Raw genomic sequence first — 56,281 nt, forward strand, 5'->3', positions numbered from 1 at the left:
CCCCAGCAAGGCACCGGATCGCAGCTCATACCCGGCCGTCTCGCGCGATTCGGCTGGGGGCACCTCGCCGCTCCCCCAGACGGAGTCTGGGGGAGCGGCGAGGTGCCGTGACTGGCGTCGCGGGCCCGGGCGGGAACTCGATACAGGCCCTAGGGGGCCAAGCGCTCGATCTCGCCGGCGACATGGGCGGCATACGACCGCACCCGTGACCCGAGGTCGTCCCAGCGCTCCCGCTCCTCGCCCAGGTAACACGCCCGCGCGCGGGCCAGCACCGGCCGGTGCTCCGCCGGGAGGCGGGCGAGCGCCCAGTCGGCCGCCGCGTCCTTGGACCTGATGTCCCCGGTCACGAGCGTCGTCCAGATCCGGGCGAGCGTCAGGACCACGTTGCGGGTGTCCTCTGCCAGCTCCGCCAGCAGATCCGGCACCCCGGCAACGATCGCGCGGCGCAGGTCCCCGGGCGGGACGGGATCGAGCACCTCGCCCGGCGGCGGCCCGAACAGCGGGGCGTTCCCGAGCAGGACGACCGTGATCAGCGGGGCGAGGTCGGGCATGGGCCCGGGTGCCGGCGTCTCGCCGCGTTCGTAGTCGGCCCGCAGCCACTCGCCGTACTGGAACTCGCAGCGCGGCGGATAACGCCAGGGCCGCACCTCGGACTGCACGACGACGGTCAGCTCGACGGGCCGGGCCGGCGCGCCGGAGACATCGAGCAACCCCTCGACGAGCGCCCGCCGTTCCGCCTCCGTCGTGGACCGCCGCACGACGGCGAACACATCCACGTCGCTCGTCGGCCGGGTACCGCCGAGCACCGCCGAGCCGTGCAGATACACGCCGAGGACATCCGGGCCCAGCACGTCGCGCACCAGCAGCACGACCCGCTCGACCTGCTCGGTCTCCGTCAACGGCCCGCCCCGGGTCTGGTCATCGCTCACGGCGGGCAGCATAGGCCGTCCCCCGGACGGCGGTTGTGCAACGCGTGTGGCCGCGGGCACCCAGACGGATGGATCTGCACACTGTGCGCTTCACGCCGCCGCCGGAGCGCGGCCACCGTCGGCAGGCAACCTGTGCCTCCAGGCGTTGCTCTCGACATCGACAACCATCAGCCGGGGCCATGGGACTCATAGTTCACGCGGTTGGCTCCGCCGCAGCAAGAGAGCGGTCGGCGACGCGGTTGAGGTGATACTCGAATACCTTCTGTGCGTCGGGGTTGATGGTCGCCAAAGACACCATGCCTGTGAGGATGACGTCGCAGAGTTCTTTCTCCACGTCGGTCCACGTGTGGCTGGCGCCCTTCCGCGGGTTCGATCCCATGGCACCGTGAATGGCCTCGGCGACCTCCCCGGCCTCCTCCTGGATCTTGAGTACGCGCAGCAGGCGGGTCAGCTCCGGGCTGTGGTTGCTAGTGGCGTCGAGCCATTCCACGAGGCGCTTGATCGTGGTCCAGGTCGCCGAGTCCATGTACTCACCGATTCGTGATGGAGATGGGGTATCGGCCGTCAGAAGAGGGTTTCTGCGGCCGGCGTGGCGGACGAAGCGGACACTACCAAGGGGTTGGTGGCCGGAAGGCGCAGTTCGGCCGACATCGCGGAGTGGCCGGTCAGCGTACCCGGGGTCGGATTCGAGCCGACGCGTTCGGCGCGTTGCAAGCGCTCCCGCTCCAGGCGCCCCGGCCTGTGTCGTCATCGTGCTCTCCGGCGCAGGCGTGGGTCGTAGCGGCGGGTGGCCCACAGAACGGTGGTGCGGCGCATGGTGAGGGTCTCGCCGGTGGCGAAGTGCAGGCGTTTCCCGCCGCGCGGGAGCGTGGTCATGTCGGCCACGGTGAACGCCTGGCCGCCGACCATCACTTGATCGCCGCGTCGCACGGTGCCCGCGTCGACCTCCACGCCCACGAAGGCGTAGTGCTGGTGGCTGGGTATGAGGTGCGCGGTCAACAGGATCTCCGGTGGTGGTGGTTGGTGGTGGCCCGGCCGGGCTTCATTTCCGTGGCGGACAGTCCGGGGCGTGGGCGAGGAGCTGGCACCCCCGGACGGTGGCCAGGACGCGGGCCTGTGCGCCGAGCCGGGAGGCGAGGCTGCGGGCGCACAGCACGCAGTCGGCGCCCATCCACTGGCGGAGTGTCAGCCGTCCGTCGAGGTCCACACCGGCAAGCTCGGGCGGCGCGAGGCACAGGTGCCGCGTCCCTTCCGGGTGACAGGTGTGGCAGGCTGCGCAGGGGATCAACGGCCGGGTGGCGGGCAGGGGTTCAGCCACGGCGCAGCCTCGGGCGGAGCTCGGCCCGCAGCGCGCCGAACAGTGTGTCGGGATCGGTGAGGCAGTGTTCGTCGGCTGGGTCAGCCACCTGATGGACGATCCGGCCGTGGCCGTGGGCCCGCAGCGCCAGGACGCGGGCGGTACCGCGAGGGACCGGCCCGCGCCGAGCACGGCAACGCCGGGCACCCGCTCCTCCCAGCCGTCCGCCGCCCCGGGAGCCACGAGCCAGGTCAGCATGTCCTGCACCTGGTCCTGCACCACCGGCCCGGTCCGGTCCAGCAGGCGGGAGAGGACGCGCCTGCCCACGAACTCCGGCAACTGAACGGCGTCGAACCACCGGCCGCACGGCAGCAGTTCCACGCCGTGCGCGGGCATCCATTCGGGACTGCGAGTCTGCACCAGAAACCCCCTGCGTCATCGACGATTCATTGATGACGCAACGTATGTCTCTGATCACCCATGAATGTGAATCAGGGGAATATTCGCTGGTCAGTCATCCAGACGGAACCTTGACGACATCCGGCGCAGCCTCTCGGGCACCCCGGCGCGCTCCGCGCCGCGGATGCGGCGCAGGGTCGCGCGTGCGAGGGGATGGTTCCGGATGAGCTGCGGCGCGGTCGCTTCCGCCGCCTCCAACTCGGCCAGCGCGCGGTCGCGTTGCCCCGACCAGAGATAAGCGCGCGCCACATCCAACCGGTAGTGGCCACGCCGGGACCGGGGGAGCGAGGCAACGGCCGCCGCGTCCATCTCCTGGTGCAGCCGCAGCGCCTCGTCCTGCTCGCTCATCTCCAGTTCTACGTTCACGCCGTGGATCGCGACATTTCCCGCGCTGAACGTCAGGCTGTGCGGGTCGATGACCGGCGCCGGGGCCATGCGTTCGGCAGCCTCCCGCGCCTGGTCGATGCGGTGCCTCGCCTCGGCGCCCCGAGAGCCCCGCGCGGCCGACACTGCGGCTCGGAGGTGCAGGCTGCCCCAGACTCGGGCGGCCAGTGGGTCGCCGCGCTCGTAGAGCGGTTCCACCGTCCGTAGCGCTTTGTCCGACAGCGCCACCGCGTCATCCCAGTCGGCGGTGGCCCACATGTCCCACACCCGCATCCAGTCGGCCACGGTGGGCAGCAACTCGTCACCGGACCGGGCCGCGGCCCAGGCAGCCCGTTCGCAGGTCATCGCCACCAGCTCCGGGTGGCCCAGCGCGTGCGCGGCCGTGTGCCCGAACTTGCAGGCGATGGCGTACACGCCGAACGCCTCCTCCCGTTCCCGGCCGTCGGAGACCTCGGCCAGGGCCCGGGCCTCGCGCAGCAGGTCGGGCAGCGCGGAGAGGATCGCTGTGTTCCGCGCGTTGTCCCGCATCCCGTGCAGCGTGGTCGTCTCCTGCCAGAGCCCGGAAGCCGGGCGGGGCTGCCCGTCGAACACGGGGGAGAGGTCGTAGCGGCGGAGCTCTCGTATGATCGCGGCGGCCGACACCTCCCACTGGTTCTCGGCGGCGGGTCCCCGGTACGGGCGCTCGATCAGGTCGTTGGGGGATGTGCAGCACGCTGGCGATGCCGTTGATCACGCTGGTGCGGTCGAGTTCGATGCGGCCCTTCTCGGCCTTGGACACCCAGCCCTGGGTGCGGCCGAGAGCGGCCGCGACATCGGCCTGCGTGAGGCCGAGGCGGAGCCGCGCATCGCGCATCCGGTGCCCGATGGACTGTGCCTCGTCCATCACGCCCCGATTCCGGAGCGGGGATACGGGGGCAGCACGTCGCGCATGATGTCTCCAGGTTCGTCCTGCGGTGGCACTCAGGACGGTACCCCCGGCAGTAGCCGGGCAACAGCGAACTGCCCCGCCCCTGCCGGGGAACGGGTGCCGGTGGGGAGTTGCGCATGCTGGCGCGGCGATGTGGACTCCGCGCATGAGCATGCGCGTTCTCTACCTGCTCGCCTCCGCCGCACCGCCCGTCCAGTACGTTGACCGCGCGATCCGCGACGCTCAGGCCCGGGGATGGGACGTGTGTCTTGGGCTGACACCGACTGCGGCCGGGTGGATGAGGGACCGGCTCCCGGAGCTGGCCGAGCTCGAAACGCCCGGCCCGCATGGGCGATGGGGCTCGTGAGCCCGTTCATGCCCCCTTGAGACGGCGCGCGGTGACGGCGGCCCCCCGAACGGCCGCCGTCACCGGCGGCGTTCACGGCGCGCCCGGTCGTCCGGTCAGTTCCGCGTCGCGGGGGATGCCCGCGATCGTCTGCTGGTCGAAGTTGACCGCGCTGCACCAGCCGCCGAGCGACAGCCGCAGCCAGATGTCGCTGATGATCGTGCCCTCGACGACCCTGTCGCCGAAGGTCCAGCCGTCCGCGTCGTAGCTCGTGCCGTCGTCGGGCAGCAGCAGGTCGATGACGGGCGCCTCCAGCGAGGGGCCCGAGCGGACGTTCGCGTCGCGCCAGATGGGACCCGCCGGGAAGGTCTGGTCACTGGTCATGGTGAATTCCTCTCTCAGGGGGCCCCGACGGACGCGGGGACGGGAACGGTCTGCCGTTCGCTCATCGACAGGACCTGGGCGATCATTTCCAGCAGTTGGCCCCGGCAGTGCGCGTCGCCGGCCGTGCCCGTCGCGTCGAACGGGCTGGCCTGGGTGACGACCACCCCCAGCGGGGTCGGCCAGCCGCGCAGCGCGTGGCTGATCGTGCGGAGCGTGCCCAGCGTGGACACGGTGCCCTGGGTGCCCGTGCCGATGGCGACGCAGCCGATGGTGCGCCCGTCCAGGAAGATCCGGGGGCCGGCCAGGTCGTTGACGTAGTCCAGGGCGTTCTTCAGCAGCCCCGAGACGCTGCCGTGGTAGGTGGGGGAGATGAGCACGACGCCGTCGGAGCGCCGCAGTTCGCGCAGGAACTCGCGGATGCCCGGGTGGCCCTCGGACAGGCCCGGGCGGTAGAAGGGGAAATCGAGCTCGGCTCCGGTGAAGACCCGGGTCGTCGCCCCGTGCGCGGAGCACTGCTCCGCGCACCACGTGGCGATTCTGTCCGATGTCGAACCCACCCGGAGCGAGCCGCTGACCAGGACGATGTGAGGCATCACGACCGCTCCACTTCGAGTCGGGCCCCGGCGGGCCGCCAGTCGACGACGTCGAAGATCGCCGCGTCCTTGCGCCCGCGGAACCGCATCATGCCGTTGCGGACGAACTCCCTGAACCGGCCCGCGCCCTGGTCGGTGTCGCCCTGGCGGCGCGAGTGCAGCACCACCTTGGCGGCCCGCGCCACGCGCCGGCCCTCGTACGCCGCGAGCGCCGCCGCCACGTCGGCCGCCGCCGGTGAGGCGGCCGAGCCGAGTGCCTCGGCGAGGACGACCGCGTCCTCCAGCGCCATGTTCGCGCCCTGACCGAGCGCCGGGACCATGGGGTGGGCGGCGTCGCCCAGCAGGACGGCCCGGCCGTCCGTCCAGCGCGTCACCGGGTCCCGGTCGTGGATGTCGGTCACCAGCACGTCGTTCTCGGCGCCCTCGATCAGCCGGACCACCGGCGGGTGCCACCCGGCGAGCGCCTCCAGCAGCGCGCGCCGCGCGCCGGCCGGGCCCTTGGCGGGCCACATCCCGGGCGGCGCGGTGATCTTCGCCGTCCAGTACATGGTGTCGTCGCCGACCGGCGCGACGAAGAGCTGGAGACCCCGGCCGTTGGCGACGAACGGCCGCGGGTACATCTCCGAGCCCCGGGTCCGGCCGCGCACCGAGGAGTAGCCGCGGTACTGCGGCGGCCCGTCGTTCAACAGGGCCTCGCGGATGACCGACTTGATGCCGTCGGCCGCGACCAGCACGTCCGCCGTCAGCGTCCCGCCGTCCGACAGCCGCACGGTCACCCCCTTGGGGTCCGCGTCGTAGCCGGTGACGGAGGTGCCCAGCCGCACCGTGGTGCCCGCGGCGACGGCCTCCTCCGCCAGCGCCGTCTGGAGCGCGGTGCGCAGGATGAAGACCGGCGGGGCGCCGAACCGCTGGCCCACGTCGCCGATCGGGTCCTCCGACAGCACCTTCCCGGCCGCGTCCAGCAGCAGCCGCTTCTCGTCCGGCCGCACGACGTGCCCGGTGGCGCGGATCCTCCTGCCCAGCCCGGCGCCGATGGCGTCGGCCGCGGCCACGCCGTTGGGGTAGAGCGCCAGGCCGGAGCCGACATCGGCGAGGCGCTCGGCGCGCTCGACGACCGTGACCGCGAGACCGGCCCGGGCCAGCGCGGCGGCCGAGGCCAGCCCGCCGATCCCGCCGCCCGCGACCACCGCGGTGATCTTTCTCGTCATGTTCGAACTCCCTGTGCGACGGTGGTCTCAAGCACTGCGATCGACCCGCATCACCGGCGTGACCGGCACGACCTCGGCCAACGGGGCGCGCACGTGCGCATAGCTGGGGACGTCCCGCAGGATCAGCGCGTGCGCGCCGATCACCGCGTGGTCGCCCACCGTGACCGGGCCCAGCACGCTGGCGTTCGCGCCCACGGTCACGCCGTTGCCGAGCCGCGGGTGGCGGCGCGTTCCCGGCGCCAGGTGCCGGTCGTGCCACCAGCCCGTGGAGCCGAGGGTCACCTGGTGGAACAGCGAGACGTCGTCCCCGATAATCACGGTCTCCCCGATGACCACCCCGGAGCCGTGGTCGATGAAGAACCGCCGCCCGATGCGGGCCCCGGGATGGATCTCGATGCCGCCGGTGACGATCCGCATGACGGCGCACACGGCCCTGGCCGTCCGGTACATGCCCCACCGGTAGAACCGGTGGCCGACCCGGTAGCCGGCCACCGCCAGCACGCTCGGGTGCAGCAGCGCCTCCGTCCGCGACCGCACGGACGGGTCTCGCTCGACCACGGTGTCAAGTGCCTCCAGCCGGTTGCGCAGGAAGCCCCCGCACCGCCTGCGGATGCCTGAAACGGGGTTGAACGCCATGCGAAGCCTGCCTTCCGAAGTGGTCCGCTCCTGCCCCCGGCCCTCAGCCGCGATCGCCATCGCACTGCCGCGGCGACAGCCAGCGCCCCTCGAACGTGCCGAACTTCCCGCTCTCGGCGTCCCAGACGACCCGCCCGGCCCGGATCGTGCGCAGCACCCGGCCGGTCATCGTCCAGCCCTCGTACGCCGACCAGCCGCACTTGGACCGCACCTCGCGCGCGGACAGCATCCAGGCGTCCTCCGGCGCGAACACGACCAGGTCGGCGTCGGCCCCCGCTTCCAGCCGGCCCTTGCCGGGCAGCCGGAACAGCTCGGCCGGGCCCGAGGACAGAAAGCGCGTCAGGCGGGTGATCGCGACGTCCGGGTCCTCCTCCGGCCAGCGCCGGCGCATCCCGGTCCATACCGCGACCGCCAGCTCCTGCACGCCCGGCAGCCCGGGCGGCGACTGCTGGACGCCCCGCGTCTTCTCCTCGATGGTGTGCGGCGCGTGGTCGCTGCCGATCGTGCTGGGCTGCCCGGCGCGCAGCGCCCGCCACAGCCGGTCCTGGTCCGCCTGCTGGCGGATCGAGGGCGACAGCCGGGTCCGGGCGCCGAGCCGCCTGGTGTCCGCGTCGGTGAACGACAGATGGTGGCCCGTCACCTCGAACGTGACCGGCATCCCGGCGGCGCGGGCCGCGCACACCAGGTCGGCCTCCTCCGCGCTGGACAGATGCAGGATGTGCGCCTTCGTGCCATGCCTGCGCACCAGTTCGATGACCTTGGCGACCGCCGCGATCCCGCCGCTGCGCGGCCGGCGCGCCTCGTAGTCCTGGTAGCTGTCCGGATCGCCCCACCAGCCGTCCAGCAGCGCGAACAGCGAGTCGTCCTCGGCGTGCAGGACGAGCTGCACGTCCGCCTCGGCCGCGGCGATGAACGCCTTCTCCAACTGCACCGCGTCCCGGATCACCGTGGGCGCGGTGTGGTGGCCCGCCATGAAGATCTTGGCGCTGGTGGCGATCGAGGACTCCACCTCGGCGATGAGCTCCGGCCGGTCGGGGTCCACGCCGATGTGGAACTGGTAGTCGACCAGCGAGTGGCCGGCGACCAGCGCCGCCTTCTCCCGCACTGCCTCCGGCGTGAGCGTCGGCGGCACCGTGTTCGGCATGTCCAGCACGGTCGTGACGCCGCCGGCGACGGCCGCCCGGCTCCCGTGCTCCCAGTCCTCCTTGTGCGTGAGCCCGGGGGTGCGGAAGTGCACATGGGAGTCAATCAGCCCCGGCAGCACGTACGCGTCGCCGGCGTCGACGACCGGCACGCCGGCGGGCGCCGGGCCCGGGCCCAGCACCGCGGCGATCCGGCCGTCCCTGACCAGCACCTGCCCCGGGCGCACACCGCGCGGGGTCACCAGCTTCCGGGCGACGACGGCCAGTTCCGCGTCCCCGGGGGCGGTCGCGTTCACTTCGGCCATGTCGCCGCCACCAACTCCCGGCACAGGTCGTTCGTCGGTCCCATCAGGCCCACCGCGCGGGCGTCGGCCAGCAGCCGGTTCAGCCGGGAGGCGGTCACATAGCCGGCCGAGCCCAGCATCCGGGCCACGTCCAGGCAGATGTCCTCGGCCACCCCGGACGCGTGCAGCTTGCTGTGCAGCGTGGTCAGGCCCGGGTTCGCCGCCGTCCGCGCGCCGGCCCGTTCCACGATGGCCGCCGCGGACTCGATGCGGGTGGCCAGGCCGACCATGCGGTGCCGCACCTCCGGCTTGCCGAACAGCCCGCGCTTCTCCAGATGGCCCGCGGCCAACTGGAACGCGGCCCGCGCCACGCCCATGGACACCGCGCCCAGCGTGGCCCCCGACTCCCGTACGCCGGCGATGATTTCCGGCGCGCGGCCCTCGGGCCCGAGCCGGTCGTCGTCGGTCACCACACAGGAGCGCAGCGACACGAAGCCGGTCGCGGACCCCCGCATCCCGACGAGGTCGAGGCTCAGGTCGGGCACCAGCCCGGGATTGTCGGCGGACACCAGGAAGAACGTCTGCCCGGTGGACCCGTACACGCTGTCCGTGACCTCGGCCGGCTCCTCGGTCTGCACCAGCACCAGGTAGATGTCGGCGACGGAGGCGCCGGTGGTGAACGACTTGGCGCCGTCCAGCACCCAGGCGCCGTCGTCGCGCCGCACCGCGGTGCTGCTCAGCTTCCGCTTCGCCGCGCCCGCCCCGGTCTCGCTCCACGCGGAGGCCGCCAGCAGCGAGCCGTCGGCCAGCGCCGGCAGCAGCGTCTTCTTCTGTCGCTCCGAACCCCATTCGGCGATGCGCGCGCTCACCGCGAAGTGCTGGAAGGCGATGATCGCCACCGAGGGGTTCACCAGGGCGAGCTTCTCCACCACGGCGTTCACCGTGCGCGCGTCGCCCCCGGCGCCCCCGTACTCGACGGGCACGGCCGTCGCGAGCACGCCGGATTCGCGTAGTTCCGCCAGGACCTCGTGGTCCGGCTCACCCGTCGCCGCCGTCCGCTCGGCCGATTCGTACAGCCGGGTCAGCAGCGCGGGCGAGATCTGGGTCCTCAGGAGGACATCGCTGTCTCGGCCAGGCATTGGGCAATCTCCTCGAAGTGCAGGTAGGCCAACGGTTCGAGCAGGAAGGAACCCTGGAACGTGACGCGCTTGCGCCCCGCGGCGGCCCACAGCAGGGCCGGTCCGCCGTCGCGGTCGGCGGTGGCGGCCGTCACCGCCGTGTCGCCGCCCGGGGTGGCGATGTCGATCAGGCCGTCCACGCAGCCCATCTCGTGGGCCACGCGCCAGGGAATGGTGCCGGGGACCTGGATGGCGCTCCCCAGGCACACCGCGCCGGTCAGCGCGATCGTCGGATGCCAGCGGGGCACGGAGATCGCCCGGGCGGCGATCCTCCCGGCCTCCATCGGCATGATCGCCGCCACCTTGGGGAACGCCCCCTCGGCCGGCCAGTCCAGCAGACCGGCGGCGGCGACCCGGATCCGCGACAGCCGGTCGAACAACGCGGCGTCGGCGGAGAACAGTTCGCCGTGGTCGCGCAGGCCCAGGCTCCGCGCGTCGACGAACACATAGGCGTTGCCGGAGGACACGAGCGACACCTCGTGCCGCTCCCCGTCCACGGTCAGTTCGGTGGCCGGTTCGCCGGTCAGCAGCAGCCGGGTCACCGGCACCGCGTCCGGCCGCACGAAGTAGACGGTGAACTGGACCTCGTCGCGGTCCACCCCGTCCACCTCGCAGACCACGCTGTCGCCGTTGTTGAGGACGTTGACCCGGATCCGCTGACCGGCGGTCAGCTTCGGCAGCACGCCCGCCCGTTCGGCCGCCAGGACGGCCGAGAGGATCGAGTGGCCGCAGGAGCCCCGCAGGTCGAAGCGGTCCGGCCCGCCGGGCAGCGCCTGCACGAACCGGTAGTCCAGGTCGAACATGGGGTGTTCGGACGGCTCCATCAGCGCGAACTTCAGCACGTGCGCGCCGCCCGCCGCCGCCAGATAGCGCCGAACCTCGGTGAGGCTCTCCAGCAGCTTCGCGGTGTCCTGCGGCAGCCGGCTGGAGTCCAGGACGATCGTGGGGCACGGGCTGCCGGCCGCGTAGGCGAGGTGGCCGATCACGCCGCCACCGCCACGGGTTCGGCCCGGCGCGCCACCACCGAGAACTGCTCGCGCCACACCTCGTGCACCAGCAGCGCCCACAGCGTCAGCGCCACGGTGTCGTCCGGCCGGTCCGCCTGCGCGGCGAACAGGCCCTGGACGGCGCCCGGTTCGAGCTGGCCGCCGGCCCGCAGCCGGGGCGTGCTCAGCAGGTCGCGGGCGAAGTCCCACAGCGGCCAGCCGGGCGTCAGCATGTCGGTGATGGGCAGCGTGAACGGCTGCTTGGGCCGGTTCAGCACCGCGTCGGGCAGCAGCCCGGCCGCCGCCGCGTACAGCGTCCGCTTCACCTTGCCGTCCCCGATGCGCAGGTGGTCCGGCAGGTGCCGGCCGGCCCGCACGACCGACCGCTGGCAGAACGGCAGCCGCACCTCCACCGAGCTGGCCATGCTCAGGTGGTCGACCCGCCGCAGGTGGTAGGCGGGCAGCCGGTAGCCCAGCTCGAACTCCGTGATGCGCTCCAGCGCCGTCCCGCCGCCGTCGCGCAGCAGGTCCAGCGCCTCGGCGGGCAGCGCCGGGGTGCCCCGCGTGAACGCCCGGTACTCGTCGGTGTACAGGCCGTACCGCCGGTGCTTCGGCAGCACCGCCAGCGCGTCGAGATAGCCCGGGTACCAGTCCTCGCCGGCCGCCGCGGCCCGGGCGGCGGCGTGCATCCGCGCGTAGCCGCCGAACACCTCGTCGGCCGCGTCCCCGGTCAGCGCCACCTTGAAGCCCGCCTCGCGCACCGCGGCGAACAGCGCGTGCGTGCTCAGCGTGATCGGATCCGCGTTGGGCTGCCCGAGGTGCCAGACGACGTCCTCGATGAGGTCGGGGAACGTGGCGGGGTCGATCTCCACCTGGTGGTAGGTGGCGCCCGCGCGCTCCGCCGCCTGCCGGGCGAAGCGCCGCTCGTCGAACGGCCAGGAGCCCCGGTAGGCGATGTTGAACGAGTGCAGCGGCCCGTACTCCGCGGCCAGCACCGTCACCAGGCTGGAGTCCAGCCCGCCGGAGGTGATCACGGCGACCGGCACGTCCGCGACCAGCAGCCGGCCGACCTCAGCGCGCAGTTGCTCCCGCACCGTCGCCCCGGCCGCGGTCTCGTCGGCCGCGACGGGCCGCGCGCGGTCCGGCTCGCGCCGCACGGCGCGCGGCACGCCGCCCAGCTCGCACACCATCGTCGTCGCCGGCGGCAGCACCTGGACGTCCTCGAACATCGTCCGCTCGCCGAACGGCGTCTTGCTCGCCAGGTACGCGTCCAGGCCCGGCGCCCACACGGCTCCGCTCAGCGGCCGGAACGCCAGCAGCGCGGGGATCTCCGAGGAGAAGTGCAGCGACCGCTCGGCCGGGTCCCACCGGTAGTACAGCGGCTTCATCCCGATGTGGTCGGTCGCCAGCAGCAGCTTGGGCTCGGCGCGCCGGTCCAGCACCGCGATGCTGTACATGCCGTCCAGCAGATCGACGAACGACTCGCCGTACGCGTCGTACAGCGCCGGGAGGATCCCGCCGTCGCAGCGGTCGGGGAACGAGTAGCCGAGCCGCCGCAGATTCCGGCGCAGTTCGTCGTGGTTGTAGATCTCGCCGTTGAACACGACCGTGATCCGGCCGTCCAGGTCGTAGGGCTGGCGGCCGCCGTCGAGGTCGACGATCGCCAGCCGGTTGTTGCCCACGCCCCACCCGTCGGCCCGGGCGCTTCCCGTGCTGTCCGGGCCGCCGTGCCGTTGCAGCGCGGCGACGGTGCGCAGTTCGTGGGGGGTCGCCGTCGCGTTGAAGTAGCCGTAGATTCGGCACATTTCAGCTCATCCTCATTCGCCGATGCGGAACGCGGGCCTAACCGAGCGCCATCGACAGGTACCGCTCGCCCGTGTCGGGGAAGACGGTGACGATCGTGGCCCCGGCCCACCGGGGTTGCTGGCTCGTCAGGCGGCTCGCGTACGCCGCCGCGCCCGAGGAGACGCCGACGAGCAGCCCGGTGGCCCGGGTGACCTCGCGAGTCGTCGTCGCGGCGGCCTCGTCCGGCACCGCGACGACCTCGTCGATCAGATCGAGATCCATGATCTCCGACACATAGCCGGCCCCGATGCCCGGAATGCCGTGCGGACCCGGCTCGCCGCCGGACAGCACGGCCGCGGACGCCGGTTCGACCGCGACCACGTGCACCTCGCGGCGCTCCTTCAGATAGCGGGCGACTCCGGTCAGCGTGCCGCCGGTGCCCACCCCGCAGACCAGCACGTCCACGTCGCCGCCGGTCGCCGCCCAGATCTCCGGCCCCGTCGTCTCGTAGTGGGCGCGGAGGTTGGCCGGGTTGGTGTCCTGGTGCGGCAGCCAGGAGCCGGGCGTGGCGCGCTGCAGCTCCTCGGCGAACGCCCAGGCGGCCGGCAGCCCGTCGGTGGCTGGCACCGAGATGATCTCGGCGCCCAACTCCCGCAGGATCTGGCGGCGTTCCTCCGTGGCGTTGTCCGGCATCACGATGATGCAGCGGTGGCCCCGCACCGCGCACAGCGCGGCCAGCGAGATCCCGGTGCTGCCGGAGGAGCACTCGATGACCGTGCCGCCGGTCGGCGGCAGCAGCCCCGACTCCTCGGCCTCGGTGAACATGTACAGCACCGCGCGGTCCTTGACGTTGGCCAGGGGGTTGAACATCTCCAGCTTCGCCAGCAGCCTGGCCCCCGCCGCCAGGCCGGGCAGCCGGACATCCAGCAGCGGTGTCTCCCCGACCAGTTCCTCCATCGACGCCACCACGCGGCCGGCCGCGGTCCCCGGGTGCAGCGTGGTCCCCGTCATCGCGGACCACTCGCTTCCGGCGCGCCGGCGGCGGCCAGGTGCGCCGCGGCGATCTGCGCCAGGTGCGTGATGTCGCTGGAGACCGTGGCGAACGTGAAGCCCTCACCCAACTGCCGGGCCGCGGCGGCGCCGTCCATGCAGTGGATGCCGCAGGCGACGCCCGCCCGCTCGGCCGCCTCCGTGATCCGGATCAGCGCCTTGCCGAGGTTCGCCTCGACCTCCGGGTCCCCGAAGTACCGCCCGCCCAGCGCCACCGAGAGGTCCGCCGGACCCACGTAGACCGCGTCCAGACCGGGCGTGGCGCAGATCTCCTCCAGGTTCTCCAGCGCGGCGGCGGTCTCGATCATCACCACGCACGCCACCGCCTCGTCCAGCTCGCCCGGGACCGAGCCGAGCCGCAGCTCGGCCCGAACGGGCCCGCCCAGACTGCGCGTTCCGTTCGGCCAGTGCCGACACGCGGCGACCGCGACGGCCGCCTCCTCCGGCGTGTTCACCATGGGCACGATCACCGCGCGGGCGCCGGCGTCCAGCGCCGCGCCAATCGCGATCGGGTCCACCGACGGCACCCGGATGACGCCAGCGGCGCGCTGCCCGGCGTCCACCGCCAGCATCGCCGTCTGCCAGCCGGTCACGCTCATCACGCCGTGCTGCCCGTCAACCCCGATGTAGTCGTAGCCGACCCGGGCGACGCGCTCGGTGCCGATCGGGTTGTCGCACGCGATCCAGTACCCCACCAGGCGCTCCCGGCGGCGCAGTCGCGCGACGAACGACTCCGGCCCGCCCGTGCCCCGCTCCCGCGCGGCCATCAGTCCTCTTCCTCGCGCATCGTGTAGCTGGACTTGCCGTCGAGGCCCACCGGCACATCGCCGGTGATCGACACCCGGTGCAGGACCCGCTTGTGGTGGTCGTAGTCGTTGACCGCGTAGTGCTGGGTGCTGCGGTTGTCGAAGATCAGGACGTCGCCAGGCCGCCAGGTCCAGCGGGCCACGTTCTCCGGGCGGCGGACATAGGACTGGAGGACGTCGATGATCGGCCGCGACTCGCGCAGCGACATGCCGACGAGGCGCTGCGCGAACCCGCCGAGGAACAGGCTGGGTTCGCCGGACTCCGGGTGCACCCGCACCACCGGGTGCGCGGCCTCGAACCGCTTGGCGAGGAACGCCTTGCGGACCTCCTCGCCCCGCTCGGTGCCCAGCCTCGGCTGCTCGGCGTGGTTGGTGTGCACCGCCCACAGCCGGTCCGCTATCTCCCGCAGCTCGGCGGGCAGGTCCTTGTAGCCGACCGCCCCGTTGGCGACCAGGGTGTTGCCGCCATAAGGAGGCAGCACCACGCTGCGCAGCGTCGTGCCCAGCGACGGGGTGAGGGTGAAGCTGATGTCGGTGTGCCAGTGATTGGCGCGCTGGTCCTCGCCGTCCACCGGGATCACCTGCGGCGCCCCGTCGACGGTCCGCATCATCGGGTGCTTCTGCGTCAGCGGCCCGAACCGGCCGGCGAAGGCCAACTGGTCGGCGTCGGTGATCTCCTGATCGCGGAAGAACAGCACCTTGTACTCGAGAAACGCCGCGTGGATCTGCGCGAAGACGGAGTCGGAGAGCTCGGAGCTCAGGTCGACGCCGGACACCACCGCGCCGATACGTCCGCCAACCTTGGCGATATCAAAGCCGGACACGATTTCATCCTTTCTTGGACGACCACTTGATTCCTGGTTGTGCGACGCCGGTCATTCAACTTGACAGGGTCTGGGAAACGGAAGGGCCGATCGTGGTCAGGTTGGTTAGTGTCAAGTCAGAACGGTCAGGGACCACCCGACCCCCCGCTGACCACGGGGACGACCTGACAAAGGGGGAACCAACCTGACAGAGAAGGGCGTGACGCCTGGCCAGCGCGGGAGCGAGGACAACACACGGGAGAGTTCGAACATGACCGACACCTGGCGGGAAACGCAGCAGACGCAAGAGGAAGGCACATTGCTTTCCGTATTTCTGGGCCAGCTCAATTGGTCTCCGGAAAGGCTTGCCCGGGAGATCAACAAGGCCGCGGGAAGTGGCACGATCAGCCTCAAGGCGCCTTATGGATGGCTCAAGGGTTCGTATCCGCGAGGCGAGATTCCCCGAATCGTCGGTCAGGTTCTCTCCGCGCATCTCGGGCAGCGGATCTCCCCGGCCACGATCTGGCCCGGCCGTTTCGCGGCCGGCCGGAGCGGCGGCCCGGGGGCCGAAACGCCAGGCACCGCCGCGGGCGCCCCGGAGGCCGCCGACGGCGCGGACGGCATGGACGGCGGCGAACGGGAACTGTGGGCCGAACTGGAGGAGATCCTGCCGCTCCACCGCGACAGCGTGCTCTCGGCCGCCGTGGACTGGCTGACCGACGAGGGACCCCGGTTGCGCGCCCGCACCGAGGGCCTGCCGGCCGGCTCCGAACTGGTCGCCGCCGTCGGTGACCGCATCCAGCAGCTCCGCACCCTCGACGAGGCCCAGGGCGGGCCCGCCGTCCTGGACTGGATGGTGCACGACCTGCGCTGGATCGCCCGGCTCCTGCGCACCTGCGCCCACGACCGCGACCAGGCGCTGCGGCTGCACCGCGACATCGCCGAACTGGCCCAGCTCGCCGGCTGGCTGGCCACCGACCTGGGCCGGGACGCCGCCGCCCGCCGCTACTACCTGCTGGGCCTGCGCGCGGCCACCGTCGCCGGCGACCGGCCGCTGGGCGCCTACATCCTGTCCTGCCTGGGCTATCAGGCGATGTGGAACGGCCAGGACCGGCCCGCGCTCCAGCTCGTGCGCATCGCGCGCAAGGGCCTGGGCGACCGCGCGGACCGCCGCCTGCGCGCGCTGCTGGCCTCTCGCGAGGCGCGCGTGCACGCCAAGCTCGGCGACGAATGGGCGTTCCACCACGCCGCGTTCGAGGCGACGGAGCTGTGCGTCCTGCCCGCCGCCCCCGCCGAGCCCTCCTGGGCGGGCTGGGTGAGCCCCGCCGTCCTGATCGCCGACGCCGGCCGCGCCTGGCTGGACCTGGCCCAGCCCGAACGCGCCGAAAACGACCTGTCGCGCGGCCTCGAACTGCTGGGCGAACAGCAGCCGCGCGACCGGCTTCTGCACAGCATCTCGCTGGCCAGCGCCCGGCTGGCCCGCGGCGAGGCCGACGGCGCGGCGGACGCCGTCCGCGGTGGACTGGCTCTGCGCCCGCAGCTCCAGTCCGAACGCGTCCGCACCCGCCTGGCCCGGGTGCGCGAGGAGTTCGCCGCGTGTGACGCCGCCCCCACCCGCTCCGCCGTACTGGAGATCGAGGACGTCCTGAACATGAACTACCCAGTCGCTCTTACGATCTAACGACTTTTAGAGTAGTAGTCTCCAGGAGGATGCCGCAAGAGCGAGTCATCCGGGACCCGGAGACCAGGGGGGCGCGTGACCGACTTTGTGGAGCTCCAGGTGTACACGCAGCTTGCGCGGATCGGTAAGGCCCTGGCCAGCCCCGTGCGGCTGCGTCTCCTGGATGTGCTGGAGGCGGGCGAATCCGACGTGGAGAGCCTGTCCGTCGCGTCGGGCGTGGGCCTGAAGAACACCTCGGCCCAGCTTCAGCAGCTCCGCAACGCCAACCTGGTCAGCACCCGGCGCCAGGGCAACCACGTCTACTACCGGCTGTCCGGCCCCGAAGTCTCCGCCTGCATCGGGGCGTTGCAGCACTGCGCGGAGACCCGGCTCGCCGAACTGCGCGACGCCATCGGCGACCTGTTCGGCGACGCCGAGGAACTGCGGCCGGTCACCGTGGAGGAGCTGCGGGACCGGCTCAGCGACCCCGGCACCATCGTCGTCGACCTGCGCTCCGCCCAGGAGTACGCCCAGGGCCATGTGCCCGGCGCCATCTCGCTGCCCGCCGCCGACCTCTCCGAGGCCCTCGGCCGCATCCCCCGCGACGTCGAGGTCATCGCCTACTGCCAGGGGCCCTACTGCGTGCTGTCGCCCCACGCGGTGCGCACGCTGCGCGGCCACGGTATCCCGGCCCGACCGCTGGACGGCGGCATCGCCCGCTGGCGGCGCGGCGGCGGGGCCGTCGAGACGGGCGAGGAGGCCGAACCCGGCCCGGCCTAGGAACGCGCCGGGCCGGACCGGATCAGCGCCGCCGACGGCGTCACGCGGGCGCCGGTTGGTACAGAAAAGGCGTGGTGGTGCTCAGCCTCGTGAATCCCAGGCGGCCCAGAATCGGCGCGCTCTGGTCGGAGGCGTCCGCCTGGAGGAAGCGGTGGCCCCGGGCGGCCGCGATCCGGGCGCGGTGGGCGATCAGCGCCCGGTAGACGCCCCGGCCGCGCCAGCCCGGCGCGGTGCCGCCACCCCACAGGCCGGCGAAGTCGCGGCCCAGCGGCAGCTCCACGCGCGCCGCGCTCACCGGCTCCCGGCCGGCCATGGCCACGACGGCGGCCACCGTGTCCGGCGCCTCGGCCAGTTGGGCGAGCAGCAGGCTTCGCAGCCGGTCCCCGCCGCCGCCGAACGCCCGCTCGTGGACCTCCGCCATGAGGTCGACCCCGGCCGCGTCGGTCACCGGGCACAGCCGGACGCCGTCGGGCAGCTCCACCCGGGCGGCCAGGTCCGCCGCCTCGGCGACCATCAGCGACTCGGTGGGCTCGGGCGTGAACCGGGCCGCCAGCAGCCGGGCGGCCAGATCGGCAGGTTCGTCGTGGGCGTACAGCTTCCACTCGAACTCCCGGCCGAGCGCGGCGAAGTGGCGCACCTGGGCGGCGATGGCCGCGTCCGCCGAGTCCGCCGTGAGGCCCGACCACAGGACCCCGTTCCAGCCGCCGGTGGCGTCCGCCTGCCGTACCACCCCGTTCACCCTCTCGACGCGGGCGCCGGCCGTGTCGGCCGGCGCCTCCCGCCGCATCTGTCGATCGAAGAGCGCGAGTACCGCTTCCTGGTCCATCGGGCCACCTCAACAGGCGCCCGGACCCGCGGCAACCGCATTTCAGGTGATGCGGTCGCGCACCCAGACGCCCGACTCCTTGAGGGCGCCCGGGTCCGCCCACTGGCCGGCGTCGCACGTGCCGGTCCGGAAAACGGCGCCGGAGCGGAAGTCGTCGGAGTAGTTCCAGTTGGTCCAGCTCACACCCTTCTCCGCCATCAGGTCGAGATAGCGCTGGGCCATGGCGAAGTCGTGGGGGCCGTCGCCGGTGTACTCCTGGGTGCCGAACTCCGTGACGAACATGGGGATCCGGTCCGCCGCCCGGGACAGCGCCGACAGGTACTCCTCGCGGTGCGAGGCCGCGTAGAAGTGGAAGGTGTACATGATGTTCTCGGCGTCCACCGGGTCGGCGACGACCTCGGACTCGTTCGAGCCGTCCGACACCCCGAGCGAGGACCAGGCCCGGGTGCCGACCAGGACGACCGCGTCGGGGTCGCCCGCGCGCACGACCGGGACCATCTCCTCGGCGTAGCGCTTGATGGCCGCCCAGCTCACGCCGTTGGGCTCGTTGGCGATCTCGTAGAGCACGTTGTCCTGGTGGCCGTGGCGCTCGGTGATGTCGGTGAAGAACTGCCGGGCCAGCGCCGTGTTGGCGTTGGGGTCGCCCGGCGAGAGCATGTGCCAGTCCACCACGACGTACATGCCGCGCTCGGTCGCCTGGTCGATGACGCGGCTGGCCAGGTCGGTGAAGTACGCCGGGTTCGTCTCGTAGCCGTCCTCCTGGACATACGTCGACACGCGCAGCACGTCCGCGCCCCAGTCCTGGGCGAGCACGTCCAAGGACTCGTCGGTGACGCAGTGCTCGAACCACTGCGTGCCGTGGGTGCTCATGCCGCGCAGTTGCACCGGGGTGCCGTCCTCGCCGCAGAGCGTGGTGCCGCACACCGTCAGCCGGCCGTGCTCGGCGAACGGGGTGGCCGCGGCCGGCGCGGGCGGGCCGGACGTCAGGGCCCCGGCCGCGCCGGGCACGGCGGCGGCGCAGGCGCCCAGCAGGCCGGCGGCGAGGGCGAGGGCACGGGGGCGGCGGGGTGTGGGGGGATTCGCCATGGCCGTCCTTCCAGTCGCTGGTGAACGTAAGTCCAACTCCCGCAGGGGGTCAATGGGTCGGTGGTGGACGGCGGGAGAAGTGCCGGGCGGTGGGGACCAGCGCGCAGCCGCCCAGCACCGGGCCCGCCCCGAACGCGCCGATCGCCGGCGCGATCACCGTCAGCCCGAGCGCCGCCGGGGAGAGCGTTCCCTCCAGCACCGCGAGCCCGAGGACGAGCGGCAGCGCCCAGGTCGCCGGCCCCGCGGCGGTCGCCGCCGACCACAGCCGCAGGAACGCGCGCTCCCGCAGCGGCGAACGCGCCGGGTGCGCCCTGGCGCCCGTGGCCTCAACTCCCTTGGCCATTCGGCTCCATGACCGGCCGCACGCTGCCGGCCGCGCTCAGCGCGCGGTGCAGCGCCAGCTCGGCGGTGGCGCCCTCGGCGAGCACGATCCCGGTGCAGCCCCGCTGGTCCCCGACGTGCGCCACGCGGTCGCCCGGCGCCAGCGTCGGGTACCACTCGGGCGCGCCGGGGAACGCCGACAGGTCATCCAGCCCCCGCCAGCCGGTGAGCGTGCCGGGGCCGTCGGGGTAGACGAGCACGAACCCGCTGGCCGGTCCGGTGCCGGGCGGGGCGTCGAGCAGCGCCGGGCGGCGGCCGAGAGCGGTGTCGATCTCGGCCTCGTAGACGTTGACGCCGAGGCGGCGGCACAGCGCCTCGCCGACCAGGGCGCCGCCGATGCGGCGGTTGATCTCGACCAGTTCGGGGCCGTCGGCGGTCAGGATGAACTCCACGTGCGCGAAGCCGCTTTCGTGCCCCACCGCCGCCAGCAGCGCGCCGGTCCACTCCTCGACCCGGGCGGACTCGGCGTCCGGCAGCGCCACCGGGAACGCCGCGGCCTCCTCGCGGACGGCCGGCTCGGGCGACAACTGCCGGCTGTGCACGCCCAGCAGCCGGGTCCGCCTCGCCCAGCTCAGCGTCTCGGCGCTGTAGAGCGGCCCGGCGACGAGCGGTTCGGCGAAGAGCCCGCCCTTCAGGGGCGCGCTCGCGGCGGCCGTCAGCGCGGCGCGCAGCGCGTCCTCGTCGCGCGCCAGCCACACGGAACGGGAGGACGTTCCGGCCGAGTCCTTGAGCACGGCGGGCAGCCCGATCGAGCCGATCACCTCGGCCGCAGAGCCGGGGCCGGGGTCCACGGGCAGCGCGCGCAGTTGGCTGAGGCCGCGTTCGAACAGCAGGGCGCGGACCCGGCGCTTGTCGCGGATCAGCCGGACGGCCGCCGGATCGGGCCCGGGCAGCCCCAGCTCGGCGGCGAGGTCGGCGCCCGGCACGCTGAACGTGTCGGTGCAGTTGATCAGTCCGGCCAGGTCGGGGTACCGGCCCAGCGCGGCGGCGCACGCGGCCGGGTCGCCCGTGTCGGCCGCCACGACGTCCAGGGCGCCGGGGTCGAGCCGGGCCAGCTCGTGACGGTAGACCGCGCGGTCCTGGGTGAGCAGGCACAGCCGGTGCCCGGCGTGCGCGGCGGCCCGGACCAGGTGGCCCAGGCCGAAGGTCAGGGCCTCCAGGGCGGCGATGGTCATGTGGGGAACTCCTCTCCGGCGGCGGGCGGTTGGGGCAGGGACCCGGGTGGGCCGGCGCCGCGGCGCCACTCCATGACCGACCAGGGCGGCGCGAGGTCGGCGAGCGTGGTGATCTGGTGCGGCTTGAGAGTGCGGGTGTCGGGCGCCTCGCGGTGCCGGGCGAAGGCCCGCTCGGCGTAGCGGTGGCCGGTGTCCGCGCCGATGACGAGATGGGTCCGGGCGGGGTGGCGGGCCGCCTCCCAGCAGGCCGCCAGGTGCGCGGCGCCGGTGGACAGCCCCGCGAACACGGCGTGTTCGCGCAGCAGCCCGACCGCCCCGGCCACGGCGTGCCGGAAGTCGATCCAGTGCAGCGTGTCGTAGAGGGTGTGGCGGACGTTGCCGAACGGGATCGAGCTGCCGATGCCCGCGATGATGGCCTCCGGGTCGCTGAACCGGTCGCTGCCGAACGTGACGCTGCCGAACGGCTGGAGGCCCACCAGCCGCACCGAAAGGCCGCGCCGGCGCAGCGGCAGCACGAGCCCGCCGGTGGAGGCGCCGGTGCCCACCGGGCCGACGACGGTCAGCTCGTTGCCGGGCAGCGCGGCGGCGACCAGGTCGGCGAACTCGTGGTACCCGGCGTAGTGGATCGCGTCGTGGTACTGGCGCATCCAGTGCATCCCGGGCCGCCGGCCGAGGAGTTCGCGCACGCGCCGCACGCGTCTCTCCTGGTCCAGCCGCAGATCCCGGGAGGGCGGCATCTGGTCCACGGTGGCGCCCAGGATCTCCAGTTGCAGGCGCATGGTGGTGTCGACGGTGGTGGAGGCGACGATGTGGCAGCGCAGGCCGTAGCGGTGGCAGGCCATGGCCAGGGCGAGCGCGTAGATGCCGCTGGAGCTGTCCACGAGGGTCTGGCCGGGGGTGATGGTGCCGCGTTCCAGCAGGGTGCGGACGGCGCCCAGCGCGGCGTAGACCTTCAGGGTCTCGAAGCGGGCCAGCACGGTGCGCGGCCCGAGCCGGATCAGGTCGGGGGCCTTGATGGCGTCCGTGACGTGGTCATGGATCACGGGAACGGGGGAGACGGTGCCGTGGGTCGGCGGTCTGGGCATCGCGGGTGTCCTTCGGTGGGGGGCGGCGGGTCGGCGCGGGTCAGGCGGCCCGCGCCGGTGGCCGGGTGCCGCGGACGATGAGCCGGGTGGCGCGCTGGTCGTAGGGGGCGGCGTCGAAGTCGCCGAAACACTCGACGTCCGTGAAGCCCGCCTCCCGGAACAGGTCGCTCAACTCGGCGCCGCTGTAGAGCCAGCAGGTGATCGACGCCTCGCGGGCGGTGCCGTCGCGCACGAGCGTCCAGTCGGTGCGCAGCCGCCGCCAGTCGTCCAGGACGGTGTCGCGCTGCACCACATAGGCGCCGTCGAGCTCCACGACCTGGGGGCGGCCGATCCAGCCGGCCAGCACCTCCTTGCCCAGCACGTCGACCAGCAGCGTGCCGCCGGGCACCAGGGAGTCGTGGGCGTTGCGCAGCACCCGGACGTTGTCCTCGTGGGCGGGAAAGTAGCCGAACGAGGTGAAGACGTTGAGCACCACGTCGTAGGAGCCGGGCTCGACGTGGGTGAGCATGTCCGCGCGGACCAGCCGGGCCGTGACGCCGTCCGCGGCGCAGGCCCCGCGGGCCCGGTCCAGCATCAGCGGGCTGAGATCCACGCCGGTGACGGCGTGGCCGCGGCGGGCCAGCGGCACCAGGAACAGGCCCGGCCCGCAGCACAGGTCCAGCACGCGGGCGCTGTCGCCGAACGCCAGCAGCGGGGATTCCTTGACGAGCCGGGCCACTTCGTCCTGCCGGCGCCGGGAGAACATCGTGTCGGAGAAATCCGACCAAAATGATTCGTCCTCATACCAGTGCATGTCTGACTGAGCCTCTTTTCGGTAGGAGACCCGGGGGAGAGGGAGAAACGGAATTCCGTGATCGCCTCCATGGTGCGCCTCACCGCCGGGCGCACAACGCGGAAAACCGGCCAGAAATTCACCGTCAACTCGCGGGAACCGAACGGCTTTTCGGGCCGACGAAAGTAAGAGGGCTCTCCATGCACTGGTTATTCCCTGAAGAGACGCTTCTCCAAAAACGTGCTCCCGCCCGGCCGGTGCGGCCGGGCGGGAGGGGTTTCCCGACGGTATGGGGTCAGTGCAGATAGGGCCCGGCCTCGCCGACCCGGCCGGGGGCGGCCACGGACAGGGTGCCGTTGGTCACCCGGACGCTGTCACCGGTGACGGCGTCGGTGTAGGTGCCGTTGGGGACGCCGGTGAACGTCGCGGCGTGGGTGACGGTGACCAGCGCGAAGCTGTCCGTCCCGCCCTCGGTGTAGCGGCGCTTGAACGCCATCTGTCCGCTCACGCCCTCGGTGGAGTACTGGCCCTTCTGGAGCGCGGGTATGGCCCGCCGGATCCGGTTGAGCCGCTGCACGTGCTGGACCAGGGGCTGTTCCAGCGTTTCCGCGACGGGTCCGCTCGCGCTCTCCACCACGCCGTGATCGGCGGCGGTGACCTCGCCCTCGACGTGGTCGCCGTAGTAGGCGCGGCCGGTGGTGGCCAGGGGGCAGGTCGGGCCGCAGTCGATTTCTTGCAGAGCGCTGGCAGCGTACCGCCGCGCCCCGGGGTCGAGAAGCCCTCACGCACGCCAGGTGAACGACTCGTCGGCCAGGGTCGTTCACTGCATCCTTTGTGGATGTGAATATCTGGACGCGCCGCCGCTCTTCGCCTACATTGTCAGGAACCTATCAACTTTCCTGATGTACGGCGGAGTTGGCCCATCGTGCCGACCGTTGCGTCTCCGCGTTCACGAGTCCTCCGGACAGTAGCCTCCGCAATCACGCGAGCCGGAAATGAGTTGAATTGAAAACCCTCACACGCCTCACCGCCGCGGTCGCGGCTGCCCTCGGCATCGCCCTGACCCTCCTCGCGCAACCCTCCGGTGCCGCCGCCGCGGTGGACGACCCCGCCGCCTCGGCCGCCCAGTACCACCGCGAGTTCGTCCTGTTCCGCAGCGCCAACATGTCGTCCCCGGACAAGCTTTCCTCCGGCGTCGGATTCCACTCGTTCCGGATCCCCGCCGTGGTGACGACCAGCACCGGCCGGCTGCTGGCCTTCGCGGAGGGGCGGCGGCACAACAACCTCGACTACGGCGACATCAACCTCGTCTACAAGCGCACCCGGACCACGACCGACAACGGCGCCGACCCCGCCGACTGGGAGTCCCTGCGCGAGGTCGTGGGATCGGGCAACGGCACCTGGGGCAACCCCACCCCGGTGGTGGACGGGAACACCATCTACCTGTTCCTGTCGTGGAACGCCGGCGACCGCAGCCTCCTGGGCAACCAACTGCTGCCGGACGGCACCCGCACCAAGCCGGTCGACGCCACCGAGGAGGGCCGGCGCCGGCTCTTCCTGACCACCAGCACCGACGACGGCAACACCTGGTCCACGCCGCGCGACATGACCTCGCAGCTCACCCCGAACGGCTGGGCGTGGGACGCCGTCGGCCCCGGCAACGGCATCAGGATGCGCTCCGGACAGCTCGTGATCCCGGCCCACGGCCGGAACATCATCGGCACCGGCACCCCCGGCAACCGGACCTGGTCCTACCAACTGCTGAACGGCGCGGGCAGCGAGGGCACGATCGCCCAGACCCCCGACGGCAACCTCTACCGCAACGACCGGCCGCTCGGCTCCGCCGACTACCGCCTGGTCGGCCGCGGCACGCTGAACGGATTCGGCGCCTTCAGCGCCGACACGGCCCTGCCCGACCCGCTGTGCCAGGGCTCGGTGCTCTCGTACAACCTCGACTCCCCGGCTCGCACGATCTTCCTGAACTCGGCCTCGACGAGCAGCCGCAGAGCCATGCGCGTCCGCATCAGCTACGACGACGACGCCCGCACGTACACCTACAGCCGCGCCCTCGGCGACGCGCCCGTCTCCGGAGCCGGCTACGAGGGCGGCTACTCCAGCATGACCAAGACCGCCGACTACCGGATCGGCGCACTGGTGGAGGCCGACTTCTTCAACGACGGTACGGGCGGGGACTCCTACCGCTCCATCGTCTGGCGCCGGTTCAACCTCTCCTGGATCCTGAACGGCCCGGACAACCAGTAACTCCCCACCCGGAGCCGCACGTTCCGCCGCGCGTCCCGTCCCGCGCTCACGCCGGACGGGACGCGCCGCAGGAGGACCTGATGACCAGGCGGGGCTGCATGACGAGCTGCCGGACGGGGACGGCCGACGGGTCGGGGGCATCCAGCCGGTCCAGGAGGAGCCGCGCCGCCTGCTCGCCCAGTTCGTTCTTGGGCGGGGCCACCGCCGTCAGGGGCACATCGGCCAGCGAGGCGATCTCGTCGTCGTAGGCGATCAGCGCCAGGTCCTCCGGCGTGCCGAGCCCGTGGGAGCGCATGCGCCGCATCAGCTCGATCGCGTCGTGGTCGGAGTGCACCAGCGCCGCCCGGGTGCCGCCGGCCCGGCACGCCTCGATGAAGCCGTCGTAGTACCGGGTGGCCTCGGCCGAGCCGAGGGTGGGACGGCCGCTGTCCACGACGGGCGCGTCCGTCCCGAGCCCCAACTGCCGGACCGCGGCCCCGTGTCCCTCCCGCACCAGGGCGGCCGTCGGACTGCCGTTGGTGAACAGCCCCACCCGGCGGTGCCCCAGACCCGCGAAGTGCCGGACCGCCGCGAACGCGCCCTGCCGGTGATCGGTGTTGACGAACTCGCAGGGCTCGAAGGGGTCCTGGGGCTCGCGTTCCAGCAGCACGAAGGGCAGCCCGCGGTCCCGCAGGCGCTCGAACACCTCCGGGGGCAGGTGGTGGCCCCCGGCGGAGGCGACCAGCAGCCCGGTGGCGCCGGCCGCGCCCAGCTCCTCGACGTGCCGCGCGTCGTCCGCCCGCGCGTAGTCGGTCAGGCCGATGACGACCCGGGCGCCGCGCTCGGCGGCGACCGCCCGCACCCCGGCGACCACCCGCGGGTAGTAGTACGTCGCCGACGGGACGAGCAGCCCCAGCGTGTGGGCGGCCGGCGCGGTGGCCCCGGCGGGGGGCGGTTCCTCGGCGGCGCGCGGCGTCGCCAGCATGGCGCCACCGCGGACCCGGGCCACCCGGCCCTCGTTCTCCAGGTCGACCAGGTCCCGCCGGACGGTGGCCCGCGAGACGCCGAGGCGCGTGGCGAGCTCGGTGACCTTCAGCCCGCCGGCCGCCTCCAGCTCGCTGACCAGGAGCTGATGCCGCTGCGCGACGAGCATCTCGGCCATGGTCCCTCCTGAGAGCAGATCGTGGGCATCCTAGGCGAACGCGGCCGGCGGCGTTCCGGGGCGGTCCCGATGCCGGCCCCGGTGGTCAGTCGTCGGATTCCAGGAGGCGCCGGGCGACGATATGGCCCGAGGCGCCGTTGACGCCGTGGCCGGGCCAGGTCGCCGCCCCCACCATGTACAGCCGGCGCACCGCGGTGCGGTGGGACGGCTGGCCGGGCAGCGGGCGCAGCAGGTAGCTCTGGGCCAGTTCATGGCTGCCGGCATAGGGGTCGCCGGGGCCGCAGTTGGGGTTGAACCAGGCCAGGTCGTCCGGGCCGATGACGTGCCGGCCCAGGATCGCGCCGGACAGGTTCACGATGTGGCGCGCGGCCACCTCGATCACCCGGTCGGCGAAGGCGTTCTTCACCGCCTCGGTCCAGCCGTCCCGGGTGTCGATCTCTCCGGCGGCGTCGCCCCGCGGCCGGACCGGGACGGCCTGGAGCTGGATCCGCGCAACGGCCGAGCCCGGCGGGCAGCGCGTCGGGTCGGTGCCGGAGGGGAAGTCGACGGACATGGGCGGGTCGGCCGGCAGCAGCCCGCACACGGCCTCGGTGGTCGAGCGGGACAGCGCGTCCAGCCCGCCGTTGAGGTGGGTCAGCCCGCAGGCGGCCAGCCGCTCGTCGGCGAAGCGCGGCGGCTCCGAGAGCGCCAGGTGAATCTGCAGCCCGCCGCGGCCGTAGCGGTAGTCCGCCGCCTGGCGGCGCAGGTCGGGCGGCACGGCGTCGTCCTCGTCGGCCAGCAGCTTCAGATAGAGCTGGTCGGGGTTGACCGACGCGATGACGGCCCGCTCGGCGAGCACCGTCTCGCCCCGCGCGGTCACCACGCCCGTGGCCCGGCCGTCGCGCACCAGCACGCGTTCCACCCACTGACCGGTCGAGACGCGGCCGCCGTGGTGCTCGATCAGCGCCGTCAGCGCCCGGGCCAGTTCCCCGCTGCCGCCCTCGGGCGTGGGCATGCCGGCCGTGGTCAGCGCCAGCAGCACCAGGATCGCCCACAGGGCGCTGTTGGCCTCGTCGGGCCCCCGGCCCAGGTGCAGCGTCCAGGGCGCCAGCAGCGCGTGCATCACCGGGGAGGAGAAACGGTGCTCCAGCAGGTCCCGGGCGGTGCGCAGGAACAGTTGGGCGAACTCCGAGTAGTGCCCGTCCTCCCGCATCAGGCTGTCGATGACCCGGGCCGACTCCCTGCTGGCGAGATCCTCCGCCAGCAGGCCGAACACCCGCTCCGCGTACGGCTGGAAGTCCGCCAGCAGCGCGGTCAGCGCGGCGCCGTCGCCCGGCGCCAGCCGCTCCGCCTCGGCCACGTTCTCCTCGGGGTCCCGGGAGAGAACGGCCGTGCCCGCGCCGGGCATCGACACCCCCGTGCAGTAACGCCAGTTGCGGTAGGTGAGTCCGAACGAGGCCAGCTCCTCGCCCAGTTCGGCGTAGGCCGTGCCGATGGTGAACAGAGGGTGCGCCGAGGAGTACGTGTCATGGCGGAACCCGGGGAGGGTCAGCTCCTCCGTGCGCACCAGCCCGCCGGGCCGGTCGTTCCCCTCCAGGACGGCGACTCCCCAGCCCGCGCGGGCCAGGCACGCCGCCGCGACCAGTGCGTTGTGGCCGCTGCCGACCACCACTGCGTCATAACGCTGCATAGCAGAAAATTCTGGCAGGCCAGGGCGTTTCCGTCCGGACCCCATGGGGTGCGCCCCGGGCGCGCGGCGGAGGCCGGGCGCGGTGCGACGCGTTCAGCCGCCGGTCGCCGGGGTGAGAGTCAGGGCCCGCACGAGCTGGGTCAGCTCCTCGTGGAAGAGCTTGTCCGGGCTGACCGTCTGGGCGCCCATATGGCCGTAGACCTCCAGTGACACCAGGCCGTGCAGATGGCCCCAGATGCGCAGGGCGAGCGCCACGGCGGCGGGCGGCAGCTCGGGGAAGGCGGGGCGCACCTTGTCGAGCAGGGCGGGGTCGAAGTCGGGCCAGTCGAACGCGCTGTCGGCGTAGAGGTGTTCGGCCTGGGGCCAAGCGCAGGCCGCCAGCGCGGTGAGGCCGATGCACACCCGGCGCGCGGCGTCCGGCGCGGCGCCGTCCTCCGGCGCGCGATAGCCGGGCACGGGGTCGCCGTAGACGAGCCGGAAGCCCTGGGGGTTGGCCAGCGACCAGTTCCGGAAGGCGTCGGCCCAGGAGCGGATCCGGGTGGCCGGGTCCTCCTCGGAGCTCGCCTCCCAGGCGGCGTCCACGGCGTCGGCCAGCGCGGTGTAGACGTCCTTGATCAGCGTGGTGATCAGGTCGTCGCGGGTGGCGAAGTAGCCGTAGATGGCGTTGGCGGTCATGCCCATCTCCCGGGCGATGGCCCGCAGCGTGATGGCGTCGGGCCCGCTCGAGGCCATCAACTCCAGGGCCACGCGCTTGATTTCGGCCGTGGTCTCGGCCCGCAGCCGCTCGCGCCGCCCCGTTGTTCCTCCGCGTGTCATGGCCTCGACTCTACAGCGTCACTGTATTGAGTCCCGCGCAGAAACTTCACGCCGTATAGTTTCTGTGCGGCGTCACCGTTTCGGGTGTCGCCGGCCAACACACGTGCTCATCAGGGAGAACCATGCACATCGGAGTCATCGGGGCCACCGGCACCATCGGCAGCCGCGTCGTCGGCGAAGCACTCGGCCGGGGTCACCGCGTCACGGCGTTCAGCCGCGACGTCCGGGAGATACGCGACGACCGGGACAACCTCACCTGGGCCGGCCTCGACGTCCTGGACACCGCGAGCATCGCCGCGGCCCTGCCCGGCCTGGACGTTCTGATCAGCGGATTCCAGCCCGGCAACGCCGCCCGCGACATGGCGGACACCCTGGCGCGCTCCATCGCCGACCCCACCGTCTACGCCCGGGCCGCCACCGCGCTGGTGACCGCGCTGGCCGGCCACCCCAGGACCCGGCTCATCGTCATCGGCGGCGCCGGGAGCCTGGAGGTCGAGCCGGGCCTGGTGCTGGCCGACTCCGACGAACTCCTCCACCAGGCCCTCGACCAGCTCGGGCTGCCCCGGGAGTACGCCGCCGCGGTGCGCGGCCACCGCGACGCGCTGAACGTCCTGCGCACCTCCAACCGGCTCTGGACGTACTTCAGCCCCGCCGGGGACATCGCCCCCGGCGAACGCACCGGCCGCTTCCGGATCGGTGGCGACCAGCCGGTCGTGGACGCCGACGGCCGCAGCCGCATCTCCGCCGAGGACGCCGCCGTCGCCCTGATCGACGAGGCCGAGCTGCCGCGCTTCGTCCAGCGCCGCTTCACGATCGGCTACTGAACGCGGGCCCGCCCGCCGGTTCGGGTGCCGAAACGGTGTGCATAGGGTGGCCGGATGCTGATCAGCGCCGCGTCCGGGACCACCCTGCTGCCGGTCGGGAGCGTGCTCGGCGTGCTGCTGGCCGCACTGCTGGTCGCCGCCGCCGGGGTGGCGGCGCTGGCGCACCTGGTGGGGGACGACGGGCGGTCGCACGCGCGGGCGGTGATAACGGCCGGGGCGCGGGCGGCCGTTCAACTCGCCGTGGTGGCCTGGCTCATCGGGTGGGTGGTGGGGTCGGTGCCGGCGCTGTTGGCGTTCCTGGCCGTGATGTTCGGGGTCGCGGTGCGGACCGCCGGGCGGCGGATCACCCGCAACGGCACCTGGGTGTGGGCGGCGCCGCCCATCGCGGCGGGGGTGCTGCCGGTTGCCGGCGCGCTGCTGGCCACCGGGCTCGTGCCGCTGCGGGGGATCACCCTCATCCCGGTGACCGGCATCCTGATCGGCGGTGCCCTGACCGCCACCGCGCTGGCCGGGCGGCGGGCGCTGGAGGAGCTGGAGCAGCGCCGGGGCGAGGTGGAGGCCGCCCTGGCGCTGGGGCTCATGGCGCGTGACGCCCGACTGGAGATAGCCCGGCCCGCCGCCTCCGGCGCGTTGCTCCCGGGGCTGGACCAGACCCGCACGGTCGGCCTGGTCACGCTGCCCGGGGCGTTCGTCGGCATGCTGCTGGGCGGGGCGTCCCCGGCCCAGGCCGGAGCGGTGCAGCTCTTCGTGCTGATCGCGCTGCTCACCGTCCAGTGCGTGGCCGTCGCGCTCGTGCTCGAACTGGTGGCCAGGGGTCGCCTGTACCGGGACCCGGCGGGCGAGGGGCGGCCACCGCGCCCGTGAGTGCCCGCATTCACGCCCGCGTTGCCGACGACGACGGCCCGACCAGTGCGCTTTCCCGGGCGATTTCATGGAGCGTACGACGGAAGCCCGCACGCATACGCGGAGCATTCGATTGCTGTGCCCGCCGCCTTCACGGGCGCCTTCCTCCGGGGGTGAGGTCACCCCGCGGATTCCGGGCCGAAACGCGCTTCCGGGCGGGGCGCTTGCGCGGCGGCGCGGTCTCCGCCCCCGCTCGGGGCGCCCGGTCCTCGCCTTCAATTGTTCCGGCAATGCGGCACGTTGCTCGTTTTCACCCGCGGTGATGGCGCGCCTCCCGCGGCCGGCGCCGCCGATCTCCGGAGATTGTCCGGGCCGATGCCCCGACGCTTGGAGCCCGGAGAGCGAATCGGCGGCTCCCTCGGTATTTCCGCCCGGCGCGCGGTAGCCAAGCGCCACTCAGATGGCCCCGTATACTCCTCGCATGGCAAAGAAAGTCGTCACTATCTATACCGATGACCTCACCAATCAAGAGTCAAGTGAAGTCGGTACCCACACGTTCAGCCTCGACGGGGTGTCCTACGAGATCGACCTCGCGCCGGACAGCTTCGACAAGTTGCTGGACGCGCTGAGGCCCTTCATGGAGAACGGCCGGAAGGCGGGCCGCGGCAGGCGGCCCGGCGCCGCCGCCAAACGCCCGACGCCGGATGTGGACACGGCTGCCATCCGATCCTGGGCCAAGGAGCAGGGATTCCAGGTCAGCGAGCGCGGCCGGGTGCCGGCTCATGTGAGGGAGGCATACGAGAAAGCCCACTGACCCGGCCCGACATGCCGCCGGCCCTCTTCCGTATGGTCAGGGGGCCGGAACTGTCAGCAGGGACTGGGAGAGCCGGCCGGTGGAACGTGAGGCCGGTGATTCCCGGTCGGCAATTGCCGCGCCGACCGGGACCGGGTCGGTGTTCGCGGCGAATTGAGGCGGAAAATCCCGGGATTCCCAGATGTGCGGTTCGAACGCCGCCGGGCCGGGTCAGGAGGCGTGGTGGGTCCATTTCTGGTTGGCCCCGCCGGTGCAGGTCCAGATCTGGGCACGGGTGCCTCCCCCGCAAGCGGGAGGTGCCCCTGTGCTGATTGAGGGCGAGGCTCCACTTCACCACGCTGCTGCTCCAGTTGCGGGTGTAGTTGACGATGTCGCCCATGTCCTCGTTGTGCTGATTGGCGATCCAGGTGCCGCCGGAGTGCTCGGTGCTGAACTGCCGTACGTCCGGATACTGGTTGTGGACCTGGGTGCCGACGGCCGGGTCACCGAAGTAGCCGTGCCAGGCGATGCCGCCGAACAGCGGATCGTCGCGCACCCCGGCGTCGGCCGGCACGGCTGAGCCGAAGTTGGCGTAGTCACCGTAGTTCCAGTCGTGGATCAGCACCCGGGTGTCGATACCGGCGGCCCGGAACGCGGGGTAGACGTGGTTATTGGTGAACTCCACCAGCCCGGAGGGATTCCAGTGATCAGGGCGTGGTCACTTCTCCTTCGTGTCGGCCTCGGCATCCTCGGTGACCACGCCGTGCAGCGGATCGCCCCGCGCCGTGTCACTTTCCGTGAAACCCTCGGCGGCGGTGGCCGTGCCGGGGATGATCCGCTCCCGGGGCTCCCTCTCCCTGCCGGAGTGCGCACCCGGGCCGCGCGGGTCCTCACCCTCGCGCCGGCGCCGCGCGTTCGACTTGTTCATTGCCGTCACCTCCGTCATCGCCGGTCCGCGCCTCCCGGACGGAGACGCGACCCGCAGGTACCCCGCCGCCCCGCGGGGAAACGCCCGGGGCAATCGGGGAACATGTGGCCGCCTCGCTCTGTTGAACCGGGCGTGGATGCGGAGGGGACAGTGTCCCCGGGCCTCATATCCCGCCCACGGGGAAGATCGTTCGGCTGAAGCCCCCTGGTGCCTTTCGCCGCGAGGCGACCGCCCTCCGCATCCGCCTCTGTGCCACCCCGGCCGGTTCCCCCTCCGGCCGGGGTTTTCGCGTTCCGCCGCACACTCCCCACCGGCCTCAGCGGTTGCACCCGGCACCGGCGCGTGCTGCCGTGGATAGGCGGGCTGCCCGGGCGGGACGAGGCCGCGCCCGGGCAGCCGCACGGAGCGGAGGTCGGCGCATGCGCGAGCGTGGGTCGGTTGTCGTGGTGACGGGAGCGTCGAGCGGAATCGGCCGGCGCCGCGCGCCTGTCGCACGCGGTGCAGGCCCACCTGAGGGATCCGCTGGAGGACGCGGTCGCGAGGCTGCGGGTGCCCGCGCTGGTGATCCGTGGACGGGACGACATGATCGGGACGGCCGCCTGGGCGCGGCACCTGTCCACGCTGGTGCCCGGTGGCGCGTACGTCGAGGTGCCCGGGGCGCACACGTTTCCCTGGCACGACCCCGGGTCTGGTCGGAGCCCATCCGGCGCCTGGCGACCCGCGACGCCGCCCCCTCCGGGGGTCCCTGACGCCGCCACGGCGGGGCCAGGCCCGGTCACAGGCCGCTGGGGTAGGTGTCCTCCTCCCCGCCGCCGTGCTCGTAGCGGTGCAGCGGGGTCAGGGCCTCGGTGCGGTCCAGATAGAGGAAGGCGTCATAGCGCTCGCCGAGCACGGTGGGCACGTAGTTTCCCCAGCGTTCGGCCCGGGGCCGGTAGACGACGCCGACCGCGCGGTGGTCCAGGACCTCCTGGCGCCAGGCGTTGGCATCCGCGCCGTCCGCGTTCCACGTGAACAGCGCCGATCCGCCCGGCAGTGCCTGGTGCAGCAGGTGCTCGACGCTGCCGCGCCTGGCCGGTGGCATGGTCATCACCTCCGGCGGCAGCCCCCATTCGGCCGCGGCCACCACCGTTCCCTCGTAGGAGCCGAAGCCGACCAGCACCACGCCCTCGGCCCGGTGCCGTTCGCGCAGCAACTGCCCGACGTTCACCATGCCGGCCTCGGCCATGTCGGTGGCCCGGGCGTCCCCGATGTGCGTGTTGTGCTCCCAGAGCACCGCCTTGGTGCCCGGCCCGAGGTGCCCCATGAGCCGGTCGAGGGTGTCGACCATGTGCTGGTCCCGGATGTTCCACGACTCCGGGCCGCCGCGCACCATCGCCCGGTAGTAGCGCTCCGCGCCGGCCACGGTCTCCGCGTTCTGCCAGGCGGCGAACTCCGCCGCCGGCCCGGCGTCCGCCGCTTGCCGCTCGGCCCGTTCCCGCAGTCCGGCCAGCAGGGTGACCACTTCCATCTCGCACCCCTCGGGCACCAGCCGGGTGGCCAGGGCGTAGTTCTGCGGATCCTCGGCGTAGGGCTCGAAGCAGCGGTACGCGGCGAGCGCGTCGTCCACCCGGTCCGGGTCGTGCGCCCGGAGGTGGTCCAGCACCGCGTGCAGGGACTCCCACAGGCTGTACACGTCGAGCCCGAAGAAGCCGACGCGCCGCTCGGCGGGCAGGGCGTTGTTGTACTCGCGCAGCCACCTGGTGAAGCGGACGACCTCGGTGTTGGCCCACATCCAGCGCGGCCAGCGATCGAACGCCCCCAGCACCCGCGCGGGGTCCTCCGCCGCGCCGGGCGTGGCGGTGACGCTGTAGTGCAGTTCATGGCAGTCGGGCCAGTCGCCCTCGACCGCGATCAGCGAGAACCCGCGCTCCTCGATCAGCCGACGGGTCAGCTCGGCCCGCCACCGGTAGAACTCCGCGGTGCCGTGCGTGGCCTCGCCGATCGCCACGTACCGGGCATCGCCGATCCGCGCCAGCAGCGGGTCCAGGGACTGGGGGCCGGTCAGAGGGTGCGCGTCGCGCCGTACCGCTGCCGTGTCGCCGCGGGATCCGTCTGTGCCTGCCACCGTCCTGCCTCCCACGTCGTCCGGGCTTGGGTGCCCCGACCATCAAAACCGGAACGGACACCCGCCGCACGTCGATCTCCGGGCGGGCGGCCCGGGCCACCGCCACGATGTCCGCAGGGGCACGGGTGAGCCCCGCAACGGCCCGGCGCCGAATCGATGGCCACTTTCTGGATATCCAAGCTCTCGCTAAAGGCCCGGCCTCCGGATATCCAAGCTCTCACCAAAGGCATTGAGGTTAGGGGTGCAGGCGGTTAGGGGGGCCTAGGGGTTGGGGCGTTTGGGGGCCCACGTAGCGTTCGGGAAAGCGCGCCGCATGGCCGGTGCCATGTCGATTCCCTTCAACGGCGAAGGGGTGCGCAAGAGCCTTGAGGTGTTCGAGGAGGAGATGAACCGTACGGTGGTGCAGTTGAAGACCACCACCAAGCCCGGTGACGGCCTCTACTACCGCTTCTTCTGCAAGTGGGACAAGGGCCTGCAGGCCATCGCCCGTCACAAAGGCCTGATCGGTGAGAACGACAGCGCGTTCCTCGGGCGGCTCCAGCCCGAAGTGCTCGAAAAGTTCCCGGAGGCGACGCGGGCGGGCCTCGATTTCGAGGTGGGCCACGGCCTGGCCAAAGTATGGACCTTCACCGGAGTGCGGCCGATCGAGGAATTGTTCGACATTCCCTCGGTTCCCGACTCGGTCCGCGCGCATGCCGGCTTCTTCGCCCGTCATGGGCTCCGCCGGGTCTTCTTCGTCGCGTCGGACTTCCAGAGCGAGACGATGAACGTGTATCCGATCGTCGAGGAGGAATGCCGAAACGAGGAGTGGCTGCGCCGGCTCGTGGCGGAGTCCGGTGGATCGCCCGCCGGCGCGCCGGACTGCGCCGTCATGATCGACTCCCTGGCCACGACGGCGTGTCTGGGCATGACCTTCAGTTGGCGCGACCCGGATCTGCACCGCTGGGCCCTCTACAACTTGAACGTCACCGACGGCGGGCGGTCGGAGATCGCTCCGGAGCTTCCGTCGCGACTCGACGACTTCCACGGCAAGGCGCCGACGCTCAACGCGAACCCGCAGGTGAACGTTGCCTGGTCCTTCGGCCGGGCCGGGTTCTACACCAAGCTGGAAAAGTGCTACGCCAAGGACGCGAACTACTTCCTCACCGCCCGGAAGAACATTGACATGACGCGCTGATCCATGGCTGGCCGGGGGAGTCCGCCGGGCGGATTCCCCCGGCCGCCGCGTTCAGCGAAGGGTGAACCGGAGGACGGCCGTTCCGCCCTCCATGCCCACCACCTCGACGTTGAGCGCCCCCGAGCTGTAGCCGCCGCCGAGGGGCGTGGTGATCGTCGTGAGGCCCGATGGGTGGTCCTCCTGCATGGTCACCCCGTCCGCCGAGACATCGCTGACGAGGAGCGGCCAGGGCAGGACGCCGGAGTCGAAGGAGATCTCGGCGGGCGCGGTCACCGCCACCTCGCACGCGCCGTCGGCACAGGCGCCGATGTCCGAGCCGTCGGCGGCGGCGTCGGGAGCGACGGTGGCGGGCGCCGAGGGCGAGGGGGACGCGGTCTCCGCCGGCGGTTCGGTGGCCTCGGTGGCGGACGGGGACGGGGACTCCGAACGCGGGGGCGCGGCCCCGGGCTCGTTCTGCTCGTCCGATCCGCAGCCGACCGCCGTGACCCCGGCGAGCAGCGCGGCGGAGAGGGCGAGGACGGACGTCCTGGCGCGTGACCTCATGGGGTTCAACTCCAGTGGCTGTGCGTCATGTTGGCGTGTGCCCGACCGTTGTAGCGCCCCCGCCCCGGGAGGGGTCCCCAGCCGCAGACGTCGGGAAGGGCCGCACCCGCTAATGAATCACGCGAGCGGTATAGCATTAGCCGAATGAGCGATTCGGTAGCCCTCACCGGGGAGCCGCTGGCCCTGGATCTGGTCAACACCCGTCCGGCGGACGGCGATCTGCTGACCTCGCCCGGCGAGCTGCGCGCCTGGCTCGGCCTGGAGGCCGACCGTTTCCCGGAGGCGGCCGAGCTGGCCGCCGGGCAGCTCGGCGCGCCGGAGCTGGCGGCGGTCCGGGAGATCCGCGACCACGCCGCGCGCGCCCTGGACCGCGCCCGCCGGGGTGCCCGGCCCGCGGCCGGCGACCTCGCCGCGCTGAACGCCGCCCAGCGGGCCGCCCCCGCCATCGGCGAACTCGGCTGGGACGGCGAGGCCGTGGCCGTGACCCACCGCCGCACCGGCCCGGCCCGCGCGCGGCTCGCGGCCTGGCTCGCCGAGGCCGCCGCCGGCCTGCTGGCCGATCCCCGGGTGACGGAAGTCCGCGCGTGCGAGGCCGAGGACTGCGTGCTGCTGTTCCTGCCGGCCCACCCCCGCCGCCGCTGGTGCTCCGCAGCCCGCTGCGGCAACCGCGTCCGCGTCGCCCGCCACTACCGTCGCCACCGGCCCGGCTGATCGTGCGGCCGCTGCGGAGCCGGACGAGGGCGGTGTGGGGTCCATGTCCTAGGGTGGCCGAGCCGTACGCGGAACGAGATGCGAGGGAAGGCGGGACGTGCGACGAGTGGTGCGCGGCTTCTGGGGGCCTCGGGAGGAGTCGCCGGAGTCACTGGCCCGACGCTGGAGCGCGACCCTGGACCGGTTCGCCCGGCTCCTTCCGGAAGCCGGGGGAGCGGGGGCCGACGTGGAGTGGACCTGGCGGCACATCACCGCCTCCGGGCCCGCCGCAACGCTCCGGCCGGACGAGGCGTCCCTCCTCGACGCGCTGCGTGCGGCCCGGGCGGCCGACGACTGGTCGGCGATGACCGGTACGTCCCTGCGCCTGGTCGCCGACAGCGCGCCGGGCTGGGCCGTGGAGATCTCCGGACTGGCGGGCGGTACGCCGGAGTTCCTGCTCCAGTCGCTGGTGGTCCTTCTCACGTCACCGGACGACGCCCGCCTCCCCGACGCCGAACTCCTCACGGCGGTGGCCGCGTCGTGGCAGCCGGACTTCGGCGATGTGAGCGACCGGGCCGTGACGGCCGCCCTGAAGCGCGAAGCCGGCTTCAGGATCGGCACGCCCTGCGCCGGCTGGGTCACCTACCTCTCTCCCGGGCGCGCGGCCCGCGTCCCGGACGGACCGGCGACCCAACTCGCGGACGGCGGGGCACTGTTGAACCTGCCGGCTCCCGGCGACACGGCCGCGGTGGTCCGGGTCCATCTGGCGCTGAAGGAGACCGGAGCGCTGGAGCCGCTGCCCCGCCCGATGAACAGGCCCACGCTGTAACCGCCCGCTTCCAATCACGGCTGGGGGTGAACAGCACGGCTGGCTGTGTCGGACTCGCCGACGGCATCGCCGCGTTTGTCGATGTCCCGCGCGTCAGTCGTCGAAGCGACGGCGGGCGGCCTCGATGTGACCGAGGTACTGGTGCGTCCAGCCGCACATGCCGTCCACCGTGGCTCGCAGGGCCCGGCCCGGCTCGGTGAGGGTGTACTCGACCCGCGGCGGCACGGTCGGGTGCACGTGGCGGTCGATCAGGCCGTAGCGCTCCAGCATGCGCAGGTTCTGGGTGAGCATCTTGTGGCTGATGCCCTCGACCTCGTTCCGCAACTCGCTGAAGCGCAGCGTGCGCTCGCCGAGAGCCTCGATGATCAGGAACGCCCACTTGTTGGCGACGTCCGAGAAGATCTCCCGCGCCAGCGAGTCCGCGCGCCTCAGGTCCGCATCCTCGGGCAAGCCCTTGAACTGCTTGGTCACCATGGGGTTCCTCAGTTGCCAAAAAGTGCGTTCTTCCAGGTCAGCGATCACTCTCCTACAGTTTTTCAGTAACCACAAGAGAGCAAGCGCGTGTGCGCGGGGCAAGGGAGCAGACAGCACAGCATGGCCACCATCGACGTCTTCAACCACAACGTGCCGGCCGAGAGCGACTTCGGCTACTCACAGGCGATCAAGTCCGGCGACCTGATTCATGTCTCCGGACAGCTCTCGCTCGACGAGGCGGGCGACTTCCGCCACCCGGACGACTTCGCCGCCCAGCTCAAGCAGGTCCACGTCAACTTCGACAAGGTCCTCAATCACTACGGCGCCACCCGCAACCAGATCGTCTCGCAGACCCTGTACGTGGTGGACCTGCAACGGAACGCCCGGGCGATGTCGGAGGGCAACCTGGCCTACTTCGGCGACCACCGCCCGGTCAGCACGGTCCTCGGCGTCACCGGACTGTTCTTCCCCGGTCAGGTCATCGAGATCAGCTTCGTCGTCGACACCAGGCTGCCCGCCTGAGCCCGGTCACGTCCGGCAGGGGAATGACCGCCGACGGCCCCGGGCGGCAACTCCGGGGACCGTCGGTGGTGCACCCCGCGCCCGCGCGCCCGTTACGTCACGGCCCCGTACGGGCGGGGCGCCGTGCGGCCAAGAGCCGTTGCGCGCGGGCCCGTTGGAGGTGGCGGCAGCCGCAGATCAGCCGGGCCGCGGCCACCGCCGGCCCGGCGACGGCGGTGGCGACGAGCAGCCAGCCGACGTCCGGTGCCCACAGCCGGACGAGCCGGAGGTCCGCTCCCGCCGTCCGGGGGAGGAGGACCACGGCGAGATGGGCGAGCGCGAGACCGCCGAGTACCCAGCAGGCCATGGCGGTCAGGATCCGGGCCGGCCCGCGGGGCGCGTTCGAGGGGCGGAACATCCGGTAGAGGGACCAGATGAGCACGGCGGCGGCACCGGCGAGGACGGCGAGGAGAACGGCCAGCAGCAGCGGGTAGGTGATGTCGCCGGAGACGGGCTCGGGCTGGCCGCCGGCCAGGATCCGGGCCGCGCCCAGGGCGGTGCCGACGAGTTCGGAGTCCTGGAAGAAGCCGTAGATGTTCTGCGTCATGACGATGCCGCGGTTCAGCTCGGGCAGGAGCACCACGGCGGCGAAGTAGCCGGGCGCCGCGCCCGTGTGCCACACCATGCGGGTGCCGAGGTCCGCGTTGCGGTCGTCGTCGCGCCAGCCCAGCCCGTAGCGCAGGGTGTCGCTGATGCGCGCGGTGCCGTCGTGCGCCGTTGCCACGGAGGCCGGATCCAGCACGCGCGCCGACCCGTAACGCCCCTCGTTCAAGTGCGCCATGGCGAAGTGCGCGAGGTCTTCGACCGTGCCGCCGAGATAGCCGTAGCTGGCCCCGGTCTCGTCGTAGCGCAGGGGGACCCCGACCGGCTGTCCGAACGCATGGCTGTGGCCGCCGGGGAGTTGTGCGGCGCGTGCCTCGCGGGGGGAGGTGATGGCGCCGCTCATGTCGAGCGGGTCGAGAACGTGGTCGCGCAGGTACTCGGCGAAGGGCCGGCCGCTGACGGCCTGCACGACCGCGCCCAGAACGAGGTAGTTGGCGCTGGAGTACTCGAACTTCTCGCCCGGCGGGGACAGCGGCGCGACATCGGCGAGGTCCGCCACCGCCTCGCCGTACGGATCGGACCGTTCGCCGAACCGGTCGGTGGCCCCCGTTCCCTCCGGTATGCCGCTGGTCTGATCGAGCAACTGCCGGACGGTGATGGCGTCTCCGGCGCCGTCGGCCAGGGCGAAGGACGGCAGGTAGGCGCGCACCGGCCGGTCGAGGTCGAGCGCGCCGTCCTCGGCGAGTGTCATGACCGCGGTGGCGGTCACGGGTTTGGCGACCGAGCCCCACAGGAAGGGGGTGGTCTCGGTGACCGGTTGTCCGTTTCCGGTGTCTCCCCAGGTGCCGATGTGCTCGACCGATTCCGGGGTGACCACCGCGTAGGCCACGCCCGGGGCGCCGCTGGCGTTGGTGCGTTCACGCAGGTAGGCATCGATCTCCGACGCCCGTTCTCCTTGCTCTGCCGACGAGTTGACCCCCTGTGCGAACGCGGGAGGCGTGACGCAGAGCGCGAGGGCGGCGCTGAACGCCGCGAGCACGCGGGTGCGAGTTCTCATGGGTTCCCCGATGGATCCGCGGCGACGCGGCAGGGCGGTGACCGCGCATAACCGTATCGCCGTATGGTTTTGGCGAAACCATACACTGATACGGTTATGGCGTGGCACGCACCGCAGACCATGACCTCCGCCGCCGGCAGATCGCCGCGGCCGTGCACCGGCTTGTGGCCACCGAGGGGCTGGACGCGGCGACCGTGGCCGGGGTGGCCCGGGAGGCCGGCTACTCCGTCGGCCTCGTGCAGCACTACTTCCGGAGCAAGGACGAGCTGCTGCTCTTCGCCTACAACCAGGTGACCAAGGCCATTCATGACCGGGTGGCGGCACGAATCGCGGACGGAGTGGTGCGGAAACGGACCATTTCCGCGGTCGTCTTCGACAGCCTGCTGGAGCTGCTCCCGATCGACGACGAGCGGCGCGGCGAATTCCGGGTGTCCCGCGCGTTCCTGGGCCGGTCGCTGGAGAACGACACGCTGGCCGAGGTCGCGCGAACGGCGGCGGCCGACATCCGGGGCCAGTTGGCCGTCGCCGTCCACAACGGCAAGGAGTGCGGCGAGGTCGAGCCCCACCTCGACCCCGACCTCGCGGCCACCCGCGTCACGGCACTCGTGGACGGGCTGGCCGAGCAGCTCTACCAGGATCCGGCACGAGCCGTCGGGCGGCGCACGCTGCGCGCGGCCGCCGAGGAGATCATCCGGGCCTGCCTCGACAGCGTCTTCACCGGTGAGTGCCGGCAGTACCGGTCCTGAACGGGCGGTGCGCGGCGTCGCCCGAACGGCGAAGGGCCGGACGATCGTTGACTTGACCGGCTTGGGCACCGCGAGCCGAACGCGACCGTTTCAAGGGCATCCGGCGGGGATGAACACTCTCCGGCCGTCGCCAGGACCGCGGCAAGCGGGCCCAAACACAACTCGGGAGTCCCACCATGGCAGTAGAGGTCATCTATGAGGCGCACTCCACCACCACGGACAACGAGGCGGGAATCTCCACCGGTTGGCTCCAGGGCCACCTGTCGGAGCAGGGACGCCGGGAGGCCCGCGAACTCGGCGAGCGGCGCGGACGCCAGGACATCGCGGCCGTGTTCACCTCCGACTTGAACCGCGCCGTTGAGACAGCCCGCATCGCGTTCCCCGACGGCCGGCCCCCGCTCCACCAGGACGCGCGCCTGCGGGAGTGCGATTACGGCGACCTCAACGGGCACCCCTCCCACCTCGTCGCTGCCCGGCGGGCCCGGCACCTCGACGAACCGTTTCCCGGCGGCCAGAGCTACCGGCAGGTCCTGGCGGCCACCGACGCGTTCCTCCAGGACCTCGCCCGGGACTGGGACGGAAGGCGAGTCCTGCTGATCGCCCACACGGCCAACCAGTGGGCACTGGACTGCCTCCTCGCCGGAGCGCCACCGCTCGACTCGCTCCGCACCCCCTTCGCCTGGCAGCCGGGCTGGACCTACACATTGCCCGCGCGCTGAGCAGAGAGAGGCGGTCAAGATGCCCCGGTGCGCGGCGGCTTCGCCGGTGCCGGGGAAACTCCCAGGCCGAGGAATTCCGGCAAGGGGATCCTCGAACGGAACTCAATTATTTCCGGAGCGCAGTGGCACGACTACCGCATGGACACGGCCACTCCCGGGTACCAGCGCTGAAGGCCGGTGAGCCGCCCGCCCTTCTCCGCCACGCACCGCGACACGTCGGTCTCCGACACCGCGAACTCCGCAATTTCCGCGCCGATTTCCCGGAATCTGTCAGAATGCCACACATACTCGAACAGATGGGAGTCCTCTCCCCAATCGAGAGTCGTGTACTCCTGCGGCGATATGATGGAACGGAAGATGCAGGCGCCACTCGGGCCGCCGTGGCGGGCCAGGTGATCCGCGCGCGCCCACAGGCGCTCCTCGAAGGCGTCCCGGTCGCCCGTCACCCGGTACTGGGTGACCACGGTCCGGGCGGATCTCAGAAGTCCGGAAGCGCGGAACCCGATCACCTCCCCCAGGCACTCTGCCTGGTCGGCGCGGGTCTCGACGAGCGCACCCAGGTGTTCGGCCTGTCGCTGGAACACCTCATCGTGTACGGCCTCGAGAAACGCGCCCAGCGTGCGCCAGAAGCCGAAGTGCGTGAACATCTGCGGCCTGTTCAGCGAGCGGAACGTCGCCATGAGCTCCACTTTTCCAAGGCGGCCCATGCGACCCACGTGCTGGAGGAACTCCTGCTCGAACAGGCGTGGGTCCTGTTTCACGGCGAAGCGGTTCACAACGACAAGGGGCCCGCTGAGGTCGCGAACTGTGCGCTTCATAGAGGATCCTTTGGCAATCGATCAGTTGGAGCCATTGCGGGCGGACGAGACCCTCGGGCCGCGCAGGCCACCGGGCTTCGCTCGACTTGGAGTGCTCCCCTCCGGCTTGCGCAAGGCTACTCCTGCGTTAAGTGAGAAGTACAGGTCTCTGCCCGTAGGACACTCCGAGGAGTGGCTGAATTTACGTGGTAGTTGTCCTGGCATGCTCTGGGAATGGACGCTTCCGGATCGAGACGCCTCCCGGAATTCCTCGGTGTGGGAATTCCGGTACCCGTTCCGCCGCCGGGTATTGGGCTCGGAAGATCCTGGTCGGCGGCGTCGTCCCCGTGCCGGCTCGATCCGCGGCTCTCGCAGGCCGTCGCATGACAGGGAGACGCGGGGCGGGGCGGCATCCGAGCCGCGATGGCGTGCACCGCCGGCGGTGAGGAACCGGCGAGGTCGGTGGCAAACCAGGACAGCCGGACGGGCCGTCGTGTTCCCGCTGTGCGCGGGACTCAGCGCCGAGTCGCCGTTGGCCGGCCGGAGGGTGCGGAGAACCCTCGTGGAGCGCGCCGTGAGCGAATGAAGGGAATGGGGCGCAGGCAGGTGAACTGCCATAGCGCTGCGAGGGGTAACGTCCGGGTGGCCCGGTTCTCGGGCGTCACGGGCCGACCGGCGGGTCGGCCCGCCGGGCGATCCGCGCGGTGGCCGGGCCCGCGGCAGGCGACATGGTGTGAAGTGCCTCAGGAAATCCAGCCGGCCTGGGTGGCGATGCGCACCGCGTCGATCCGGTTCCGGGCATTGAGCTTGGCGACTATCGTGGTCAGATAATTCCGGACCGTGCCCACCGAGAGGTAGAGGCAGCCGGCGATTTCAGCGGTGTCCGCACCCTGGGCGGCAAATCGCAACACCTCGCGCTCCCGAGGTGACAGAGGGTTCTCCTGCACGTCCCAGGCGGACAGGGCAAGCTCGGGATCAATGAACCGACCACCCGCCGCGACTGCGCGGACCGCCTTGCTCAGTTGGTCGGGGGGCGCGTCTTTGAACAGTAACCCGGAAACTCCGGTGCTCAGTGCACGCCGAATTGCCCCCGGCTGGCCGAGAGCGGTAAGTATCAACGTCCGGCAGGTCGGCACTCGCTCATGCAGCGCGGCTGCGGCGGAAAGACCATCCCCGCCCGGCAATGCCATATCGATGACCGCGACATCCGGTCGAGAGCGGACGGCAGCCGGAACAATCGCGTCTCCCCGTCCGACGGAGGTCACCACGCGCAGATCCGGCTCCAACTCGAGTAAGGCGATCAGCGCACCCCTGATCATCGACAAATCCTCGGCCAGCAGTACCTTCACTGATTGCATAGCTTCCCCCGGATATTCGGTCCCACGTTTTCTTGCCCTCGATCACGCGCCTGCTGCGGGAGGTCCCTCCCGCTTCACTCACCAGGACACTCGGCAGCCGCTCAGTCGGAAGGCCACCTACACTCACGAGAAGAAGATCTCCGGTTCATCCATTGCGGATACCTGCCGCAAACAGTCGCCGGGATGGTCGCGTTCCCTGCCACCGCCACTCCCGTCGAATGCCCTGTTCAGAACCTCTGTTGAACATCACGACCGGTACCTGGCCGCGGGATCGCGTCCCGTGCCGGTCGATTTCCGGCCCGGCGTCGGACGCCGTGGCGTCCGGTGTGCCAGCGGCCGGTGCGGTAGCCGTTGACCGTCGATCTCACGTCGACAGCGACATCGGCGCCGACATCGTGCAGCGAGAAGGTCATCCCGTGGGCCCGTTCCGGGAGAGAGAACCTCGGGCACGCTCGGCCCGGGGCGGCCCGGCGGGAGGGCGGGAGGGCGGGACCGGTCAATCCCTCCTCCATGCTTTCTCCGTCCGCGCTGGGTCGGGATAAGGAAACGGCACGCAGAGAAGGTGTGATACGGAGTGTTACTGCCCCCTTTCTGTCTCTTCTCCGTGTCAAAGCTGCGCACAGTGGGCAAATCGGATACGAGCTACTCGGGATCTCACGGGCCCCGTAAAAGCCAGCCATCAAGGAACTCCTCATGGTGGTCATTAGTCGATTCAGACTATAGGACCGCGCTCGGGAGGGGTCCTGTTCGGCGTGTGATGGAGATGCAAACAAGCTGGCGCGTGGTGATTTCTTAGACCGGCATTCCAACTGTCCGGCCTGAGACAGGCCCGTCCAAGGTGTCCGAGTGGGGTATCCGGGGGGTCGGACCCGCGTCCAGGTGAGTGGTCAAGCTGACGAGTCTCCCGCCTCGGTGCCCCGCGCGGACAGTGGCGAGAGCACTTCCAAGACATGAAAATTTCATGCCCTGCCACGTGAGCCCATCACTGGGAGGATTCGCTTTCCGTCTGCCAGGCTCCGAGGGCGCGCACCGGTGGCCGTGTGCCGGCCACTCAGGGTTCGGTGCAGATGAGGAAGAGGCGCAGATGGAGATCAACATACTCGGACCGTTCACCGCCCAGGACCACGGGGTGTCCATCGTGCCCAGCGCGGCGAAGCCCCGGCAGTTACTGGCTCTGCTGGCGCTGCATGCCGACCGGGTCGTGACCGTCTCGACGCTGATGGAGGAGCTGTGGGGCGAGTCCATACCGCGCAGCGCCGCAACCACCCTGCAGACCTACATCCTTCAACTCAGAAGAAAGATCGCCGATGCGCTGGTCGATGACCCGACGCGCCAGGCCAAGGATGTCCTGGAAACCCGCCACGGCAGCTACATCTTGAACGTGGGGCTCGGCACGCTGGACTACATGAAGTTCGAGCAGCTCGTCGAGTCCGGACGCCGCGCCGCGGCGGTCGGTGACCACCAGGGCGCCTCTCAGCAGTATGGGCAGGCGCTCGCGCTGTGGCGGGGCCCCGCCCTGGTCGACGTCCGGGTCGGCAGCGTACTTGAGCTCGAGGCGCTGCGTTTGGAGGAGCGTCGCATGTCTGCCCTGGAACGGCGGATCGAGGCGGACCTGGAAATCGGCCGACACGCGGAGCTCATTCCGGAGCTTCGTGTGCTGGTGGCTCAGCAGCCCCTGAACGAGAACTTCTGCGCACAGCTCATGGTTGCCCTGCAGGGCGCGGGCAATCCCTGGCGCGCGCTGGAGGCGTACCAGCGGTTGCGGAGTTGCCTGGTGAGGGAGCTCGGACTCGAACCTTCCGTCAAGCTCCAGCGGATCCAGCAGGCTGTGCTCACCGGGCGTCCCGTCGGTTGAACGGAGTGGAGGGCCAGCCGCACGGCTGGCCCTCCATCACGGGACGAACGGAGCAGATCAGAAACTTGGTGCGGCCGAGGGGGCCTTGAGGTCACCCAGGTACGGGTACCACAAGTGACTCGGGTCGTTTTCCACGGCCTCGACGATCTCCCGCATCGCGGCGAGCGCCTTCGGCTCCTCGTCGTCGTACACGTCCCCCTGAAGCATCTTCAGGACATCCAGGCGGTACCGATCGTCCTGCACGAACGCCGTGAACAGGATGTTCAGACGGTAGTAGATCGAGATGAACTCGTACCAGTTGCGCACCCCACGGCGAAGCTTCGTCTCGTAGGTCGAGAACTGCGCCCGAGAGAAGTCACCGTTCTTGGCCGCCGCGACGATGTCCTCGCACGCGATCCGCGCACTGTTGAGGGCCACGCTGACACCGCTGGAGAAGATCGGGTCCACGAACCGGGCGGCGTCGCCGATGAGGACGAAGTTGTCGCCGGCGATCTGCTTCATGCCGTAGCTGTAGTCGCCCTCGGTCTTGAGTGGCTTGACCTGTTCGGCCCTCTTCAGCACGTCGAACAGCTCGGGACGACTGGCGACGGTGTCCCAGAAGAACTTCTCGCGGTCGCCGCTGTATGTCTTGAACCGGCTCTTCTGGCTGACCACGCCGATCGAGGTGACCGTGTCGGTGATCGGGATCTGCCAGACCCAGGTGTCCGTCACCGGCAGGAAGTGGATGAAGATGTAGTCGGCCTGGTCCTTGTTGACCGCGAGCGCCTTGCGGTCCAGGCCGTCGAACCAGGTGTGCACCGCGTACTGATTGAACACCGGGTCCGGGACCTTGAAGTTCTCCTGCGTGCCCAGGTGGGTCCGGCGGCCGCTCGCATCCACCACCATCTTCACCGGCACCCGCCGGTGCCGCCCGCCTATCTTCACCCCGATCTGCGGGAGTTCGCCCGAGAAGTCGACCTTGCCGACCCGCACGCCCTGGTACACCTTGGCGCCCAGGCTCTCGGCGTGCTTCAGCAGGATGAGGTCGAACTTGCTGCGATCGACGTGGAACGTGTAGTCCCGGTCGACGCCCGGCTGGTCACGCTCACTGAAGAGGATCTCGGCGGCGCGGAAATCGTGGGTCAGGCCACGGAACCCCATGTGGTCGATGTCACGCTGTTCCGCGGACGTCCAGGCCGCGCCGAACTTCTTGGGGAAGCCGGCCGCCTCGATCTTCTCCATGGCGCCGATCTCCAGGAGAACCGGCGTGGTGGCCGGCACAAGGGATTCACCCACGTGGTCCCGGGGGAAGTTCTCGGCTTCGAAGACGGCGACTGACAATCCCGCCTTGGCCAGGTACGAGGCAGCGGTGGACCCGGCCGGGCCACCTCCGATGATGCCGATGTCGAACTCAGCGTCCACGATTTACTCTCCACTTCTGATCGGTCGTCTTGTCGGAAAGCGAGATGCGGTCCGGCGGAACCGGATGGTCAGGCGGACGGGTGGGCCAGTTTGTGCACCGTGTCCGTTATGCTCCGCAGATTGCCGAAATGCTGTCCGGTGAGGTGCGTCGGCGGGACAACCACGCGAAGCTCGTTCCTGATGAAGGCGAGCAGCAGAGAAGTGTTCATCGAGGTGAGTACGCCCCACTCCAGCAGAGGCGCGTCCGCCGTCAACTCCGGGACATCCTCGTCATCCAGGAAATTGTCCTGGATGTAGGTGCTGATGGCCTTGTAGATCGTTTCACGGTCTGTCGCCGTCACTGGTTTCTCCTGTAGGTCGGACGAGGAGCGCCGATGCAGTGCTCGACCCTGTTGAGGGTGCGCCAGCGCACTGGAGGACCGCTTGTCTTTCGCTCAGCCGCTCCGGCTTCCCGGCCTCTGCCGCAGGGAGAGGAGAGGGGTGTCCGGGCCCGAGGTCCGGGCCGGGGAACACCGGCGAGAAGCCGTCACCATGGCGTGTGCTGACGGCGGCACGACCGGTCGCCACGGCCGCTTGACATCCTCATTGGGAAGTCACTTAACATCCTTGCTCCCACGGCGGCCATAACTGTGCGGAGGCACCCGGGTATTCGCCGACCCAGGCAACAACCGGTGCAAAGAGCCGTAGAGTTGGCGTCGGCAGGTGGTGCATTCTGACGGAACAGGAGGTTTTCATGGGCACGTCGGAGGAGCCGGAAGAGCCCCAGGCGCCGGACGAGGCGACAACAGCGCGACGCAGGCCCATAGGGCGTCGTCCAGGCACTACGTCGAGGCGGCAGACGATTCTTGCCGCAGCGGAATCCGCCTTCGCGAAGCACGGTTATGAAATGGCTTCGATCAGGGCCATAGCCAAGGCCGCGGAAGTGGACGCGGCGCTTGTTCGCCACTTCTTCACTTCCAAGGAGGAGTTGTTCGCCGCGGTCATGAATGATGCCCTCCAGCCGGCGGACCTGGTGGCCGCCGTCACCGTTCAGGGCGGCGAGTGCACCATGGGGGAGGAGCTGACCCGCGTATTCCTCAGATTGTGGGAGGGCGAAGCGACAACCGGCAAAATGCTGGGCCTGCTGCGCTCGGCGCTGACGCACGACGGTGCCGCCGACATGCTGCGCGACTTCGTGACCTCGCGGGTGCTGGTGCCGGTGGCCCAGGCGATCGGCAGGCCGGACCCGGAGGTGCGGGCCACCTTCGTCGCCTCGCAGCTCGTCGGAGTGGCACTCACCCGCTACGTGGTGCGGGAACAGCCGATGGCGTCGTTGGACACCGAGGTCGTGGTCCGCGTCGTGGGCCCCGCCGTGCAACGCTATCTGACCGGAGCACTGCCGCTGTCTCCGGAATCCGACGCGGGCGGGAGCCGCCGAGCGCCATACCCCGGTCGATGACCTCAGGTCCCGACAGCGCTCGGCGGTGGATCAGTTCGACGACCGGGCTGACCCGCGCGGGGCTGCGTCGCCCTCGCCAGTTCCTCGAAATGCCCCGCGACCATGGCCTCCGTCAAGGAATCCGGGACAGCCGCGTACGACGGCGGCGCCGGGGCGTCGCGTGCCCGCCCCGGCGCCTTCCCGCGAGGGGACCGGCGCGTCAGAAGGAATCCCTGTCGAGCAGGTCGTTGACAGCGTTGATCTCGTCGTCCAGGAGTGTGAAGAGGTCGACCGCGCCGTCCGCCGCTCCCTTCGTCGCCGCCGGTGCCGACGCGGGAGGAGGCTCGGGGGCGGGCGTGCGCGAGGAGTCCCCGGCCGGCTGACCGAGCACCTCGGCGGTCAGGTAACGGGCGACGGCCTCGCTGGTGGGCTGCTCGAACGCGAGCGTCGCGGGCAGCTTGCAGGCGAAGCGCCGCTCCAGCCTGATCCGCAGCTCCACCGCGGTGATGGAGCTGACCCCCATCTCGAAGAAGCCCTGCCGCGGTTCGAGGTTCTCCGCGTCATCCATACCGAGGACGACGGCCACTTCCTCCAGCACCAGGTCGAGCAGCAACTCGTCCCGCTCCGCCATCGGCAGTGCGGCAAGACGCGCCAGCAGCTCATCAGTGCCGTCCGGCACCGCCCGGCCCGACGCCGCCATGTCGTCGAACAGCGGCCAGGACAGGGACTGACGGTACAGCGGCAGGAGCAGTGACCAGTCGACTTGCGCCAGGGCCACGGAGTCATGGGCACCCGCGAGGGCATGCCCCAGGAGCTGAGTTCCCGCAGCGGGGGACAGGGGCTTCAGCCCGCTGCGCAGCAGCAGGGACCGGCTGGCGTCGTCGAGCAGTCCGACATCCTCCCAGGGGGCATACGCCAACTGGGAAGCCGCCAGGCCGAGTGCCCGCCGATGCTCTGTCAGTGCGGCCAGCAGCCCGTCCGGGGCCGCCTGATGCCCGGCCCCGGCGGCGCCCCACAGCGAGGCGACGGACGTGAACACCACGAACAGGTCCAGTTCCAGGCCTCGTTCCGCGCACATGTCGTGCAGCAGCCATGCCCCGAGGGAACGGTCCGCCAGCAGCCCCTGAATCTCCGGACCGGTGGGTGGTGCCGCGTCCAGCGGTCGGAGGTTCCAGTCCGCGCCGATCCACACCACCCCGGCGAGCGGGGCCCCCGCCTGCTCGGCCTCACCGATCAGGTCGGCGACCGCGTTCGGCGTGCTGTACGAGGCGGCCGGCCGGCCCGCGGTGACCACGCGCCCGGCACCGTGCTCGGTGAGCCAGGCCGCCGCGTGGACCGCCAGTTCCCCGTCATCGCCCGCGACCAGATAGGTGCGATCGGCGCGCAGCGCCGGGGCGACGAACACCGGCTCCGGTTCGGCGCACCGGACCACTCGGGCGGTCAGTCTGCGGCCCGCGCGCACGGCGACGTGGTCCTCGCCGTCCCCCCCGAGCAGTTCCGCCAGCAGCTCGGCCGCGTCCTGCTCCGGTTCGACCGACAGGGGGTCCAGGTCGGTCACCCCACCCCACACCGGGGCCCGTTCCACGCCCGTGACACCGGCCAGCCGGTACGCGGGGGCGCGCAGAGGCGCGGGCAGCTCGTCCGCCCGCACCGCGGTCGCGCCGCGCGTGACGTAGTGAACGCGCGCTGGGTTCGCGGTCCCCGTGACGGCCTGCACCGTGGCGGCCACCGCGGGCAGGCTCGCCGCCACGGCGGCGGCCGCGGCCAGGTCATCGGCGACCGGAGTGCGCTCCGGCAGGTCGAGGGCGGCCAGATGCACCACGCCGCGGCAGCCGGAGCGCCGGTGCAGCTCGCGCAGCGTCGCGGTGAACATCTCGTTGGCCGGCGTGCCGTCCAGCACCTCCACCGTTCCGCCGCGGGCCCGCAGCAGACCGGCCAACGCGTCGGCGACCCCGCCCCGGTCGCCCAGCAGCAACCAGCCGCCCTCGGCGGACGGCGCGGCCGCGTCCTCCCGATCCGCCGGCCGAGGTCGCTCCTGCCAGTCGACGCGGTAGAAGTGATCCGCCACCGACCGGCGTTCTTCCGCGTCGAGCAGCCGGCCCGGCGGGGGAGCGAGCCGCACCCCGCGCAGCTCGGCGAGCGGCGTTCCCTCGGGAGTGGCCAGCCACACGTCGGCGCACGGCTCGCCACCCTCGGTGTTCGCACGCCGAGCGCCGATCACCAGTCGCCGGCCCGGAGTTCCGTACACCGCGGCCGACGCGATGTGGTGCGGCAGCAGTTCCGCGGTGTCGCCGCTGTCCCCGAGCAGCGACGGCAGCCGCAGCGCGAGCTCCAGTACGTCCGGCCGCATCCGCCACCGCATCGCCGCGGGCCCGCAGTCCACCTCCACCTGGATGGCGTCTCCCTCGCGGGCCGCGGCCACGGCGCGCAGCGCGCCGCTGCCGCCGCGCGCCGAGCACCACCGCGCCACGTGCTCGTCCGGCGGGAGGAGCGGGCCCGTCGGGAACGCCGTGCCGGACACCCTCCGGCCGCCGCCGCGCACCGCTCGCCCCGTGGCGAGCGGCAGGGACGGCGCGTCGGTGCCGTCGGCCCGCCCGTGCACGGTGAAGGCCCACGCCCCGCCGGGTTCCGGGGTCAGCGTCAGTTGGGCCACGCTCTCGGTGTCCGGAGCACTCAGCCACGAGCCCGGCAGTCGCACGTCCTTCAGGTCGCAGTAACGGCCGCCGTCACCGGAGATCGCGGCCAGCACCATCTCCAGCCAGGCGGCGGCCGGCAGCCTCAGGTGGTCGCCCACCGGCTCCGCGCCCATGTCGGCGGCCAGCCGGGCGTCGATGTCCGCCTCCACGATGCGCGTGCGCGACCCGCCCGCGGCCCGCAGGTCCCGGGTGAGAAGCGGGTGCCGCCCGCCGGCGCTCGCCGTTGCGCCGAAAGTGGTCGTGGCGCCCGCCGCTCCTTCGTGATCCACCCAGTACCGCTTGTGCTGCCATGGGTAGCCGGGGGCGTCCGCCAGCCGGCCGCCCCGCGGGTGGAGCCGCCCCCAGTCAACGGAGCGGCCGGCCGCGTGAAGTGACCCGAAGGCCGACAGCAGCGCGAGCGAGGAGTCCGTCTCCCGGGTCAGCGAGGGAACGAGCAGACGGTCGTCGATCCCGGCCGCGTCCAGCTCGTGCTCCGTCGGCGTGAGCTGGAGCGGGTGCGGAGACAGTTCGATGAACGTGGTGTGGCCATCGGCCGCGAGCGCGCGGATCGCATCGGCGAACCGCACCGTGTCGCGCAGGTTGCGCCCCCAGAACTCCGCGTTGAGCGGCTCGTTCACCAGGCCACCCGTTACCGAGGAGTAGATGGGCACGGTCGGCTCGGCGGGCCGCAGCCCGGCCAGCCGCTCCACCAGGCGTTCACGCATCGGCTCCGCCAGCGGACTGTGCGCGGGAGCGCCGGCCGCCACGGGCCGGAAGAAGATGTTGCGCTCCTTCATTCTGGCCTCGATCTCGGCCAGCGCCGCGATCTCACCCGAAATCACCGTCGAACGCCGGCTGTTGACGATGGAGACGCACAGCCGGTCCTCAAAGCCGGCGAGTTCCTCGGTGGTGCGCTCCTGGTCCAGGCCCACGACGGCCATGCCGCCCCGGCCCATCAGATCCGTCAACACCTGGGTACGGCACACCATCACCTCGACGGCCTGGTCGAGGTCGAGGGCCCCCGCGCACAGCGCCGCCGACACCTCGCCCATGCTGTGCCCGGTCACCGCGGCCGGCTCGACACCGAGCCGCCGCCACGTCTCCACCAGCGCGTACTGCACTCCGAACAGCAGGAACTGCTGGTCCAGTTCGGCCGCCGGCTCCTTGCCCTCGGCGAGCAGCGCGGCGATCGACCAGTCCAGGTATGGACGCATCGCCCGGTCACCGCGTTCGATCGCCTCCCGGAAGACCGTGTCCTTCCGGATCAGGTCCTGGCACATGCCGCGCCAGAACGAGCCATGACCGGAGAAGATGAACACCGGGCCGCGTTGCGGCTCCGCCGCGGCCCGACCGGTGACGACGCCCGGTTGGTCCTCGCCGCGCGCGAACGCCTCCAGCCGCTGTGCGAGCTGCGGCCGGTCGTCACCCACGACGACCACACGGTGCTCCAGGTGGCTGCGGCGCAGGGCCGCGGTGTAGGTGAGGTGCCGCGGACTGGACGGTGGCACAGCCTCCTCGGTGGCGTCCGCGCTCAGCAGCTCGCTCCAGGCGCGGGCCTGGGCCTGGAGCGCGGTCCGGCCGGCGGCGGACAGCGGCAGCGCGTACGTGTCCTGCGCGAGACCCGTGCCGGACTGCCCGGGAATCGAGGGCCGTTCCGTCTCCGGCTCCGCGTCCCCGGGCGGCTCGGCGAGAACGACATGCGCGTTCGTCCCACTGAAGCCGAAGGCGCTGACGCCCGCCACCCGCCGCCCGCCGTTCGATGTCCACGGCGTGCGTTCCACCGGGACGCGCAGCGGCAGCTCGTCCCACGGGATGTCGGGGCTCGGCTCGGTGAAGTGCAGATGGGGCGGGATCTCCCCGTGGTGCAGCGCCAGTACCGTCTTGATCAGCCCGGCGATGCCGGAGGCCGCCTCCAGATGACCGACGTTGGTCTTGACCGAGCCGACCAGGCAGACGTCGTCCCGCGCGCCCAGCGCCGCGCCGAGCGCCTGCAACTCGATGGGGTCGCCCAGCGGGGTGCCGGTGCCGTGCGCCTCCACATAGCCGACCTCGCCGGGGGCCACGCCCGCGTTCGCCAGGGCACGGCGCAGCAGGTCTTCCTGGGCGGGCCCGTTCGGTACGGTCAGGCCGCTGCTCGGCCCGTCCTGGTTGACGGCTGAGCCGAGAAGCACCGCGAGAACGTTGTCGCCGTCGGTGAGCGCGGCCGACAGCGGCTTCAGCACGACGACACCGCATCCCTCGCCGCGGGTGTAGCCGTCCGCCGTGGCGTCGAACGTCTTGCACCGGCCGTCCCCGGCCAGCGCGCCCATGGCGCTGGTGGAGCGGTGGATGACGTCGCTGAGGATGAGGTTGACGCCGCCGGCGATGGCGATCTCGCTCTCGCCGGACCGCAGGCTGGTCATGGCCAGGTGGACCGCGACCAGCGACGAGGAGCACGCCGTGTCGACGGCGAGGCTCGGCCCATGTACCCCCAGCAGATACGACAGCCGGCCGGCCGCGGCGGTGAACGAGTTCCCGGTGCCGTAGAAGGCGTCCACGTTGGCGGGGTGGCTGGTGACGATGTTCGCGTAATCCGTGGAGTTCATGCCGAGGAAGACGCCGGTGCGGGTGCCCGCCAGCGCGGTCGCGGGCTGCCCGGCGTGTTCGAGCGCCTCCCAGGCCACTTCGAGGAAGATCCGCTGCTGCGGATCCATCACCTTTGCCTCGCGCGGGGAGATCCGGAAGAACGGCGCGTCGAACTGGTCGACACCGTCCAGGAAGCCGCCGTACCAGATCCGCGAACCGGCGAACCGGTCCTCGGGTGCCGCGCCGACGGCGTCCACGCCCTCGCGGAGCATCCGCCAGTAGGCGTCGGGGCCGTTCGCTCCGCCCGGGAAGCGACAGCCGAGGCCGACGACGGCGATCGGCTCGGGCGACGGGTCCGCGGCACGCCCGGGGGCGGGAGCCCCCTTCGCCGCGGGTGGCGTGGCGGCCTCGGGGAGCGCGGGGAACCGCTGATGCAGGTAGTCGGCGAGCCGCTCCACGGTGGGGTGGTCGAGTGCGGCCGTCTTCGGCACGCGGATGCCCAGCGCTTGCTGGAGTTGACGGGCCAGCTCGACCGTGCCGAGGCTGTCCATTCCCAGTTCGGTGAATCCCCGGCGGCGGGCCAGGGCGCCGCCCTCGGGCAGGCCGAGCACGGCGGCCGCCTTTTTCGCGACGAGGTCGGCCAGTTCCTCCCGGCCCGGGCGCCGGGCGGCCGTCGCGGCGGGCACGGGCACGGGCTCGGGCTCGGGCGGAGTGGCGGCGTCCGTGTCCCCGGCGGGGACGAGGCGCAGCCCGGGTGCCTTCGCCACCATCCGGCCGGTGGAGTCGTACAGGGTGAGTTCACCGTGCAGCGAGGTGAGTTCCCCCGCCGCGGGCAATGCTCCTTGGGCCGGGGGCACCTCGAACCACAGCCGGTCGCCCTGCCACGGATAGCGCGGCAGCCGTTTGTTTACGCCGCCGGCCGGGGAGACCGCGTCCCATGCCACGTTCAGACCGCTGGCGAACAGCGTGGCCAGCGAGGTGCGGATGACGCGTACGTCGTCGTTGTCGCGGCGCAGCGATGGCACGACGGTGCCATCGAGCCCCGCGGCCTCCAGGCACTGCACGAGTGGCTGAGCGAGCACCGGGTGCGGTCCGAGCTCGACGAACGTCCGGTGCCCGGCGTTCAGCAGCTCGGTCACGGCCTCCGTGAACCGAACGGATTCGCGGACGTTGCGCCCCCAGTGCTCCGCGTCGAACCGGCCGTCGCCCGGGGTGGTGGTGACGATGGGAATACGCGGCTCCCGCGGGGCGAGGCCGCCGAGCAGTGCGATGAGCTCCGGCTGAAAGGGGGCCATCTGCGCACTGTGAAAGGCGTATTCACCGGGAAGCGTGCGGCAGGTGTGCCCGTCGGCCCGTAGTGCCGCGGTCACGGTGTGGACCGCCTCCGGCTCCCCGGCGATGACGGTGCTGGCCGGCGCGTTCGCCGCGGCCACGCACAGCCGGTCGCCATAGGGGGCGAGCACCTCGCGGACCTCGGCCTCCGGCAGCGCGACGGCCGCCATCATGCCCCGGCCGGCGGCCCCGGCGAGGAGCCGTCCGCGGTGCACGACGATCCGAACGGCGTCGGCGATGTCCAGCACGCCCGCCACATGCGCGGCGGCGATCTCACCCATGCTGTGGCCGACCACGGCGGTCGGCTCCGCGCCCCAGGACCGCCACAGTGCGGCGAGCGCCACTTGGACGGAGAACACCACCGGCTGCGTGATCTCCGTGTCGGCGAGCCGTGAGACATCCTCCTCCGCGGACAGCTCCTCGACCACCGACCAGCCCGCGGTCCGGCGGACCCATGCGTCGCACTCGTCGAGCGCGGCGCGGAAAACGGGCTCCCGCTCCCACAACCGCAGCCCCATCCGGGCCCATTGCCCACCCTGTCCGGAGAAGACGAAGCACACCCCGCCCGGACCGGCGTCGCTGGCCGGGCGGCCGGCGTCGGGCACGCCGTTGGTGAACTCGTCCAGCGTGTCCGCGAGTTCGGCCGCGCTGTCGCCGGTGACGGCGAGCCGGTGCTCGGCGTGGTGGGTGCGGCGGGTGGCCGCCGTCCGGACGAACGACGCGATGTCCGCCGGCTCGCCGTCCGGCGAGCCGTTGCCCCGCAGCCGGTCCCGGTGGGCCGCGGCCAGCTCCCGCAGTGCCGTGCCGGAGCGCGCCGACAGGGGCAGCACCAAGGTCCGCCCGTCGTCGGCGTTCTCGCCGCCGCCCGAGGCGGGGGACCGCGGTGGTGACTCGACCAGGACGTGGGCGTTGGTGCCGCTGAGCCCGAACGCGCTCACTCCGGCGATTCGCGGCCGATCGGCGGGGCCCGGCCAGTCCAGTGGCCCTTCGGTGGGCACCCGGAGCGGCCACCGGTCCCACTCGATGTTCGGGTTCGGCTGCCTCAGGTGCAGGTGCGGTGGTATCCGGCCGTGGCGGACCACGAGCGCGGCCTTCAGCAGGCCGGTGATGCCCGCGGCGGCGTCGGTGTGGCCGAGGTTGGTCTTCACCGACCCGATCACCAACGGCTGTTGGGCACTCCGGCCGCGCCCGAGCACGTCGCCGAGCGCCCACACCTCGAT

At 71.8% G+C, this 56,281-nt stretch carries 49 protein-coding genes and 3 pseudogenes (1 of these 52 cut by a window edge); 15 read left to right on the forward strand and 37 right to left on the reverse strand.

Going from position 1 to position 56,281, the window contains the following annotated elements; all coding sequences use genetic code 11:
* Positions 1-149: 149 nt before the first annotated feature.
* The 5 genes and pseudogenes from RM590_RS30470 to RM590_RS30490 form a co-directional block, all read right to left on the reverse strand.
* Positions 150-929, reverse strand: coding sequence for an aminoglycoside adenylyltransferase family protein (locus tag RM590_RS30470; protein WP_311707996.1), 780 nt, complete (start codon positions 927-929; stop codon positions 150-152).
* Between the two features lie 193 nt (positions 930-1,122).
* Complete coding sequence (locus tag RM590_RS30475) at positions 1,123-1,455, reverse strand: MazG-like family protein (protein ID WP_311707997.1); 333 nt, start codon at positions 1,453-1,455, stop codon at positions 1,123-1,125.
* Positions 1,456-1,676: 221 nt separating this feature from the next.
* Positions 1,677-1,928, reverse strand: a complete 252-nt coding sequence (locus RM590_RS30480; RefSeq protein WP_311707998.1) for a hypothetical protein — start codon at positions 1,926-1,928, stop codon at positions 1,677-1,679.
* 43 nt (positions 1,929-1,971) lie between these two features.
* Complete coding sequence (locus RM590_RS30485) at positions 1,972-2,646, reverse strand: hypothetical protein (RefSeq protein ID WP_311707999.1); 675 nt, start codon at positions 2,644-2,646, stop codon at positions 1,972-1,974.
* 90 nt (positions 2,647-2,736) lie between these two features.
* Positions 2,737-3,955: pseudogene (locus RM590_RS30490) on the reverse strand (helix-turn-helix domain-containing protein).
* A 187-nt stretch (positions 3,956-4,142) separates the two neighbouring features.
* Between RM590_RS30490 and RM590_RS30495 the strand changes: the two are divergent.
* Positions 4,143-4,307 (forward strand): annotated as a pseudogene (locus RM590_RS30495) (flavoprotein); the annotation flags it as partial.
* 108 nt (positions 4,308-4,415) lie between these two features.
* On the opposite strand, the gene RM590_RS30500 reads toward RM590_RS30495, so the two are convergent.
* From RM590_RS30500 to RM590_RS30550, 11 genes are read right to left on the reverse strand one after another with little or no spacing between them, the layout of a single operon-like run.
* Positions 4,416-4,706 (reverse strand): hypothetical protein, encoded by a 291-nt coding sequence (locus RM590_RS30500; protein ID WP_311708000.1) that lies wholly within the window; start codon positions 4,704-4,706, stop codon positions 4,416-4,418.
* A gap of 14 nt (positions 4,707-4,720) precedes the next feature.
* A complete protein-coding gene (locus RM590_RS30505; protein WP_311708001.1) occupies positions 4,721-5,299 on the reverse strand; it encodes an NADPH-dependent FMN reductase in 579 nt (192 codons plus the stop codon).
* Entirely contained in the window at positions 5,299-6,507 is a 1,209-nt protein-coding gene (locus RM590_RS30510; protein WP_311708002.1) for an FAD-dependent oxidoreductase, read from the reverse strand. Before RM590_RS30510 ends, RM590_RS30505 begins: the two co-directional genes overlap by 1 nt.
* Before the next feature lie 27 nt (positions 6,508-6,534).
* A complete protein-coding gene (epsC, locus tag RM590_RS30515) occupies positions 6,535-7,143 on the reverse strand; it encodes a serine O-acetyltransferase EpsC (protein ID WP_311708003.1) in 609 nt (202 codons plus the stop codon).
* A 43-nt stretch (positions 7,144-7,186) separates the two neighbouring features.
* Entirely contained in the window at positions 7,187-8,590 is a 1,404-nt protein-coding gene (locus tag RM590_RS30520) for a dihydroorotase (RefSeq protein ID WP_311708004.1), read from the reverse strand.
* On the reverse strand, positions 8,578-9,708 hold the full coding sequence (locus tag RM590_RS30525; protein ID WP_311708005.1) for an acyl-CoA dehydrogenase family protein: 1,131 nt from the start codon (positions 9,706-9,708) through the stop codon (positions 8,578-8,580). Before RM590_RS30525 ends, RM590_RS30520 begins: the two co-directional genes overlap by 13 nt.
* Positions 9,678-10,733 carry a PrpF domain-containing protein gene (locus tag RM590_RS30530; RefSeq protein WP_311708006.1) on the reverse strand — a complete coding sequence of 352 codons (1,056 nt, stop codon included), beginning with the start codon at positions 10,731-10,733 and terminating at the stop codon, positions 9,678-9,680. The genes RM590_RS30525 and RM590_RS30530 overlap by 31 nt, the downstream gene beginning before the upstream one ends.
* Positions 10,730-12,538: an asparagine synthase (glutamine-hydrolyzing) gene (asnB, locus tag RM590_RS30535; protein WP_311708007.1), complete on the reverse strand. Its 1,809-nt coding sequence runs from the start codon at positions 12,536-12,538 to the stop codon at positions 10,730-10,732. The genes RM590_RS30530 and asnB overlap by 4 nt, the downstream gene beginning before the upstream one ends.
* 37 nt (positions 12,539-12,575) lie before the next feature.
* A complete protein-coding gene (locus RM590_RS30540; protein ID WP_311708008.1) occupies positions 12,576-13,529 on the reverse strand; it encodes a PLP-dependent cysteine synthase family protein in 954 nt (317 codons plus the stop codon).
* Positions 13,526-14,335, reverse strand: a complete 810-nt coding sequence (locus RM590_RS30545) for an HpcH/HpaI aldolase family protein (protein ID WP_311708009.1) — start codon at positions 14,333-14,335, stop codon at positions 13,526-13,528. Before RM590_RS30545 ends, RM590_RS30540 begins: the two co-directional genes overlap by 4 nt.
* Positions 14,335-15,198: a TauD/TfdA dioxygenase family protein gene (locus RM590_RS30550; RefSeq protein ID WP_311708010.1), complete on the reverse strand. Its 864-nt coding sequence runs from the start codon at positions 15,196-15,198 to the stop codon at positions 14,335-14,337. The genes RM590_RS30545 and RM590_RS30550 overlap by 1 nt, the downstream gene beginning before the upstream one ends.
* Positions 15,199-15,448: 250 nt before the next feature.
* Between RM590_RS30550 and RM590_RS30555 the strand changes: the two genes are divergently transcribed.
* On the forward strand, positions 15,449-16,858 hold the full coding sequence (locus RM590_RS30555; protein ID WP_311708011.1) for an ATP-binding protein: 1,410 nt from the start codon (positions 15,449-15,451) through the stop codon (positions 16,856-16,858).
* A gap of 75 nt (positions 16,859-16,933) precedes the next feature.
* The gene (locus tag RM590_RS30560; protein ID WP_311708012.1) at positions 16,934-17,617 is read left to right on the forward strand and encodes an ArsR/SmtB family transcription factor; all 684 of its coding nucleotides are present in this window, start codon (positions 16,934-16,936) and stop codon (positions 17,615-17,617) included.
* Positions 17,618-17,657: 40 nt separating this feature from the next.
* Here RM590_RS30560 and RM590_RS30565 read toward each other — a convergent pair whose 3' ends face one another.
* From RM590_RS30565 to RM590_RS30595, 7 genes and pseudogenes are all read right to left on the reverse strand, one after another.
* On the reverse strand, positions 17,658-18,443 hold the full coding sequence (locus tag RM590_RS30565) for a GNAT family N-acetyltransferase (RefSeq protein ID WP_311708013.1): 786 nt from the start codon (positions 18,441-18,443) through the stop codon (positions 17,658-17,660).
* A gap of 42 nt (positions 18,444-18,485) precedes the next feature.
* A complete protein-coding gene (locus tag RM590_RS30570) occupies positions 18,486-19,529 on the reverse strand; it encodes a glycoside hydrolase family 5 protein (RefSeq protein WP_311708014.1) in 1,044 nt (347 codons plus the stop codon).
* A 49-nt stretch (positions 19,530-19,578) separates the two neighbouring features.
* A complete protein-coding gene (locus tag RM590_RS30575; protein WP_311708015.1) occupies positions 19,579-19,872 on the reverse strand; it encodes a hypothetical protein in 294 nt (97 codons plus the stop codon).
* Positions 19,856-21,085 (reverse strand): argininosuccinate lyase, encoded by a 1,230-nt coding sequence (locus tag RM590_RS30580; protein ID WP_311708016.1) that lies wholly within the window; start codon positions 21,083-21,085, stop codon positions 19,856-19,858. Before RM590_RS30580 ends, RM590_RS30575 begins: the two co-directional genes overlap by 17 nt.
* Complete coding sequence (locus tag RM590_RS30585; RefSeq protein ID WP_311708017.1) at positions 21,082-22,170, reverse strand: pyridoxal-phosphate dependent enzyme; 1,089 nt, start codon at positions 22,168-22,170, stop codon at positions 21,082-21,084. The genes RM590_RS30580 and RM590_RS30585 overlap by 4 nt, the downstream gene beginning before the upstream one ends.
* 40 nt (positions 22,171-22,210) lie before the next feature.
* Positions 22,211-22,963, reverse strand: a complete 753-nt coding sequence (locus RM590_RS30590; protein WP_311708019.1) for a class I SAM-dependent methyltransferase — start codon at positions 22,961-22,963, stop codon at positions 22,211-22,213.
* Between the two features lie 274 nt (positions 22,964-23,237).
* Positions 23,238-23,678 (reverse strand): annotated as a pseudogene (locus tag RM590_RS30595) (alpha-amylase); the annotation flags it as partial.
* A 269-nt stretch (positions 23,679-23,947) separates the two neighbouring features.
* Here RM590_RS30595 and RM590_RS30600 point away from each other — a divergent pair.
* The gene (locus RM590_RS30600) at positions 23,948-25,204 is read left to right on the forward strand and encodes an exo-alpha-sialidase (protein WP_311708020.1); all 1,257 of its coding nucleotides are present in this window, start codon (positions 23,948-23,950) and stop codon (positions 25,202-25,204) included.
* Positions 25,205-25,250: 46 nt separating this feature from the next.
* Here the strand turns inward: RM590_RS30600 and RM590_RS30605 are convergent, their stop codons facing one another.
* The 3 genes from RM590_RS30605 to RM590_RS30615 form a co-directional block, all read right to left on the reverse strand.
* Positions 25,251-26,345 (reverse strand): LacI family DNA-binding transcriptional regulator, encoded by a 1,095-nt coding sequence (locus RM590_RS30605; protein ID WP_311708021.1) that lies wholly within the window; start codon positions 26,343-26,345, stop codon positions 25,251-25,253.
* A gap of 85 nt (positions 26,346-26,430) precedes the next feature.
* A complete protein-coding gene (locus tag RM590_RS30610) occupies positions 26,431-28,014 on the reverse strand; it encodes a phytoene desaturase family protein (RefSeq protein WP_311708022.1) in 1,584 nt (527 codons plus the stop codon).
* A 93-nt stretch (positions 28,015-28,107) separates the two neighbouring features.
* A complete protein-coding gene (locus tag RM590_RS30615) occupies positions 28,108-28,830 on the reverse strand; it encodes a TetR/AcrR family transcriptional regulator (RefSeq protein ID WP_311708023.1) in 723 nt (240 codons plus the stop codon).
* A gap of 122 nt (positions 28,831-28,952) precedes the next feature.
* Here RM590_RS30615 and RM590_RS30620 point away from each other — a divergent pair, with 122 nt between their 5' ends.
* The 3 genes from RM590_RS30620 (at position 28,953) to RM590_RS30630 (ending at position 31,311) form a co-directional block, all read left to right on the forward strand.
* The gene (locus RM590_RS30620) at positions 28,953-29,654 is read left to right on the forward strand and encodes an NAD(P)-dependent oxidoreductase (RefSeq protein WP_311708024.1); all 702 of its coding nucleotides are present in this window, start codon (positions 28,953-28,955) and stop codon (positions 29,652-29,654) included.
* A 54-nt stretch (positions 29,655-29,708) separates the two neighbouring features.
* The gene (locus tag RM590_RS30625; RefSeq protein WP_311708026.1) at positions 29,709-30,518 is read left to right on the forward strand and encodes an ABC transporter permease; all 810 of its coding nucleotides are present in this window, start codon (positions 29,709-29,711) and stop codon (positions 30,516-30,518) included.
* Between the two features lie 460 nt (positions 30,519-30,978).
* Positions 30,979-31,311, forward strand: a complete 333-nt coding sequence (locus RM590_RS30630) for a histone-like nucleoid-structuring protein Lsr2 (RefSeq protein WP_311708027.1) — start codon at positions 30,979-30,981, stop codon at positions 31,309-31,311.
* On the opposite strand, the gene RM590_RS30635 is transcribed toward RM590_RS30630, so the two are convergent.
* The 3 genes from RM590_RS30635 to RM590_RS30645 all read right to left on the reverse strand — a co-directional run bounded on the left by RM590_RS30635 (position 31,253) and on the right by RM590_RS30645 (position 34,322).
* Positions 31,253-31,975, reverse strand: coding sequence for a glycoside hydrolase (locus RM590_RS30635; RefSeq protein ID WP_311708028.1), 723 nt, complete (start codon positions 31,973-31,975; stop codon positions 31,253-31,255). The two genes, RM590_RS30630 and RM590_RS30635, sit on opposite strands and share 59 nt — an antisense overlap.
* A 33-nt stretch (positions 31,976-32,008) precedes the next feature.
* Entirely contained in the window at positions 32,009-32,218 is a 210-nt protein-coding gene (locus RM590_RS30640; RefSeq protein WP_311708029.1) for a hypothetical protein, read from the reverse strand.
* Between the two features lie 775 nt (positions 32,219-32,993).
* Positions 32,994-34,322 carry an erythromycin esterase family protein gene (locus RM590_RS30645; protein ID WP_311708030.1) on the reverse strand — a complete coding sequence of 443 codons (1,329 nt, stop codon included), beginning with the start codon at positions 34,320-34,322 and terminating at the stop codon, positions 32,994-32,996.
* Between the two features lie 313 nt (positions 34,323-34,635).
* On the opposite strand from RM590_RS30645, the gene RM590_RS30650 reads away from it, so the two are divergent.
* Positions 34,636-35,499 carry an aromatic prenyltransferase gene (locus RM590_RS30650; RefSeq protein ID WP_311708031.1) on the forward strand — a complete coding sequence of 288 codons (864 nt, stop codon included), beginning with the start codon at positions 34,636-34,638 and terminating at the stop codon, positions 35,497-35,499.
* A 51-nt stretch (positions 35,500-35,550) separates the two neighbouring features.
* On the opposite strand, the gene RM590_RS30655 is transcribed toward RM590_RS30650, so the two are convergent.
* Entirely contained in the window at positions 35,551-36,042 is a 492-nt protein-coding gene (locus RM590_RS30655) for a hypothetical protein (RefSeq protein ID WP_311708032.1), read from the reverse strand.
* A gap of 144 nt (positions 36,043-36,186) precedes the next feature.
* Here RM590_RS30655 and RM590_RS30660 point away from each other — a divergent pair, with 144 nt between their 5' ends.
* Positions 36,187-36,753 carry a CGNR zinc finger domain-containing protein gene (locus tag RM590_RS30660; RefSeq protein ID WP_311708033.1) on the forward strand — a complete coding sequence of 189 codons (567 nt, stop codon included), beginning with the start codon at positions 36,187-36,189 and terminating at the stop codon, positions 36,751-36,753.
* 97 nt (positions 36,754-36,850) lie between these two features.
* Positions 36,851-37,561: an Imm52 family immunity protein gene (locus RM590_RS30665; RefSeq protein WP_311708034.1), complete on the forward strand. Its 711-nt coding sequence runs from the start codon at positions 36,851-36,853 to the stop codon at positions 37,559-37,561.
* Positions 37,562-37,654: 93 nt separating this feature from the next.
* Here RM590_RS30665 and RM590_RS30670 read toward each other — a convergent pair whose 3' ends face one another.
* Positions 37,655-38,035, reverse strand: coding sequence for a winged helix-turn-helix transcriptional regulator (locus RM590_RS30670; protein ID WP_311708035.1), 381 nt, complete (start codon positions 38,033-38,035; stop codon positions 37,655-37,657).
* 120 nt (positions 38,036-38,155) lie between these two features.
* Between RM590_RS30670 and RM590_RS30675 the strand changes: the two genes are divergently transcribed.
* A complete protein-coding gene (locus tag RM590_RS30675; protein ID WP_311708036.1) occupies positions 38,156-38,557 on the forward strand; it encodes a RidA family protein in 402 nt (133 codons plus the stop codon).
* A 97-nt stretch (positions 38,558-38,654) separates the two neighbouring features.
* On the opposite strand, the gene RM590_RS30680 is transcribed toward RM590_RS30675, so the two are convergent.
* Entirely contained in the window at positions 38,655-40,196 is a 1,542-nt protein-coding gene (locus RM590_RS30680; protein ID WP_311708037.1) for a serine hydrolase domain-containing protein, read from the reverse strand.
* A gap of 101 nt (positions 40,197-40,297) precedes the next feature.
* Between RM590_RS30680 and RM590_RS30685 the strand changes: the two genes are divergently transcribed.
* Positions 40,298-40,942, forward strand: coding sequence for a TetR/AcrR family transcriptional regulator (locus RM590_RS30685; RefSeq protein ID WP_311708038.1), 645 nt, complete (start codon positions 40,298-40,300; stop codon positions 40,940-40,942).
* 176 nt (positions 40,943-41,118) lie between these two features.
* Positions 41,119-41,661 carry a histidine phosphatase family protein gene (locus RM590_RS30690; RefSeq protein ID WP_311708039.1) on the forward strand — a complete coding sequence of 181 codons (543 nt, stop codon included), beginning with the start codon at positions 41,119-41,121 and terminating at the stop codon, positions 41,659-41,661.
* 131 nt (positions 41,662-41,792) lie between these two features.
* On the opposite strand, the gene RM590_RS30695 is transcribed toward RM590_RS30690, so the two are convergent.
* Both RM590_RS30695 and RM590_RS30700 read right to left on the reverse strand, forming a co-directional pair.
* Entirely contained in the window at positions 41,793-42,479 is a 687-nt protein-coding gene (locus RM590_RS30695; RefSeq protein WP_311708040.1) for a hypothetical protein, read from the reverse strand.
* 722 nt (positions 42,480-43,201) lie between these two features.
* The gene (locus RM590_RS30700) at positions 43,202-43,816 is read right to left on the reverse strand and encodes a response regulator transcription factor (RefSeq protein WP_311708041.1); all 615 of its coding nucleotides are present in this window, start codon (positions 43,814-43,816) and stop codon (positions 43,202-43,204) included.
* A 1,084-nt stretch (positions 43,817-44,900) separates the two neighbouring features.
* Here RM590_RS30700 and RM590_RS30705 point away from each other — a divergent pair.
* Entirely contained in the window at positions 44,901-45,671 is a 771-nt protein-coding gene (locus RM590_RS30705) for an AfsR/SARP family transcriptional regulator (protein ID WP_311708042.1), read from the forward strand.
* 57 nt (positions 45,672-45,728) lie between these two features.
* On the opposite strand, the gene RM590_RS30710 is transcribed toward RM590_RS30705, so the two are convergent.
* Positions 45,729-47,072 carry an NAD(P)/FAD-dependent oxidoreductase gene (locus RM590_RS30710; protein ID WP_311708043.1) on the reverse strand — a complete coding sequence of 448 codons (1,344 nt, stop codon included), beginning with the start codon at positions 47,070-47,072 and terminating at the stop codon, positions 45,729-45,731.
* A gap of 68 nt (positions 47,073-47,140) precedes the next feature.
* A complete protein-coding gene (locus RM590_RS30715) occupies positions 47,141-47,413 on the reverse strand; it encodes an acyl carrier protein (protein ID WP_311708044.1) in 273 nt (90 codons plus the stop codon).
* A gap of 392 nt (positions 47,414-47,805) precedes the next feature.
* Between RM590_RS30715 and RM590_RS30720 the strand changes: the two genes are divergently transcribed.
* Positions 47,806-48,510, forward strand: a complete 705-nt coding sequence (locus tag RM590_RS30720) for a TetR/AcrR family transcriptional regulator (protein ID WP_311708045.1) — start codon at positions 47,806-47,808, stop codon at positions 48,508-48,510.
* A 199-nt stretch (positions 48,511-48,709) separates the two neighbouring features.
* On the opposite strand, the gene RM590_RS30725 is transcribed toward RM590_RS30720, so the two are convergent.
* Positions 48,710-56,281: the 3' portion of a type I polyketide synthase gene (locus RM590_RS30725; RefSeq protein ID WP_311708046.1), read on the reverse strand. 972 nt of this gene lie beyond the right edge of the window; the window shows 7,572 of its 8,544 coding nt (coding positions 973-8,544); its start codon lies off the right edge, out of view; its stop codon occupies positions 48,710-48,712.

The organism is Streptomyces litchfieldiae, assembly GCF_031845365.1.
In the GTDB taxonomy this organism is placed as follows: domain Bacteria; phylum Actinomycetota; class Actinomycetes; order Streptomycetales; family Streptomycetaceae; genus Streptomyces; species Streptomyces litchfieldiae.

Excerpts from the sequence above, each read along its gene's own strand:
- RM590_RS30615 (WP_311708023.1), bottom strand. The coding sequence starts at position 28,830 with ATGACACGCGGAGGAACAACGGGGCGGCGCGAGCGGCTGCGGGCCGAG.
- RM590_RS30570 (WP_311708014.1), bottom strand. The coding sequence starts at position 19,529 with ATGGCGAATCCCCCCACACCCCGCCGCCCCCGTGCCCTCGCCCTCGCC.
- RM590_RS30625 (WP_311708026.1), top strand. The coding sequence starts at position 29,709 with ATGCTGATCAGCGCCGCGTCCGGGACCACCCTGCTGCCGGTCGGGAGC.
- RM590_RS30475 (WP_311707997.1), bottom strand. The coding sequence starts at position 1,455 with ATGGACTCGGCGACCTGGACCACGATCAAGCGCCTCGTGGAATGGCTC.
- RM590_RS30510 (WP_311708002.1), bottom strand. The coding sequence starts at position 6,507 with ATGACGAGAAAGATCACCGCGGTGGTCGCGGGCGGCGGGATCGGCGGG.
- RM590_RS30505 (WP_311708001.1), bottom strand. The coding sequence starts at position 5,299 with ATGCCTCACATCGTCCTGGTCAGCGGCTCGCTCCGGGTGGGTTCGACA.
- RM590_RS30565 (WP_311708013.1), bottom strand. The coding sequence starts at position 18,443 with ATGGACCAGGAAGCGGTACTCGCGCTCTTCGATCGACAGATGCGGCGG.
- RM590_RS30585 (WP_311708017.1), bottom strand. The coding sequence starts at position 22,170 with ATGCCCAGACCGCCGACCCACGGCACCGTCTCCCCCGTTCCCGTGATC.
- RM590_RS30605 (WP_311708021.1), bottom strand. The coding sequence starts at position 26,345 with ATGGCCGAGATGCTCGTCGCGCAGCGGCATCAGCTCCTGGTCAGCGAG.
- RM590_RS30675 (WP_311708036.1), top strand. The coding sequence starts at position 38,156 with ATGGCCACCATCGACGTCTTCAACCACAACGTGCCGGCCGAGAGCGAC.
- RM590_RS30525 (WP_311708005.1), bottom strand. The coding sequence starts at position 9,708 with ATGCCTGGCCGAGACAGCGATGTCCTCCTGAGGACCCAGATCTCGCCC.
- RM590_RS30540 (WP_311708008.1), bottom strand. The coding sequence starts at position 13,529 with ATGACGGGGACCACGCTGCACCCGGGGACCGCGGCCGGCCGCGTGGTG.
- RM590_RS30655 (WP_311708032.1), bottom strand. The coding sequence starts at position 36,042 with ATGAGGTCACGCGCCAGGACGTCCGTCCTCGCCCTCTCCGCCGCGCTG.
- RM590_RS30705 (WP_311708042.1), top strand. The coding sequence starts at position 44,901 with ATGGAGATCAACATACTCGGACCGTTCACCGCCCAGGACCACGGGGTG.
- RM590_RS30520 (WP_311708004.1), bottom strand. The coding sequence starts at position 8,590 with ATGGCCGAAGTGAACGCGACCGCCCCCGGGGACGCGGAACTGGCCGTC.
- RM590_RS30630 (WP_311708027.1), top strand. The coding sequence starts at position 30,979 with ATGGCAAAGAAAGTCGTCACTATCTATACCGATGACCTCACCAATCAA.
- RM590_RS30610 (WP_311708022.1), bottom strand. The coding sequence starts at position 28,014 with ATGCAGCGTTATGACGCAGTGGTGGTCGGCAGCGGCCACAACGCACTG.
- RM590_RS30680 (WP_311708037.1), bottom strand. The coding sequence starts at position 40,196 with ATGAGAACTCGCACCCGCGTGCTCGCGGCGTTCAGCGCCGCCCTCGCG.
- RM590_RS30695 (WP_311708040.1), bottom strand. The coding sequence starts at position 42,479 with ATGAAGCGCACAGTTCGCGACCTCAGCGGGCCCCTTGTCGTTGTGAAC.
- RM590_RS30575 (WP_311708015.1), bottom strand. The coding sequence starts at position 19,872 with ATGGCCAAGGGAGTTGAGGCCACGGGCGCCAGGGCGCACCCGGCGCGT.
- RM590_RS30660 (WP_311708033.1), top strand. The coding sequence starts at position 36,187 with ATGAGCGATTCGGTAGCCCTCACCGGGGAGCCGCTGGCCCTGGATCTG.
- epsC (WP_311708003.1), bottom strand. The coding sequence starts at position 7,143 with ATGGCGTTCAACCCCGTTTCAGGCATCCGCAGGCGGTGCGGGGGCTTC.
- asnB (WP_311708007.1), bottom strand. The coding sequence starts at position 12,538 with ATGTGCCGAATCTACGGCTACTTCAACGCGACGGCGACCCCCCACGAA.
- RM590_RS30620 (WP_311708024.1), top strand. The coding sequence starts at position 28,953 with ATGCACATCGGAGTCATCGGGGCCACCGGCACCATCGGCAGCCGCGTC.
- RM590_RS30580 (WP_311708016.1), bottom strand. The coding sequence starts at position 21,085 with ATGACCATCGCCGCCCTGGAGGCCCTGACCTTCGGCCTGGGCCACCTG.
- RM590_RS30590 (WP_311708019.1), bottom strand. The coding sequence starts at position 22,963 with ATGCACTGGTATGAGGACGAATCATTTTGGTCGGATTTCTCCGACACG.
- RM590_RS30700 (WP_311708041.1), bottom strand. The coding sequence starts at position 43,816 with ATGCAATCAGTGAAGGTACTGCTGGCCGAGGATTTGTCGATGATCAGG.
- RM590_RS30670 (WP_311708035.1), bottom strand. The coding sequence starts at position 38,035 with ATGGTGACCAAGCAGTTCAAGGGCTTGCCCGAGGATGCGGACCTGAGG.
- RM590_RS30555 (WP_311708011.1), top strand. The coding sequence starts at position 15,449 with ATGACCGACACCTGGCGGGAAACGCAGCAGACGCAAGAGGAAGGCACA.
- RM590_RS30650 (WP_311708031.1), top strand. The coding sequence starts at position 34,636 with ATGGCCGGTGCCATGTCGATTCCCTTCAACGGCGAAGGGGTGCGCAAG.
- RM590_RS30640 (WP_311708029.1), bottom strand. The coding sequence starts at position 32,218 with ATGAACAAGTCGAACGCGCGGCGCCGGCGCGAGGGTGAGGACCCGCGC.
- RM590_RS30690 (WP_311708039.1), top strand. The coding sequence starts at position 41,119 with ATGGCAGTAGAGGTCATCTATGAGGCGCACTCCACCACCACGGACAAC.
- RM590_RS30720 (WP_311708045.1), top strand. The coding sequence starts at position 47,806 with ATGGGCACGTCGGAGGAGCCGGAAGAGCCCCAGGCGCCGGACGAGGCG.
- RM590_RS30545 (WP_311708009.1), bottom strand. The coding sequence starts at position 14,335 with ATGGCCGCGCGGGAGCGGGGCACGGGCGGGCCGGAGTCGTTCGTCGCG.
- RM590_RS30500 (WP_311708000.1), bottom strand. The coding sequence starts at position 4,706 with ATGACCAGTGACCAGACCTTCCCGGCGGGTCCCATCTGGCGCGACGCG.